Genomic DNA, 57671 nt, shown 5'->3' on the forward strand with positions numbered 1-57671 from the left:
GACTGCGCCTCTTATATCCAATCTATCTCCCTTGCCCTCAAAGGCGAAGGCATCGCCTTGGCCGAACGCGCCCTGCTACAAAAAGAACTCGCCAGCAACCAACTCACCCCCGTCAGCCCCGACACCCAAGAAACCGAAGAATGCTATTTTTTAACGACACCTGCGAATAGGCCTACCTTTAAAGAAATCACTGATTTAATTAGCTTTCTGACTTCAAATGCATAACGTTGACACGTAATTTTAGATGTCATAACAATGAAATCGATCTATAATTGCAAGGATTCTTACCGATATGCTACCAAATTTTACTGATAGTAATATAACCGAATTAAAAGACGATTTATATAACTCGGCTCCGACAGCAGAACTAATTGCAAAATATCTATTAGAAGATAAAAATTGGCCTAACCAAAAAGATAACGATCGCAATACCATTGCAATCAATGGCGCTTGGGGAAGTGGTAAATCAACTATAGTTAACTTCCTGATCCAATACCTAATTTCCTCTCGAAAGCAAATCTTCCCTCCACCAATTACACCTTGGCCATGGGCAGGACGAGGTTACCTAAAGTTAAACAAGCAATTCGATCACGAATATATAGTTTTTTCCCCATGGTGGTATGATAGTGAGGAAGAGATTCTAAATGCTTTTTTCAGTCAACTAAGTTTAATAATTCATGGTTATGAAGCGGAGAACACTCCGGCTAAAGCCCTTGGTGAAAAGTTAATCTTATCTGGGTTAGACATTATAAACACTTCTCTATCAGCAGCATCGGGAAATGTTATCCCACCACACTTTCTCCGTAACCTCATCAAGGCAACGCAAACTTCTTCAAACGAAGAATCTTCTCTCTATGACACATATTTAGAGTTAGCCAATTTACTTAAGTTAGAAAACAGAAAGATACTCATAATTTTTGATGATCTAGATCGAATTCATCCTGTCGAATTTATAAGAATCATTAAACTGATCAAAACCGTTGGTAACCTACCTAACGTAATATACTTGCTATCTCTTGATAAAGATAGAAGCGCTGAGATTATTGAGAATCAGTTAGGTTTATATGATGGACAGGAGTACCTCGAAAAAATAATCAACATTAATATTGATATACCCTCTGTAAACTTAACAAGAAATGAAAACAAACAATATGTCTTGAATTTCATTAAAGACATAGTTGGACAAAAAATCTTCAATACCAACGAGAAAAGTTTAGAGAATTGTTTTCATCGCTTTTTACCTCAAATCCTTACAAAACCAAGAGATATTAAACGTTTAGAGTCCAATCTTCGCCTAAAATGGCCAAGCGTAAAAGAAGATGTTTCTCCTGTCGACTTTTTCACTCTTGAAGCAATGAATATAGCTGCACCAACTGTTGTAAGATATATTGAAAAGCAAAAAGATTACCTAACGGGTCAAAAAGTGTTAGAGAAAAATAGTTATTCCGATTTGGATGAATATATTAACAAGGAGATCCTTCCTTCAATCCATACTAGCGCAAGAAAGTCCTGGTACGTGATGCTCAGTGCGTTATTCCCTGATGCCATGAATGGAACATCAATCCCATCTGATAGTAGAGTTGTTTATCCAAAAGATTTATCAATTTCAAACCCTGAGCATTTTGATTCGTACTTCAAATATTTTCTAGACCCAGAACAAATTTCAGAAAACGAAATCGATACCTTCCTAGAAAATTGTACAGACCATGATTTTGTTAAGTCAAAACTTGTTGCAGACTCAAAAATTCAGCTAAGAGATAAAAATAAAAATAGAGCAGAAATTTTCTTGGAAAGATTACAGTCAAATATCGTCCATAACCCTCAAAGATATTCCGATAGTCAGGCAATTAGCTTAACAAGAAGCTTATTTTCCATTGCTGAATTACTTTGGCTAAATTCACCAACATATTCTTCCAAAACTGTTGAAAATACAACTTATTTCAGGATTAGGGAATTTATCTTTCAATTCCGATACTACAACTTATTGAGCAGCATAGAAATACAGAATTTACACAGAGAAGCAGGTATATTTTGGTTAATATATAGTGCAGAGTCATATAATGCAGTTCAACCACTAGCAATTGAATTGATACAAGATGAACTTCTGATTAATACACCACAAGAACAATACATATTTTTACTAATACAATCCTTAGCTAATTTCTTGAAAGACAAACCTCAAGAACTCAAAGAGTTTTTTACTAGTTGGTTAGGCAATGAAGCTAATCCAAACAATGAGGTCTATGTCACATTTTTGTACTCTTACGAAGAAAACATATTAGAACTTATAAAATTAGTTACTAAATTACCTCATAAATCCTCAAATAAATTGATCGATTATGTTGATACACTTATATTTTATAGTCAGTTTGACAAACTCAGGTTGGAAAAGATTAGAGACAAACTAAGAATAATATAAACTAACGCTTCCGGCCCTTCTTCCTAGGTTTACCTTTAGGCAAGACCTTACTATCCACACCTTTCAAGGTGGCGGCGATATCGGCGTTGATGGGGGCGGCGTCGGCGGGCATGTCGAGATCATAGGCTTCGAGGCGGCCGATTTCATCACGAAGACGTGCAGCGGTTTCGAATTCTAGATCAGCCGCAGCGGCTTTCATCTGGGTTTCAAGGGTCTTGATATAAGTACTGAGATTAACACCCACCAAATGACCAGCGCCTTCGCCTGTTTCGACAGTCATATGATCTTTTTCATAAACACTATCGAGAATATCACCAATTTTCTTGCGCACGGACGCAGGGGTAATGCCATGTTCCGCATTATAGGCCTGTTGCTTTTCACGGCGGCGTTGGGTTTCGGTGATGGCATAATCCAAACTGTCGGTCATTTTATCTGCATAAAGCAACACGCGCCCATCCACGTTACGGGCCGCACGACCAATAGTCTGCACAAGGGAGGTGCGGGATCGCAAGAAACCTTCTTTATCTGCATCCAAAATGGCCACAAGGCTACATTCCGGAATATCCAGACCTTCCCGCAACAAGTTAATGCCGACCAAGATATCAAAAGCCCCAAGGCGGAGGTCGCGAATGATCTCGATCCGCTCCAATGTGTCGATATCGCTGTGAAGGTAACGGACACGTAGGCCTGCTTCGGTCATATATTCGGTGAGGTCTTCCGCCATACGTTTGGTCAATGTGGTCACCAAGACGCGTCCGGCCTTTGCCACCACTTGACGGCACTCATCCAATAAATCATCCACCTGTGTATCGGTGGGGCGAATGATACAGACGGGGTCAATCAAACCAGTTGGGCGAATAATCTGTTCCGCAAAGACACCGCCTGTGCGTTCCATCTCCCAATTGCCCGGTGTGGCGGACACATAGATGGATTGCGGGCGCATGGCATCCCATTCTTCAAATTTTAACGGACGGTTATCCAAACAGGACGGCAGGCGGAAACCATGTTCTGCCAATGTGGATTTACGGGCAAAGTCACCACGATACATGCCGCCAATCTGTGGCACGGTCACATGGCTTTCATCCACGATCAATAGGGCATTGTCCGGTAAATATTCAAACAAAGTTGGGGGTGCTTCACCCGGATTACGTCCGGTGAGCAGGCGGGAATAGTTTTCAATGCCCGCACACACGCCAGTGGCCTCAATCATTTCCAGATCAAAGGTAGTGCGCTGTTCAATCCGTTGGGCCTCAAGCAATTTGCCCGTCTCATTGAAATGGGCCACGGTTTCTTTCAATTCCTGTTTAATCTTTTTACAGGCCTGAATCATGGTGGGTTTTGGCGTCACATAGTGACTATTCGCATAGACACGAATACGTTCCAGCGCCCCGGCCCGTTCCCCTGTTAACGGGTCAAATTCATGAATCATATCCACTTCATCCCCAAAGAAAGAAACACGCCATGCGCGGTCTTCTTGGTGGACGGGATAGATTTCAAGTGTATCGCCACGCACACGGAAAGTACCACGGACGAAGTTGTTGTCATTGCGTTTATATTGCAGTTCCACCAGATCACGCATCAATTGACGTTGGTCCAATTCTTGACCCGCTTCCACATCAATGACCATCTGGGAATAGGTTTCCACCGACCCGATACCATAGATACAGGATACAGAGGCCACGATAATCACATCATCGCGTTCCAATAACGCACGGGTCGCCGCATGGCGCATCCGGTCAATCTGTTCATTGATGGAACTGTCTTTTTCGATATAGGTGTCTGTGCGCGGCACGTAAGCTTCTGGTTGGTAATAATCATAGAAGGAGACGAAATATTCCACCGCGTTATTTGGGAAAAATTCTTTCATCTCCCCATAAAGCTGGGCGGCGAGCGTCTTATTATGCGCCAAGATCAAGGTTGGACGTTGGGTCTTTTGAATCACTTGAGCCATAGTAAAGGTTTTACCGGACCCTGTTACCCCTAACAGAACCTGGTTACGTTCCCCACCTTCAACGCCTTCGACCAATTCGGCGATGGCTTTTGGTTGATCCCCTGCCGGGTCGTATTCCGACTGTAAATCAAAGGCGATCCCCCCTTCGGATAACGGGCGGTTCTGCTTTGTCGGCAGGAAAGTATCAATATTCATGGCAAGTGTATCAGGATCCATAACCACATACTCTATTCATTACGTAAATCATTCAGGCATTCTTTTGGGAAGCTATAATATAGGGATAAATCCCGTAAAGGAAAATGCTTTCGGTGGTGTCTTTTAGCTGTCTACTGACATCATTTGGCAGCTAATGATTGACAGGATTTTAAAAATGTGATCACATTCTTGCGATGTTATAAAATATTTATTTAATAGTTTGCATTTACTAAATGACTATTTAATAATACATCCAATAATAAAGAACGCTGCGGGAAGTGTCAGATAATGAGCGTTCAAACAACAAAGTATATGTAGGAAAACTTTATTTGGGAGCAGCAATCTTCAAAAGAGGTTGCGTATATCAATGACTGATACAACTGAGAATACGGATAACCAGCAGAATTTCCTGAAGACCATTCAGTTCAAGCTGATGGCTGCTATGGCCTTGATCGCCTTGATGACAGTGGCGGCAAGTCTGGCAGGTCTTTTATCCTTTAACCGCATCGAACAAGGCCTGTTAAGTGTGACCCGCGAAGGTGTCCCCACTATGAATGTGGCGCAAAGCCTTGCACAACAAAGTTCTGCATTGGCCTCTAGTGGCCCTGCCTTAAATGCATCTCGTGATCAAAATGAACGCCAAGCAGCTTATAACTATCTGATCACTCAAGAAGAAGCTCTCTTTAGTTTGCTGGATCAGTTAGCTGAACTTAACGCTGATAGCGATCGTGTGGATGAGTTACGCAATCTGGTCGAAGCCATTGCCCAAAATATGGAAACCCAAAATGCGGCTGTTGAAAAACGCCTCACTCTGGAAGCGAAATCAGCAGAACTTCGCGCGACTTTTACCAGCACAATCAATCAACTTACCACGGACTTGCAACCTGCGATTACCGAAGCCAACCAGTTTATCTTTGGCACCAGCCAACTGATCACAGCTCAAGTACCAAGTAATGTGGGGAAACTGGTGGATCAAGATGTGAATGCCATGGCAACCGATGCTGCCTTGATGAAAGATGCCCTCATGGTGTTGATCAATCTGCGCGACAACCGCAATGGCAATTTCAGTGACGCTCTTCAAACACGTATCGATAAATTCGTTGATGATTTTGAAACACAGGAAATCCGTCTGGAAAAACGTGCTCCACGCGCCCAAATCTTATTAGGGCAGGTCTATAATCTAACCGATAAGCCAAACATACTTGATGCATCCGGCTATAATCAAATGATTGAACAGGTCGACAGCACCTATGAAGGCTTGTTGCAAAAAGGGGTTGAAATTGCCAGTGATCGTGGACGTGAAATCCAAGGGTTTCTTTCTGAAAACATGGATTTACTTACCTATGACGGTGCCGGGGAATTAAGTAACCTCTTAAAAACCGAAGCCATGTTAAAGCTTCTGGAACAATCTGTTGCTCAACTTTCCGAAGCACAAGATGCCGCAACTATTGAAAGTCTGGCGGCCTCTATCGCCCAACAGATCGAAGATAGCGGTGATCAGGCGAATGAACTTGAAAGCGACGAAAGTATCGAACTGATCGAAGCAACATTGGAAAAACTACGTGCATTGGCCACAGGCGAAGAAGGTGTTGCAGGCATCCGTGCTGCAGAACTTATCGCCACACAAGAAGCTGCAAGTATTCTGGTTCAAAACAAAGATCTATCTGATGACATTATTCAATCCGTTCGGGACTTTGTGGAGTCTTCTTTGGCGGATACAACTGTCCTGTCCACGGATGCAGAAGAAGTTCTTTCAACCGGTCGTCTGGTACAGATCATTGTTGCTGTTATCGGGATTCTGGTCTGGATCGCAGTTGCCTGGTTCTATGTGGGGCGTCAGATTAGCAAGCGCCTGACTGAAATCGCAGGTATCACCGAAACCATCGCAGGTGGTGATTTGGATGTACGCCTCCCTCGTAAAGGCCAAGATGAAATCACCCGCATCGCGAATGCCGTTCGTATCTTCCGTGATAATGGCAAGGAAATGAAACGCCTTCGCGCTGAACAGGTAGAAGCTGAAAAGCGCACCGAAGAAGAAAAACGTCAGGCAATGCTGAAACTTGCGGATGATTTCGAAAATAGTGTCAAATCTATCGTAGATCAGGTAGGCACAGCAGCCTCAGCCATGCGCAGTTCTGCTCAATCCATGTCAGACCTTGCTAATAATACCAGCTCACAAGCAACAACTGTGGCGGCAGCGGCGGAAGAAACCACCGCGAATGTGGAAACCGTTGCCTATACGACCCGCGAATTGGTTTCAGCCAGCCAAACTATCCATGACCGTATGAGCCATTCTGCAGATGTGGTTAGCAAAGCCGCGGATGAGGCGGATCGCACCAGCCATCTTGTGGAAGATTTATCTGATGCAGCCAATAAAATTGGTGAGGTTGTCAATCTTATCCAAGATATCGCGGAACAAACCAACCTTCTTGCCTTAAACGCAACTATTGAGGCTGCACGCGCTGGAGAAGCTGGTAAAGGATTTGCGGTTGTGGCTAATGAAGTAAAATCGCTAGCTTCCCAAACAGGAAAAGCGACCGAAGAAATTTCCAATCATATTACGGGCATTCAAAGTGTAACAGAAAGTGCGGTTGGCGCCATTGGTGGCATCGCAGAAACCGTTGCAGAAGTCGGTAGTTTAACAACTGAAATCACCGCCTCTGTTGAACAGCAAAATGCCGCCACTCAAGAGATTGGTCACAATGTGCAACAAGCAAGCGAAGGCACCAAGGAAGTAACAACGACAATTACGTCTGTTACCCAAGCAGCCAGTGAAACTGGTGGTTTTGCCGATGACTTGCTTAACACAGCCGAAGAATTAGCCACCCAGGCACAAGCTCTTGGCACGCAAGTGGATCATTTCCTGGAAACGATCAGACGTTAAAAAGTTTCCTACCCACCTCCCCCTGTCAGACATATGTTTGATGGGGGTTTTTCTTTGCATATTTGTTGAGTATCTTACGCAAATGTCTGATCTTTATTATCTATATCTGATTATTGCTGTATTTGCCTCTTGCGTGTCTGCTCTTTTTGGTATGGGGGCCGCACTCATTCTTTTAGCGGTAGGCGCCTATCTTTTTAATCCGGCTGAATCCATCGCCCTTGCAACGATCATTTTTGCCAGCAACACAATTGCCCGAAGTATAACCATGTGGCGGGATATTCCATGGAAACTTGGAATTTACATGGCTTTGCTCAGTATGCCCTTTGCTTTCCTTGGGGCAGAACTTATGCCTTACCTGCCCACAGACATCTTACGCAAAGCACTTGGAATTCTTATCCTTAGTCATATCCTCATCACCTGGAGTCATTTTCAAATCAAGATTGGTAAATCTTACCCTGCCTATGGGGCGCTATCCGCCGTCTATGGCTTTCTTTCCGGTCTTCTTGGAAGTGGAAACCCAGTTAAAGCGATCTTTTTCCATCATATGGGCTTCAGTAAGCAAGCCTTTGTCGGTTTAATGGCGATCAGTTCAGTACCTGCCAATATTGTAAAGCTTATTTCTTATCAGCAATCTGGTTTGATGGAATTTATCCCATTTCAAGTTCCAATTGCCTTAATTGCCATTAGCTTGGTTGTCGCTTTTTTCGGTAAATATGCATTAAAACGAATACCTGATAAAAGCTTTCAATATGGATTACAGCTTGTTCTTGCGATTAGTGCTCTTGGGTTAATTTTTGTCGATCCAATGACTGTGATAAATTAAATCAAGCGCCAAGAATTGTGCCCATACAATTAGATATGAATTGAGCGTTGAAAGCTTGGATAAGTAGGAGTAAGGTTCCCGAGTTTTGTACGGGCATGCTGTACAAAAATATGTCCTGAATTGATGTAATGGACCTTAGTTCAGGGCATTCAGAGCCTATTCAGAGAAGGAAAAATCATGTCGATCTTGGCAGACCGTTTGTCGAAAATCAAACCATCCCCAACTGTTGCTGTAACGGCAAAAGCAAATGAATTAAAAGCAGCCGGCCGTGATGTAATTGGCCTTGGCGCAGGGGAGCCTGACTTTGATACACCAGCGAATATCGTAAAAGCTGGTCAAAAAGCAATGGAAGAAGGCAAAACACGTTATGTGGCACCTGCCGGTATTCCTGAATTGCGTCAGGCAATTTGTGATAAATTGAAACGTGACAACGATCTGACTTATACACCGGACATGATCGCAGTTGGTTGCGGCGGCAAGCAAACCATTTATAACGCAATGACAGCAACTTTGGACGAAGGAGATGAAGTGATCATTCCGGCGCCATATTGGGTAAGTTATCCTGATATCACCGCGTTATTTGGTGGCGTGCCTGTCTTTGTAAATTGCCCGCAGGAAAACAATTTCAAACTAACACCTGATCAATTACGTGCGGCGATCACACCAAAAACAAAATGGTTGATCTTGAACAGCCCATCCAATCCAACAGGTGCTGGTTATACAGAAGCAGATCTAAAAGCTTTGGCTGATGTTTTGATGGAAGACGAAAACAAACATGTTTGGGTGATGACCGACGACATGTATGAATATCTTGTTTATGATGACTTCAAATTCAAAACCATTGCGCAAGTTGAACCAGGCTTGTTTGATCGTACATTGACTTTAAACGGCTTAAGTAAAGCTTATTGCATGACAGGCTGGCGTCTTGGTTATGCAGCAGGTCCGAAAGATTTGATCAAAGCAATGAATATGTTGCAATCCCAATCTGCAACCTCAGCAACAACATTTGTTCAATGGGCGGGCGTTGAAGCGTTAACAGGCCCACAAGACTTCATTGCAGAAAACAACAAAGCTTTCGTTGAACGTCGTGATCTTGTGGTTGGCTTGATCAACGACATCGATGGCCTTGAATGCTTAACACCAGAAGGCGCATTTTATGTTTACCCATCTTGTGCAGGTGTGATTGGAAAAACAACACCAGATGGTAAAAAAATCGAAAGTGACGAAGATTTCGTTACTTACTTGCTGGAAGCTGAAGGCGTTGCGGCTGTTCATGGTGCTGCTTTTGGTTTATCTCCACATTTCCGCATTTCTTATGCAACATCCAATGCGTTGTTGGAAGAAGCATGTGCGCGTATTAAACGTGCGGTGGAAGCATTAAGCTAAGCTTAAAAAAGTTTTGCAAAATACGAAAAGGCGCCAGAAATGTTCGGCGCCTTTTCTTTTACTATTCTATAGTAACTTATTCTTGAATTTCTTGAACCTTCACCAACATATCAGGCCAACTACGTTGGTTATCCATATCAAATTGCGCCCCTTGCTCATCCGCCCATTTAAAGCGTTTCAAGGCTGGCGTTTGACTTGTGGCTTGATAAAGCCAATAGGCTTCGGATTTTAGTGCCTCTTCAATCGGTAAATCAATAGATTCGTAGACGGCTTGCTTCGTCGCATTAATTGATGCGGATGGCCATAAAGCAATTCGCTTGGCTAAAGCTTCTACAAACGGGCCAATCTCATCTGCATCTAGTGCACGATTCACTGTTCCATAAAATTCAGCCTGGTCCGCATCAAAATCATCAGCACCGAGTACAATTTCCAATGCACGTCCAAGGCCGACCTGACGTGCCATGCGTGATGCACCACCGCCGCAAGGTAAGATCCCCATACCAACTTCCATTTGCATAAACTTCGCCTTACCGCGTGCCGCAAAACGCATATCACAGGCAAGAGCAAATTCATGTCCTCCGCCACGTGCAAACCCTTCAATCTTTGCAATAGTCGCTTGGGGTAATTTACTGATGCGTTCCAAGACAACTTGCAAATCAAGAAGTTTCACTTCTTCACGTGTAACAGCCTTACCAGACATATCTTTCAAGAAATTGGTATCTGCATGGGCTACAAATATTTCCGGATGCGCAGATTGGAAGACAACGACCTTAACAGCCTCATCTGCCTCTAGTTTTTGTGCAAGCCGGTTTAAATCTGCCAACATCGGTAGGCCCTGAATATTGACTTCACCATAGTCAAAAGTCACCCAGGCAATTGCTGCTTCTACATTCACTTTAAATGTCGTAAAATTATCGTATTCCATCTCTTTCAATCCTTTTCCTAATATTTTGCGCAACTGAGTTTCTGTGCTTGCGCTCATAGGATTGAATATATTTTATAAATAAAATTAATAAATAATGTATTTATTATTACAGTATTTATATTTAATATATAATAATGTAATTTTTTCTTAGTTTCCTAGCGGATTTGGAATTTTTAAACTTTTCCTGTATCCTCACATTTAATGTCTAATAAATTAAATAATCTTAACAGGGAAATGGGATGGAAGCTCATAAAGTTGTGAACGCATCCAAGGTCAAATTTGACCTTCGCTTCACCATTACAAAGAAAATCTCACTTGGCCTCGCGCTTCTTGGCTTTTTAAGTATTTTAGTCGGTGGTTTTGGCCTTTACTTCATATCTTCAATCGAAAATAAACTAAATGATATCTCAGATATTGCAGCCCCTACGCTTGAAACAGCAGATGATCTGGTTGCTAATATTTGGGATGCAACACGTATCGTCGAGGAAATCTTATCAGAAGATGATATAACCCAACTTGATACAACAATTGCTACTTTCGAAACACGAAAGACAGATTTTATTCAATCATTCTCTAACCTTAACGACCTAGTTACAGATAGCGAACTACTTTCTACCTTAATAGATGTGGGCACTGCCCATGATCAATTTATTGCCAATAGCCAAGATGTTTTTGCACAACATCGTGAAGAGCTTGAATTACGCGCTTCTTCAAACACTATGCTCAATACATTTGATAAAGGTGCAACTGACCTCATCAAGACGTTAGAAGATTTTGCCATTAAAAATGAAGAGAAAATGGCCGAAATCAAATCACGTAGTGAAACCATGGCGCTTTTTGGCACCGCGACAGCTTTTGACATCAACGGATTAGTCGCACAGTTATTTGAACAGGATTATCCAGTTGTTGCTGCGGCCTTTAAAATGCAAACATTGATTACTTCGATGAAAGAGGCAACAGGTGCGTATTTAAATGCAACACAGCTTGATCAGTTAGACACCTTGAAGGCCAATTTTGAAGCTTTAAACGAGAATGCTAAACCGTTTTTCTTAACCATGCTTACTCTTTCTGATTCAAAAGAAGAAAAAGAAGTCGTAAAGAAAATCAACGAAGCCTTTGATCAATGGGTCGGACAAGCAACACAAGCCAATCAGCTTTTTGAAACACATCGAAAAGCGATTGAATCCACGCAATCGACCAGTGCGGCAAAAACAGCACTTGAAGATGATGCCAACGCACTTGCAGAAAAGCTCGCTTTTGTTTCCGAAAAAGCGGATGAAGCGAGCCAGCTAGCAGATGAATCTGCAGCAACTGTGGTAACCCAAGCACAAACACTCATCGTGATCTTGCTGATTGCTGTTATGGTCGTTGGCCTAGGCTTGATTATCATTTTGCTATTCACAGTTATTCGCCCGATCAATCAAATGACAGATTCCATGTCGCAGTTAGCTGATGGTAACCTTGAAACGGATATCCCTGCCCTTGGTAAGAAGGACGAAATTGGGGATATGGCAAATGCTGTGCAAATCTTTAAAGAAAATGCACAAGCTGTGAAGAGACTTGAAGAAGAGCAAGCGCAAGCTGCTCAGGTCGCCGAAGAAGAAAAACGCAAATCCATGAATGATTTAGCTGACGGGTTTGAAGCAACCATTCGAGGCGTTGTCGACAATGTGTCTTCTTCTGCAAGCAGCCTGCAAGATACATCTCAAGCCATGGCAACGCTTGCCAGTGAAACCCAAGGCCAAGCGAGTGAAGTGGCCCAAGCCTCTGATATGGCAACTTCAAATGTACAAACAGTTGCTGCAAGTGCCGAAGAGTTAAGTGCCTCTATTAATGAGATCACACAACAAGTGACCAACTCCACTCAAATTGCTAATCAGGCAGTGAATGAAGCTGAGCAAACAAATAGCATCATTGAAAAACTAGTCTCTTCAACGCAAGAAATTGGCGAAGTTGTTAATCTTATCAACGAAATTGCAGAACAAACCAACTTGCTTGCATTAAATGCAACCATCGAAGCAGCACGTGCTGGTGACATGGGCAAGGGCTTTGCGGTTGTGGCTAATGAAGTTAAAAGCTTGGCTACGCAGACAGCAACAGCGACTGAACAGATCAGTAAGCAAATTGCATCCGTTCAAGGAGACACACAATCCGCAGCAGGTGCGATTTCCTCTATCCAAGATATTATCAATAATATGAATAGCATTTCTACAACCATTGCCGCCGCCATGGAAGAACAGGCAGCGGCAACACAGGAAATTTCAAGATCTGTACAAGATGCCGAGCAAGGCACATCCCTTGTGAACCAAAGTATTTCTTCTGTTCAAAATGCAGCTGAAGATACGGGTAGCTCCGCAACTCAGGTTCTTTCTTCTGCAGATGAGTTAGCTCAACAATCTGATGTCTTACGTCAAGAAGTCGATAAATTCGTTTCTCAAGTCAGAAGTGCTTAAATATTATTTTAAGCGGCCTTATTTAACAAAGCTTCCGGGATTGACTTCCGGAAGCTTTCTCTTTTCTTGAAAGCTTCAAGCATATTTCGGAGATTTTCAAAAGGTTCCAATATCTTTGTACCTGTCGGTAAAACCGACAGATAATCAACGATTATTACAATCACGCAATCTGCTAAACCTGGTTCGTCACTGGTCAGATATCGATTACCATGCGTATAGGCATGCTCAAATGGCTTCAATACATCTTGAACTTTACTGATATTTTCTAGTGCAAACTTTCTTGGATCTACATCTTCCGGCAAAGTTTTTCGAAGTAACGGAACAACATATTCCCGGATAATCAGCTCATAAGCATAATGAGATGCCGCACTCATCCATGCACGATGAAGAGCAAATTCTTTTGCGGTTCCTGACATCAAATTTCGTCCGACAAAATTCTCATCCACATATTCCAAAATCGCACAGGTTTCAAAAATCACATGATCTCCATGCAGCAAAACAGGTACTTTTCCAAATGGGTGTAGTTTTAAATGTTTCGCACTTTTCAGATCACTAAATTCTGTCATGCCATTCATGGAAATCTCATAAGGCACACCTTTTTCTTCCAGGGCAATACGAACCGAACGTAAATAACTACTATAGTCAGGGCCAATCAAGGTTACAGCATTCATTTTTCTCTCCATCAAAATTAACTAGGATCACTTGATAGATAGAAATCTGTCATTAATTAATATATGTTCAAGAACATATTATATTTTTCTTTATAGTCGCAGTCTTGAAATCTATTTAGGAGCCCTCCCATGCCTTTATCCGCCACGCATAAAGCAGAAACCCGAAAGAAAATTGTCACTGCGGCAAGAGAGCTTTTTAACCGATATGGGTTTAACTCAATCAGTATCGACGAAATTATGGCACGTGCAGGCCTGACTAGAGGTGGCTTTTATGCCCATTTCAAAAACAAAGCCTCCCTTTACGCAGAGGCGATTTCATCCATTCGCCAAAAGCATGAAGAAACAGGTTTGATGGAAAGATGTATGATTGACCCTGAAGTTACACGTGAGGCAATTGCAGGATTTTATCTCAGCCCTAATCACAGAGATAATCGTGAAGAAGGCTGCCCGCTTCCTGCTCTTGTTTCTGATGTATCACGTGAAAATGACACTGTAAAAGCTGCTTATACAGATGTCTTTCAAAATTTATCCGCTGCCCTCGCAGGGAAATATAACGGCAGTAAAGTAGAATTTGATAAATTAGATGATAAAGCCATCGCCGATGCAGTACTTTGTGTCGGCGGACAAATCATTTCCCGTGCGATCAATGATAAAGAAACATCGGATCGAATTCTAAAAGCTTGTTACACTGAACTATTAGCGCGCAAGGCAAAATAAAAGGCGATCCGAAGATCGCCTTTTAAAATTCTTATTTTGCAGCTTCCATAAGATCTACAAAGCGTTTGAATAAGTAGTGACTATCCTGAGGACCCGGAGATGCTTCCGGATGATATTGCACAGAAAAGACTGGTTTATCTTTCAAACGGATACCCGCCAATGTGCCATCGAATAAGGAATAATGAGTTCCCTCAACGCCATCAGGCAAACTATCTTTATCCACCACAAAGCCATGGTTTTGACTGGTGATTTCCACTTTATCAGTGGTTAAATCTTTGATCGGATGGTTTGCACCACGATGACCTAAGTGCATTTTTTGTGTCTTTGCACCAACAGCTAAAGATAGCATTTGATGGCCGAGACAAATACCAAATACAGGCTTCCCCGAAGCAATCACATCCTTGATCATTGGTACAGCATATTCACCTGTTGCTGCTGGATCGCCGGGACCATTGGATAGGAAAACACCGTCCGGATCATGACTGAGAATTTCTTCTGCTGTCGCCGTTGCCGGAAGAACCTTCACTTCACAACCTTGCGCCACCAAGTTACGTAGAATGTTACGCTTGATGCCAAAATCGATTGCTACAACTTTAAACTTTGGATTTTCTAACTGACCATAACCGGATCCAATTTTCCAAAGGCTTTCTTCCCAATCATACGCTTGCGTGCAGGAAACCTCTTTCGCTAAATCCATGCCTTCAAGGCCCGGCCATTCTTGTGCGGTTGTCAATAATGCTGGTAAATCAAACTGACCATCTGCTTTATGGCAAATCACACCATTTGGGGCACCATTGTCACGGATATAACGTGTCAGGCGTCGTGTATCCACGCCTGCGATACCCGGTAAGTCATGCTTCTTTAACCAGTCATTAAAATGTTGACTATTTCGGAAATTGGAAGGCTCTGTGATGTCCATTCGAAGAATACAGCCAAGGGATGCTGGTGTTACGGTTTCGATATCTTCATCATTGGTGCCGACATTTCCGATATGTGGGAAAGTAAATGTAATGATCTGTCCTGCGTAAGAAGGATCAGTCATAATTTCCTGATAACCTGTCAAAGAAGTGTTAAAGCACACTTCACCTACTTTAGTAGTTTCAGCACCTAAGCCTTTACCCCAGAAAACGGAGCCGTCAGAAAGCACTACCACCGCGGTTGCGCCTGCGGGTGGTGTCATATTTTCCAAATTTTCGGTCATGGAAGTCATCCCTTGCTATAAGCCATGAGCAATAAGCGCCCTGTCATCAACAGGCAGAAATGGGAAGGTGTTTCTTCTTTTTTCCGGTACGCACATTTTGCATCATCCAAATTGGCGCAGTTTTAAGGTAAACAGGGCCTGCGGTCAAGCAAGCAAACACAAATTCCTTCATAAAAAGATCGAATCTTCGCCACGAAAAAAACAAAAATCCAAAACATATATTTATCAACAACTTAACAGCTGTGATCACAGTTGCCACCAAGTTTATTTTGGGTTAATGTCCCCGTTCGCCATTTTCAGGGGATGAGGGCGATTAAAAATTTTTGAAGAAAATTGGGAGTATTCCAATCATGCGTGAACAACTCAATCAAGCGCTTAAAGATAAAATGCGCGAGAAAGACAGCAACGCGGTTTCTACTTTGCGCCTTATTCTGGCTGCATTAAAAGACCGCGATATCGCAGCACGCTCCAAAGGGGAAATGGATGGCATCGGTGATTCCGATATCCTTCAAATGTTACAAACCATGGTGAAACAGCGCCGTGATAGCATTCAAATGTATGAACAAGGCGGTCGCGCAGAATTGGCTGCAAAAGAGCAGGCTGAAATTGATGTGATCGAAACTTTTCTTCCAAAACAAATGAATGAGGAAGAAATGAAAGAAGCTATTTCCACATTGATCGAAGAACTTGGTGCCTCAAGCCTAAAAGATATGGGTAATGTTATGGGCGCTATGCGTGAACGTTTCGCAGGACAAATGGATTTTGGCAAGGCATCTGGTTTGGTAAAAGCATTACTTGCTTAAACTAGAATAGGTGTCTTCTTTCTTGAGGATTTCCTCTATAAAAGTTACAAAAGCTATTCAATCTGTTGAATAGCTTTTTTCTTCATTTGGATCATTATGGCTTTACCACCAAATTTTTTAGACAACATACGGGATCGCATCTCCGTTTCTGACGTAGTAGGACGGAAGGTAAAACTTACCCGTAAAGGTCATGAATTTGTTGGACTTAGCCCATTTAAAAATGAAAAGACGCCGTCTTTTACCGTCAATGACCAAAAAGGATTCTATCACTGTTTCGCCACGGGTGAGCATGGCGATATCTTCACCTTTTTAATGAAGACCGAAGGCCTGCAATTTATGGAGGCCGTTGAACAACTTGCCAGCCAGGCTGGTATAGAAGTCCCCAAAGCCACCCCGGAACAACAAGCAAAAGAAAAGCGTAAAGCAAGCCTTTATGATGCTACGGAAACTGCCTGTCGTTATTATCAACGTATGTTACGTAGCAGCGAAGGACGCGCGGCCCTCGCCTATCTGAAAGAACGTGGCTTATCAGATCAAACCATTGCCCGTTTCCGTTTAGGTTATGCCCCTTCAAATGGGGAAGGCTTACGTAGTGCTGCCATTGGTGATGAAGTTGAAATGGAACAGTTGCTAGGAGCTGGCCTATTCAGGAAATCCACACGTGGTGGTGATCCTTATGCCTTTTTCCGGGATCGTATCATCTTTCCAATCGCAGATCGCCGCAACCGTGTCATTGCCTTTGGTGGTCGTTTTATGGGGGATGCAAAAGCCGCAGGCGTCGGAAAATATATTAACTCTCCCGACACCCCTCTCTTTGATAAGGGGCGTACTCTTTATAATCATGCAGAAGCGCGCCAAGCTTGTCACGATGGACAAACCTTAATTGTGGCTGAAGGCTATATGGATGTGATTGCCCTAGCCCAAGCCGGATTTGAAGCAGGCGTGGCACCATTGGGAACCGCAGTCACCCCAGAACAAATTCAGGAATTATGGAAGATGCATAATCTTCCCCACATGTCGTTGGATGGAGATGAAGCAGGACAAAAAGCCGCTGGACGTGCAGCTGATCGTGCAATGCCAATCCTGCAACCTGGTAAAAGCCTATCATTTGTCTTCATGCCGGAAGGTGAAGATCCGGATAGTCTAATTCTTTCTGGTGGCCCCAAAGCCTTTCAGGAAACCATCGACAACGCCATGCCATTAGATGCATTTTTATGGAATCGGGAATATGCACATGCCCCGACCCAAACACCGGAACAAAAAGCAGATTTAGAACGTCGCGTTTTTGAACTTGCAGATCAGATTCCTGATGAAACGGTTAAAAAGCATTATCGTTCAGCTTTCTCTCAACGAATGTGGGAAGCATTTCGTGGACAAAAACAAAAAAAATCTGCATCAGGCCGTTTCAGAGAAAATCGAGGGGCTAACCATGGCAATGCGCCACATGCACGTAATCCACTAGGACGTCGTTTACGGCAGGAAGCCAATGAACTTAGCCGCCGACAACAACAAATTGTCTTGGCAACCATGACCAACCACCCGACCCTTTTTGATCTTTATGAAGAGACATTAGATCGTTTTCAATTTGACCAAGACCTTGACAAACTTCGCGCGGGGCTCCAAAAGATCAATTCTTTTGTTGAGGTTCTTGACGCTGAAACAGTTAGAGCCCACCTAATAGAAGACGGCATGCAAGCGCTGCTGGATCTTGTCCTGACCGATCAGGTATACAGTTTGGCCCGACAGGCCCGAACTGACGCAGAGGAACAAGACGCGCGCCTCCTGTTAGATCATATGTTAAAGATCAGACAACAGGATGAAATTGTCGGCGAATTAGGACGGCGAAATCGAGCGGGACTTAATGAACCCTCGACAGAAGAAGAAACACGAATTTTTGCTATGAGAAACGATCTGGATCACGGAGAGTATTTGATTGGCGAAGATGGTGAAGATTAAATAGATTTGGGTTTGATGGTAAGAGACTGCAGCTTTTGCCATCTTTTTGTGCTTGCTGTTTTTGGTACGGTCTGCACAAGCCCTTTTTGAAAGCTAGACGTTAAAGGAAGGACCAGAATGTCCACCAAAAAACAAGCTACGGATCAGAAGAAAACCGAGGAAAAAGGCGATTCTCCAGTATTGGAAGACGCTAACAAAGCAGTAAAAAAACTGCTAGCAAAAGGTAAAGAAGAAGGTTTCATCACGATTGATGAGTTAAATGCCGCTTTACCACAAGATAAGGTCAGTACCGACCAAATCGAAGATGTTATGACCCTTTTGTCTGAAATGGGTATTAACGTTGTCGATAGTGAAGAAGCTGAAGCTGAAGCCAAAGAAGAAACAGAGTCTGACGGCGAAGAAAGCGAAGGCAAAGCAGGCAATCTAAGCGACGATGATGTGGGCCGTACAGATGATCCTGTACGTATGTATCTTCGTGAAATGGGTACGGTAGAATTACTATCCCGTGAAGGTGAAATTGCGATTGCAAAACGCATCGAAGCTGGTCGTGAAAAAATGATCGGTGCTTTATGTGAAAGCCCGCTAACCATGCGTGCGATTACACATTGGCATGATGAATTGGTAGAAGGTCATATCCTTCTTCGTGATGTAATTGATCTGGACGCCACAATGGCTGGCGATCCAAACGAAGAAATGGATGAAGACGGCGAAATCGAAGAAGGCGTTGCTGAAGGCGATGATCCAACAACACCAGCTGTGAAAGAAGACAAAGAGTCTGACGACGCAGAAGGCGGTGAAGGAGAAGATGGCGAAGGTAATGCCATGGGTGAAGACCCTGATTCCGTTGATAACGAGAATAATATGTCTCTGGCCGCGATGGAAGAAGTGTTGAAACCGGAAGTGGTTGAAACCTTTGAGAAGATTTCTGCAACTTATTCCAAACTACAACGCGTTCAGGAAAAACGTCTTGCCTCTGAACAAGCTGGTGAAGAAGTATCACGTTCTTCTGATCGTACCTATGACAAACATCGTAAAGAACTAATCGAATTGATGAAATCCGTTCGTTTGAACAACGTACGTATTGAAGAATTGGTTGAACAACTTTACGGCATTGCCAAAGACTTGACCCAGTTTGAAGGTAAACTTTTACGTCTTGCGACACGTTGTAAGATTAAACGTGAAGATTTCCTGAAAACATATTTCGGTCGTGAACTTGACCCAAGCTGGATGGAAGATATTGCTGACAAATCCAATGCTTGGGCAAAATTCGCAGCTAACCACGGTAAAGATGTTGAAAAATATCGTGAGAAAATTGGTGAACTGGTTGCAGAAACCGGTATCCCATTGCCAGAATTCCGCCGCATCAACCAATTGGTTCAGCAAGGTGAGCGCGAAGCAAGCCGCGCGAAAAAAGAAATGGTGGAAGCAAACCTTCGTTTGGTAATTTCCATCGCTAAGAAATATACAAACCGTGGCCTACAATTCCTTGATTTGATTCAGGAAGGTAATATCGGCTTGATGAAGGCGGTTGATAAGTTTGAATATCGCCGTGGTTATAAATTCTCCACCTATGCGACTTGGTGGATTCGTCAGGCGATCACTCGCTCTATTGCAGATCAGGCTCGTACAATTCGTATTCCGGTTCATATGATTGAAACCATCAACAAACTGGTACGCACAAGCCGCCAAATGTTGCATGAAATCGGCCGTGAGCCAACACCGGAAGAATTGGCAGAGAAGCTTCATATGCCACTTGAAAAAGTGCGTAAAGTTCTAAAAATCGCGAAAGAGCCTATCTCTCTTGAAACACCAATCGGTGATGAAGAAGATAGCCATCTTGGTGATTTCATCGAAGATAAGAATGCAATGCTGCCATCTGACAGTGCAATCCATTCCAACCTTCGTGAAACAACCACATTGGTATTGGCGTCTCTTACAGCACGTGAAGAACGTGTTCTTCGTATGCGTTTTGGTATCGGCATGAATACAGACCACACTTTGGAAGAAGTAGGTCAACAATTCTCTGTTACACGTGAACGTATTCGTCAGATTGAAGCGAAAGCATTACGTAAGCTGAAACATCCTAGTCGTTCTCGCAAATTGCGGAGCTTCCTGGACTATTAAGCGGTCAAAAAAATCACGAAAAAAGGCAGCCAGTTGGCTGCCTTTTTTATTATTTAAAATCCCCTCCAGCAAAGATAATTAGAGTAGCCTAATATTATTTACTAGAAAAAATAAATATATATCATTAAGATAGAATTAATGTAGAAATAACACCCCGTATCTTGCTGCATATAAGGGGGACATATTGCTTAATACTCTGATAAGATACAAACTTTTTGAGAAAAAATGGCTACCACCTTTAGTAGCGATTTTGCTAATCACATCTGTTGTGGTCCTATGGTCTATCTTAAACAATCAGAGAATTACGACTTATCAAGAACAACTTAAAAACCATGTCGCCATTGATAAATCCTTAATGAATAGCGATATTTTGACACGTATATCTGTCATAGAACGCATGGTTGATCGATGGGAAAAACGTGGCGGTGTTCCCAAAGAAGAATTCCTTGCAGATGCAGAAAACTTTTTACATGACTATCCCGGTTTTCAGGCATTGGAATGGGCTGATCCGAACTACATCATACGCTGGGTATCCCCGCTAGAGGGGAATGAAGCTGTTGTTAATCTCAATCTTGCCTTCGAAGAACGTCGTCGCCTTACACTTGAAAATGCACGCTTGAAGAAAACCCCAACCATCTCACCTCCAATCAAATTAGTGCAAGGTGGTATGGGCTTTCTAATTTATTTCCCAATGTTTGTGGATGATAAATTTGACGGCTTTATTCTTGCGGTTCTACAATTTGAGGCATGGGTAAATCATGTGTCTCATCTAAACGAACATATGCACTTGGATGAAGATTTGCATCTTGATCATTCTTTTGACATGGTTCACTTGGATATCTTCTTTGATGGAGAGCTTGTTTTTGCATCTACTCAAGAAAAAATGGAAAATTCAGAACCTTGGGAACAAGAAGAAGTCATTAATCTGGATGATCGACGCATCGTTTTAAGAATTGCTCCTACTGAACATTTTTTCCATGTAGCGAGCAATCCACTCCCTGAGATTGCAGCATTTGGCGCCTCTTTACTCTCTATATTCTTATTTTCTTTCGTTATCTTGCTCAATAAAACACAAAAAATTGCAAGAGAAGCAGAAGCTGCAAATATTGCAAAATCATCTTTCCTCTCCACGATGAGCCACGAAATCCGCACGCCTCTTAACGGGATATTAGGGATCACGCAGCTTTTGCGAAAAACCTCGTTAGATGAGGAACAATCCGAACAGGTTGAAATTATTTTACAATCTGGTGAGACATTATTGTCTATTCTAAATGACGTTTTAGATATGAGCCGCATTGAATCAGGGCAATTTGAATTGGAAGATCAAAGTTTTGAACTGGCAAGCTTTATCCAAAATATCGCAGAGCCCTTCAAAAGCCTTGCTGAAGAAAAGAATATCGCTCTGGATATCAGATGTGATTTTGGTAAACCAATCTATATCGTTGGCGATCCAGTGCGTTTACGTCAAATCCTCTGGAACCTTATTAGCAACGCCATCAAATTCACCGATTCCGGATATGTCCGGTTGAGTGTTGATATGGAAGGATTGAACACGACGTCTTCCCCTCCCATGCGACGTATCAAATTCTGTGTTTCGGATTCTGGTAAAGGGATTGCACAGGAACGTCTTAATAGTATTTTCACCCCCTTCACACAGGAAGATAGTTCCATCACCCGTAAATATGGTGGCACTGGACTAGGCCTATCCATCGTAAATAAGTTAGTCAATCTAATGGGTGGAACGATCGATGTGAATAGTAAGGAAGGACTTGGCAGTAGCTTTGATATCTATATTAATTTCAAATTGGCAACCGAAGTATCTATTCCATCAGAAGTATCTTTAACTGCCGCCAATGATGGAGACATCGACTTAAAAGAGGGTACAATCCTGATCGCCGAAGACAACACAATCAATGCCATGATCGTCAAAAGTTTCATCCGCGGCGCCGGCTATAAATCAGAACATTGTGAAAATGGTTTATTGGCCGTCAAATCCGTTCAGCGAAACCCATACGCCTTGGTCTTAATGGATATCCATATGCCAGAAATGAATGGTATTGAGGCAACAAAAGAAATTCGTAAACAATATAGTAAGGATGAGTTACCTATCATTGCCCTCACTGCAGAAGCTTTTCAAGAACGCCATTTGGAATTTCTGAACGCAGGCATGAATGATGTTCTCACCAAACCGGTATCCGAAGCAAAATTAGTGGAATGCATCCACCAGTTTTTGGATAAGACCAATAGCACCTCTCAACCAAGTCCAACTGAAAAAACACCAACCGAACTAAATGATCATAATGATCAAAACTTGCGATTATTGGCAGAACAAATCGGTGAAAAACAGGTTCTTGTTTTATTGCGAGAAGCAGAATCAACGATTGAAGAAAAATCTAACTTACTTGCAACAGCTGTTGAAAATTTTGATGCACATGAGGTTGCTGAAATTGCACATAGCATCAAAGGTATTGCGCTTTCTTTACATGCCGAAACACTGGTTCAAACCTTGGTGAAAATCGAACATTCCTGTGAAGACCAATCTATTTTGCCTAACCTTTTACAAGAATATAACGATCATAAGATTACTACTCTTGAATGGTGGAAAAGTAAGCAAAACGGGTTTTAGACTTCATCCGAAATCTAGTAAATAAATTAGGGCAGCGCATTCGCTGCCTTAACTTTAAGGTAATTTATATGCACCTGCGGCATAATGTAATTCATAGCTATGGCTATAAATCTCTAGGATATTCCCGAATGGATCTTCCATGTAAATCATTCTATATGGCTTTTCGTCTGGGTAATAATAACGAGGCGCCTTCATACGTTTTTTACCACCTGCCGCGACAATTTTTTCCGCTAATTCTTCGACATTCGGATCCTGCACACAAAAATGGAAGATCCCTGTTTTCCAATATTCAAAATTATCTTCCGGATTTTGTTGGTTCTTAAACTCGAATAATTCAACACCGATGCGATCCCCTGTTGAAAGATGAGCAATTCGAAAACACTCCCATCCGGCACCAAAGACATCCGTACACATCTCACCAATGGCTGAATTATCTTCAATGATTTCAGTTGGCTCCATAATCAAATACCAACCTAGAACTTCAGTATAAAATTTAACCGCAGCTTCCAAATCAGGAACTGAAATCCCGATATGTGAAAAACTACGGGGATAAGTTTGTGTTTTTGAGTTTAGCATTTGTCTAATCCTTCTAGAATTTTTCTGAAGTAAACTTGTCAAATTCAGAAGGAAATGTGAAATTATCATTATTAATAATTTTAATAAATTTTTGTTATGATAAATCCTATTTACATTCGTACCTTTATATCTCTTTGCCAAACGCAGCATTTTACAAAAACAGCTGAACTTCTGGGCATGACGCAACCCGGTGTTTCCCAACATTTGATGAAATTGGAAACCGAACTGGACTGCATCTTATTTCAGCGACGTGGTAAAAAGATTGAACTAACAATTGAAGGTCAAAAATTTCTGAAATACGCCCAAAACCAGCTTGTCGCAGAAAACGAGCTTCGTTCAAACTTAATGGAAGATTTCCCCTTTAAAGGTGCATGTAAAATTAGCTGTTCTGGCAGTTTGGTGACATATCTGTATCCAACTCTTTTAAAATTACAAAAACAACATTCTGATCTCCGCTTCATTATGGAAGCAGCCCCTAATCATGTGACAATCGCACAAGTAAAAGGAAATGAATATGACATTGGTTTGGTCACTCATCATCCAGATGACCCAGAGTTAAACACCATATCTGTAGGTAGCGAAGATTTATGTTTAGTTGTCCCAAAGGGCTTTCAATTCAGTTGGGATAATTTAATGGATCTGGGATATATCAATCATCCAAATGGGGCTCATTATGCGAATCAGGTTCTAGAAGAAAACTTTCCGTCAACATTTACAGGTTTTAGCGATATCCCGATTTCGGGATATATAAACCAACTCAATCAAATTCTGATACCTGTAAGTATGGGACTAGGCTTTACAATTCTACCAAGAACAACAATTGAAAAACATGATGCTTCAACCAAAATAGAATTAGCCCCCTTAAAACATGCATTTCAGGAAACCATATATCTGATTAGTAAGAAATATAAAGAACTTCCCGCCCGTTACACGCAGATAAAATCAATAATAGAAGATCAATTAAATAACAAAAAAGCCCTCTGATTTCTCAGAGGGCTATAAAGGTTAAAAGCCGAGGCTTTCAATTTTTACTTTTTGGATCCGTATTTATATTCATGACGCAAGCCCATGAATAAACATACACACATCACAAGCAGGATTACTGTGAATGGCAAACCAACGGTAATTGCCGCAGCTTGCAACGCAGTAAGCGCATCTGCACCACCGCCAAATAGCAATACAGCCGCAACAACACTCACCATCATCACCCAGAATACACGTTGGATAGCTGGGGAATCGACTTTACCACCTGCTGTAATCGCATCGATTACCAAGGAACCAGAGTCAGATGATGTGATAAAGAAGACCAAGACTAAAATCACAGCCAAAGCAGATGTAATATTTGCCATTGGTAGATTTTCCAGCATTTGGAACATCGCCAATTCAACTTTGTCCAAACCGCCTGCAAGTTGGCCCACACCATTTTGAACTTGGTCCAATACAGAGCCACCAAAGATAGACATCCAAACCAATGTTACCAATGTCGGGATCAACAATACTGCGATCACAAATTCACGTACCGTACGGCCTTTGGAAATTCGGGCAATAAACATACCTACGAATGGTGACCAGGAAATCCACCATGCCCAATAGAATACTGTCCAGCCTTGCATCCATGCTTCATCTTCACGGCCCATCCAGTTACTCATAGGCACCACATTCATAATGTAAGCCAATAGAGTGTCACCCAATGTCATAAAGATAATTGCTGTCGGACCTGCGAATAGAACGAAGACGGCCAATAAGCCAGCAAGTCCCATATTCACGTTACTCAAGATCTTCACACCTTTATCAAGGCCACGAAGAACAGAGAATAACGCAATTGCCGTCACGACAACGATAATGGCAATTTGTGAAGTGATATTGTTTTCAATGCCAAATAGGAATTCCAATCCACCTGCGGCTTGGCTTGCACCAAAACCAAGGGATGTTGCCAAACCAAACAAAGTCGCCAATACAGCGATTACATCAACCACATGTCCGAAAATACCCCAGGAATGGTTCCCGATAAGTGGATAGAATGCGGAACGAATTGTTAGTGGCAAGCCTTTGTTAAAGGTAAAGAAGGCCAAAGTCAGACCAACAACTGCATAAATTGCCCATGGGTGTAATCCCCAGTGGAACATGGTTGCAGACATGGCCATGGTTGCTGCTTCCGCCGTATTTGCCTCGACACCCAATGGGGTCTTATACCACCCTGTATAGTAAGCCACAGGTTCTGCCACAGACCAGAACATCAAGCCGATCCCCATACCAGCAGCAAACAACATAGCAAACCAACTAATCTTGCTGAATTCAGGTTTAGCAGACGCACCGCCAAGACGGATTTTGCCAAAAGGCATCACGATTAAAACAAGGCTGAATACCACAAAGATATTGCCCCCAATCATAAACAACCAATCAAACTGACCGATAGACCACCATTTGGCCCCATCAAAAATCCCTTTTGACGCTTCTGGCGCCAAAAGAACACCTACGATAAAGATCAGCGCAAAAACACTGGCAATCCAGAAAACCGGGTGATGAAAGTCCATACCCCACTTTTCGAGATTGTCTTGACCAACTTCATAGTCGGTCTCATACAAATTTTTACTCATTATTTAAACTCCCAAAGAGGCCCGTGCGCGATTTGTGACACACACAGGCACACCGCTTTTAACCATGCAAACTGATATTATTTTTATAATGTGTTTCTTAGCTGAAACATGGAGGGACCCTGCTCCTCCGACAGCTGCATAATCTTTGCTGTGTATAGAGGAACGTCTGAACAAAATTGTTCACGAGCGTCAATTTCTTCCTTAGGAGAGTAGAAAACCCCTCTCAAATTTGGGAGGGGTTTATTTATTTTCTGCCTAAATAGATAAGGCATAAATCTATTTTAAGCACTAACTTGCAAGTTGCTTAGATGCGTCATTTTTTCGGTCAGGCTCTAACACATCCAACAAAGTTTCGCGGATTTGATCCAACTTGCCTTTATGTTCAATCTTCATACCGAAGACATCTTTCACATAAAATACGTCAACGACCTCTTCTCCAAAGGTGGAAATTTTTGATTTTCGGATTTGCAATCCAAGGCGTGTGATTGCCGACGTTAGATCAAACAAAATACCGGCGCGGTCTCGTCCATTTACTTCTATGATCGTGAAGGTTTCAGATCCTTTATTATCAATCAATACCCGTGGTGGCACCGTAAAGATATCCCGGCGATCTTTTAGCGCATTCTTGGCCCGACGACCTAATTCTTCCAACGGACGTAACTCACCAGACAAGACCCTACGAATGGTTTCTTCCAAACGTACAATTTTCCGTGGCTCAGAAAATGCCTGACCATCCAGATCCTGTACCCAGAAGTTATCCAACGCCATACCATGCGTGAAAGTATGAATACGCGCATTAAGAATAGTAGCCCCAGACACAGCCATTGCCCCGGCAAGGCGAGAGAACAAACCCGGGTGATCACCAGCAAAGACAGTTACGATAGTCACTGCATTTTCTTCATCAACACTCACCCGGAAAGTAAGTGGGCTTTCATGATCTTCCGCTTCTTTAACGATCTCTGCCTGCCTTGCCAGCTCATCGGTGGGATAAGATAGATAATAACTATCCACACCATAATTCAGATATTCGTTGCGATATTCTTCTGGCCAATGGTTCAGTTTTTCAGCCAATGCTGCCTTCGCACCTTCAATACGCTTATCACGCCCTTCCGTTTCTAAACCACCAGACAAAATATCTTCGGTGCGATTATAGAGATCACGTAAAAGGGTCGCTTTCCAATTGTTCCAGACATTTGGTCCAACTGCGCGGATATCTACCACTGTTAGACATAGCAGCAAACGTAATCGTTCAAGGGATTGAACTTTTGAGGCAAAATCTTCAATGGTTTTGGGATCGTCCAAATCACGTTTAAATGCAGTATTAGACATTAAGAGATGTTCGCGCACCAACCAGATAACAGTTTGGGTTTGTTCTTCATTCAACCCTAAACGTGGACAAACCTCTTCTGCAACCTCCGCACCCAGAACAGAATGATCTCCCCCGCGTCCCTTCGCAATATCATGCAGCAATACAGCCACATATAATGCATCCTTACTAATCACCTTATCAAAGATCTTTGAGGCGACAGGATGATCATCAATCAGCTCTCCCTGCTCAATCATATTCATAATGCCAATTGCGCGTATGGTATGCTCATCCGTCGTGTAAACATGATACATATCATATTGCATCTGTGCGACCACACGTCCGAAATCAGGTAAGAAACGCCCTAAAACCCCACATTCATTCATCATACGTAAAGTAACTTCGGGGTTTTCTTTCGCCGTCAGAATTTCAAGGAAGATACGATTGGCTTCTGGATCATTTTGTAAATCTTTATTAATAACATTTAAGCGTCTTGTAATACTGCGAATTGTACGGGGATGAATATCGTAATCCGTTTGCTGAAACACCCGAAAGATACGTAACATATCGATGGGACTCTCTTCCAACACTTTGCCAGATGCCACTGCCAGTCGGCCCGTATCGATTTTAAAACCCTCTACTTCCTTCTTAAACATATTCAGTGGCACGCCTAAAACCCGACGTTTTTGGGCACTAGCTTCAAAAGCCGACAGGAAGATACGCGTTAGATCCCCTACCTCTTTCGCCACCAGAAAGTAATGTTTCATAAAGCGCTCTACACCACTCGCCCCTGCGTGGTTTTTATACCCCATACGAAGCGCCAGTTCCGGCTGCACATCAAAGGTAAGTCGGTCTTCAGATCGCTTGGTTAGATAATGAAGATGACAGCGCAACGTCCAAAGATATTGTTGCGCCTTTTTAAATCGGTCGACTTCTTTCTGTGTCAGTTTCTTCTGTAAAACCAATTCAGAGATATCTTTAACTTTATAAAGGCTTTTTGTAATCCAATAGAGCGCATGCAGATCGCGTAAGCCACCTTTACCTTCTTTAATATTCGGCTCTAACACATAACGGGTGTCACCCATCTTTTTATGACGTTCGTCTCTTTCTTCTAATTTTGCCGCCATGAATTTCTTTTCGTTGCCATTCATGACTTGCTTGTTAAAGGCACGCGCCATTTTGGTGTAAAGTTTCTTTTCACCCCAAATATAACGACTTTCCAACATGGAAGTACAAATGGTCCAGTCCGCTTTGGCTTGTTTTACACACTCATCAATAGAACGGGTTGATTGCCCAACTTTAAGCCCCATATCCCAGAGCATATAAAGCATCTCTTCAACGATCTGCTCAACACGCGGGGAGATTTTGTAATCATGCAAAAAAAGCAAATCCACATCAGATTGCGGGGACATTTCGCCCCGACCATACCCACCAACAGCCACGACACAAACTGTCTCTGACATTGTTGGACTGGAGGCAGGATATAAATATTTAGTGGTCACATCATATAGAACCCGAATGACCTGATCCATAACGAAGGCATTGCCCATCACAGCCTTGGCACCATCTTGATCCTCAATAAAGCGGCGTTCAACCTCTGCATGGCCCTTTTTCAAAGCCTCTTTATAAAGACCAAGCCATTGTTGACGTCTTTTTTGTGTGGATAAATCTTTATCATCCCAAAGTGCTTCCAGCGCTAGCTGCAGTTCCTGACGATTGATAATCTTGCGACGATTTTTCAGGCTTTCCATAGGTCCAAACTTTCAGGCGAAAAGATAATTTGCCTGAATTTTAGACGATCCAAAAGAATGCACAAGTATTAAGCAATACTATTCCGATAAAAGTGACTTTAACGCATAAAGCTGTTCAAGGGCCGCCCGCGGGGTCAGATCATCCGGGTCAATATCTGCCAAGGCTTGCTCAACTTCCGACGGACCTGCTGCGGCGATTGCTGCGGCTTCTGCAGCCTCTTCTTCCTCAACCTGCGTTAACATTGCCTGGAATAGCGGTAAATCATCCACCAAACGGGTTACCGCACCGGATTGCTCACCTTTTTCCAAGGTATGCAACACATCTTCCGCACGCTTAACCACGGCTTTTGGTAAACCTGCAAGACGGGCTACATGGATACCGTAAGATCGATCTGCCGCCCCTGCTGCCACTTCATGTAAGAAGATAACATCTCCTTTCCATTCCTTCACACGCATGGAATACGGCTTCAAACTATCTAACTTTTCCGTTAGCGCGGTTAATTCATGGTAATGGGTGGCAAAAAGCGCACGGCTTTTACAAATTTCATGCAGATGTTCAACACAGGCCCAGGCAATGGATAAACCATCAAAAGTCGCCGTACCCCGGCCAATCTCATCCAAAATCACTAAGGAACGATCTGTTGATTGATTTAGAATCGTTGCTGTCTCTACCATTTCCACCATAAATGTGGAACGGCCACGGGCCAGATCATCGGCCGCCCCAACACGACTGAACAAGCGATCAACCACCCCGATATGGGCCGCACGCGCAGGCACATAACTACCGATTTGCGCCATAATCGCAATCAAAGCATTTTGTCGTAGGAATGTAGATTTACCAGCCATGTTTGGACCCGTGATCAACCATAAACGCCGTTCACCGCCAAGATCACACCCATTAGGGACAAAATGGCTATCGCCGGTTTTACCAAGGGCTGCTTCCACCACAGGATGACGCCCAGCTTCGATATCAAAAGCCAGCGAATTATCAACAACCGGGCGACAATAATCCTGTTCATCTGCCAACATTGCCAAGGCCGCGGATAAATCAAGTTCCGCCATAGCACGCGCTGCACGTGCCACATCTTCCGCACGGTTCATCACATCATTGGCCAGATCTTGGAAAAGCTCTTGCTCCAACGCCAAGGCTTTCCCTTTGGATTCGACGATATCACGTGCCAGTTCGGATAGCTCAGTTGTGGTATAGCGTACCGCATTGGTCATGGATTGACGATGAATAAATTCTTCCGTCATTTTGTCGGAATTACGTGCTGTGACTTCAATAAAATATCCAAGCACATTATTATGCTTAACTTTTAAAGTATCTACGCCAGTCTGTTCTTTATATTTACTTTCAAGATTACTAATCAAACGGCGGCTTTCGCTGCCCATCACCCTTAATTCATCAAGGCGTGGATTATATCCTTCGGCAATAAAACCACCATCGCGTGCCAATACAGGTAAATCTGTATCCAATGCTTGATGAAGGCGCTCCACAATTACGTCATGAAGGCCAAGACCTTTTTCGGCCTCGCCAATACCGCGTGGCAACTCCATCCCTGCACTTGCAAGAATAGCTTTCACACGATTGGTCGCCCCTAACCCATCACGGATTGCCGCCAGATCACGTGGTCCGCCACGTCCAAGGCCAATACGCCCTAGCGCCCGTTCCAAATCTGGTGTTTCTTTTAATAAGTCACGTAAGTCACCACGTGCCATATCCGCATTCATGAAGAACGCCACCATATCCAGACGATCATTCACATCCATAGGATTGGTGAGAGGTGCTGCCAAACGGGCAGAAAGCGCACGTGCGCCCGCCCCGGTCACGGTTCGATCAATTGTTGCAAGCAAACTACCCTTACGTTCCCCAGACAAGGTAATTGCAAGTTCCAGATTACGGCGTGTGGCTTGGTCAATCTCCATCAGACCGCCATCAGAAACTTGGGATAGTTTCTCTAGTCGCGGCATTTTATCAACTTGGGTAAGCTCTAGATAATCAAGTAATGCCCCCGCCGCAGATGTTTCACCACGACTAAAATCACCAAATGCATCAAGAGAGGCAACACCATAAAAATCCTTTAAGCGATTTTCATTATTAATGCTGTCGAAACGACTATCAGGTTGTGGGGTAATGATATGTTGCCATTCAGCAAAGATGTCGAAAAGCTCTGGTTTCTCCATCAATTTTTGCGACACTAATAATTCACCCGGGGATACACGTGCGAGCACCGCGCCCAATTTTCCATCTTCAATCCGTTGCACATGGAAAATACCCGTAGACATATCTGCCCAACTTAACGCCATATCTTTGCCTGCAGATGCCAGTGCGGCCAGATAGTTATGGCTGCGCGCATCCAACAATGTATCTTCGGTTAAGGTACCTTGCGTGACGACCCGTTTAACTTCACGACGCACAACAGATTTGGAACCACGCTTTTTTGCTTCGGCGGGGTCTTCGGTTTGTTCACAAACGGCGACACGAAACCCTTGGCGGATGAGGCGCGCCATATAATTTTCCGCAGCATGATAGGGCACACCACACATTGGGATTTCCGTATCTTCATGCTTGCCACGTTTGGTCAGCGTGATATCCAGCGCCTCTGCAGCTTTTACAGCGTCATCAAAGAACAACTCATAAAAATCCCCCATACGATAGAACAGTAAATGATCTTGATGCTGTTCCTTGATGGATAGATATTGCGCCATCATCGGAGTGACTTTGGGTGCAGTTTTTGTGGTTTCTGTTTTTGCAGCAGTATCAGGCATGAGTTTTCTTAGTAAAATGGGTCACATAATCATTCTTTAAAGGGAGTCAGAGTATAAGCAGAGTCCCTTTCCTCACAAGGCATAAGCCATGACTTTTCCAACTTTTCATCTAGTCCATTGAATCAACGCTGTTTTTATCTAATAGAAACAGTTTCTAATATGTCATGATAGTGTCACAAAAATACTATATTTCAGTGACTTAAGAAAACTCCGAAATGTTAGACAGTTTTTTCCTGTTCCAGAATGCTTTGTCAAACCGGATTGGCTAGGGTATCTACAGGATAGATGACGCTTTTTCGCAGATTAACGTCTCTATTTTGATGAAGTAACCGCCGAACTAAATTGGATCAAAAATGGCTGATAAAAAAAGCATGACAGACGAAGATGCGTTGGTATTCCACGCACAAGGTCGCCCTGGTAAACTGGAAATTTCCGCAACCAAACCGCTGACAACGCAGCGTGATTTGTCTCTCGCCTATTCTCCGGGTGTTGCAATTCCTTGCCTTCGTATCGAAGAAGACCCCTCAACTGCTTATGATTATACAGCCAAAGGTAACGTCGTTGCCGTTATTTCCAACGGTACCGCAGTTCTTGGCCTTGGTTCAATCGGTGCACTTGCATCCAAACCAGTGATGGAAGGTAAAGCCGTCCTATTTAAACGTTTCGCCGACGTAGATGGTATCGATCTTGAAGTTGATACGACAGATGTTGATGAGTTCGTAAATGCCGTTCGTTATCTCGGACCCAGCTTTGGTGGTATTAACCTGGAAGATATCAAAGCACCGGAATGTTTCATTATTGAGCAGCGCTTACGCGAATTGATGGATATCCCGGTCTTCCACGACGACCAACATGGTACAGCGATCATCGCGGCTGCAGGTTTATTAAACGCATTAGACCTTACCAATCGCGACATCAAAACAACAAAGCTTGTTTGTAACGGGGCGGGTGCTGCGGCCATTGCCTGCGTGGAATTGGTCAAAGCTTTAGGCATGCCATCAGAAAACGTTATCATGTGTGATTCCAAAGGCGTAATTTATCAAGGTCGCGAAGAAGGCATGAACCAATGGAAATCCGCTCATGCTGTCGCCACCAAAGATCGCACTTTGCAAGAAGCTTTAAAAGGCGCTGATGTTTTCTTTGGCCTTTCTGTAAAAGGTGCCGTTACCGGCAAAATGGTCAAGGATATGGCGGATCAGCCAATCATCTTTGCAATGGCAAATCCTGATCCAGAAATCACTCCAGATGAAGTGAAAGCAGTACGTAAAGATGCAATCATTGCAACAGGTCGTTCTGACTTTGCCAACCAAGTAAATAACGTACTTGGCTTCCCGTATATTTTCCGTGGCGCCTTGGATGTGCGCGCAAGCACCATTAACGATGAGATGAAAACAGCTGCGGCTCGTGCCATTGCGGAACTAGCGCGCGAAGATGTACCTGACGAAGTTGCGGCCGCTTACGGTGGCACAAAATTGGTTTACGGCCCGGATTATATTATCCCGGCACCATTTGATCCACGCCTGATCGTGGCGGTTCCAGGCGCAGTGGCGCAAGCCGCGATGGATTCCGGTGTTGCAGCAAAACCGATCATCGATATGGAACGCTATCGTCAGGAATTGAAACAACGTCTTGATCCAACTGCAGGTATGTTGAACTTAATCTTCTCCAAAGTTCGATCAAACCCACGTCGTGTTACTTTTGCTGAAGGTGAAGAAGAACGCGTGATCCGCGCAGCTGTTGCATTCCGCAATGCGGGTTATGGTTATCCGGTTCTTATTGGTCGTGAAGATCGTATTGTTAAGAAAATGGAAGAACTTGGCCTAGATGGCGGGGATATTGAAATTCAAAATGCTAAACTTTCTCATCGTAATGAGAAATATGCGGAATTCCTGTATAAACGCCTACAACGTAAAGGTTTCATGTATCGCGATTGCTTGCATCAAGTAAACCAAGATCGCAATGTCTTTGCATCTTGTATGTTGGCGTTGAATGAAACAGACGCTGTCGTAACTGGTGTAACACGTCACTTCCATGATTCGTTTGATGCTGTTCAACGTGTCATTGATACGAAAAAAGGCGAAGTCCCTATGGGCTTGATGATTATCGTTTCCCGTGGTCGCACCTATTTCGTTGCAGATACATCTATTCATGACACACCAGATGCGAAAACATTGGCAGATATTTCCGAACAAACAGCAACATTTGCACAAAGCCTTGGTCTTGAACCACGCGTGGCCTTTATGTCTGCATCCAGTTTCGGTAATCCATCCATCGTGAAATCCAATCGCATCAGTGAAGCGGTTCAGATTCTCAATGATCGTCGTGTATCTTTTGAATTTGATGGGGAAATGTCGCCATCTGTTGCCCTAAATTCGGAACAGCGCGAACGCCTCTATCCATTCTGTAAACTTTCAGGTGATGCGAATATCCTAGTAATGCCGGGCTTGCATTCTGCACATATTGCAACGCGTCTGTTACAAGAAATTGGTAAATGTACTGTTATTGGCCCCTTGGTAATGGGAATGAGTAAACCGGTACAAATTGTACAAACTGGTGCGTCTGTGAATGACATCGTGAATGCGGCTGCTCTTGCCGTGCATGATGCGCTTCGTTAAACAGACCTTTTAAGATTTAGTAAAGCTGATAGGACATGAACAAAAGTTATCTCACAGCCCCGACATTGCCGGAAAAGATCCAAGCAGCGGTTATTGCGATAGCACCTATTTTGGTCATGATTATCAGCTTTTACTATTTCGACTATATCTCAATGGTCGCAGCCCTTTTAGTGGGCACATTATCAAGCGTCACCATCTATATTCTTTCAAGCCTCAGCCTTGAGAGGGAATTTTATGTAAAACAACAGCTTTCTATCACGCAATCTGACCTTCAAAGCAGCCATCATGCCTTAGATCAGCGTGCAGAGATGATTGAAAAGATGATTGATGGATTGCCTGATCCGTTAATCTTCATCAATAAGAAACATCGTTGTTTACGCCGTAATGCAACTGCCCGGGAATATTTTCCAAATCTTTCCCCCGGTCGACCACTCACATCCGTCTTACGTCATCCAGAGTTAATTGATGGTATTGATTATGTGCTGGATACGGGCGAAGCACAAACAGTGGCGATTGAATTACCCTCCAATGTCGCCACAAAAATGGAAGTTCGCATTCTGCCTATCGCGACAATTGGTGAGGATGGCAAAAACGAACATTCTGCTATCCTGTTAGCCATGCAGGATGTGACCAAAGTGGAACGCAGTGAAGCCATGCGCGCCGATTTCGTTGCCAATGTAAGTCATGAATTACGTACCCCATTGACCAGTTTGGTGGGATTTGCAGAAACCTTACTTGGCCCTGCTAAAGATGACGAAGAAGCACGTCTTCAGTTTTTGGGCATTATGCAAGAACAAGCTGAACGTATGCTTCAAATCATTGAAGACTTATTATCCCTATCCCGTATTGAAGTGGACGAACATTCCCGCCCCACAGGGGATGTAGATATACGTGATGCACTTCGCAAAACATGCGACACACTTAAGATGAAAGCGGACAAGAACCAAACCACACTTGATCTTAAGATCGCAGAAGATATTCCCTTGATTCAGGGGGATGAAGGACAGCTCATTCAAGTTTTCCAAAACTTAATAGATAACGCGATCAAATATGGTTCCGAAAACGGCGCCAAGAAAAATTCAATCGTTACCGTGACGGTTCAAAATGTAGACGAAGATCATATTTCCGTGGCTATTGCTGATCAGGGTAAAGGTATACCTGAAGACAGCCTTCCAAGATTGACGGAACGTTTTTATCGCGTCGACACTGCACGCTCTCGTGAAATGGGGGGAACAGGCCTTGGCTTGGCAATTGTAAAACATATTGTCAATCGACATCGTGGTAAGATGTATATCACCAGCGAAGTTGATAAGGGCAGTTGTTTCAGTATCTCCCTCCCAATCCGATCTTCTATAATTTCTTAATTTCTATAACGTACTAACGTCATCCGACTTTCCATATTATCCGTCGTGAGCTCGTAAACTTTGCCGAGGATGATTATACATATCTCTTCTTGATAATTGTTATGTTATAACATAACAATTATCATATCTTTCAACTGCCATAGTACCAGTTGATCAGGACGTAATTAGAGGATCGAGTAAAATGAATGAAATGAGCCCATCCACCAACCGCCTTCCCGTAACTGTCCTATCCGGTTTCCTGGGCGCGGGTAAAACCACTCTCTTAAATCGTGTTCTAAACAATCGAGACAATAAACGCGTCGCAGTGATTGTTAATGATATGTCAGAGGTGAATATTGATGCAGATTTGGTGCGCGCCGATACAGAGCTTAGTCGTACAGATGAAACATTAGTTGAGATGTCTAATGGTTGTATCTGCTGTACTTTACGCGATGATTTATTGCTTGAGGTTCGCCGATTGGCAGAAGAAGGTAAATTTGATTATCTCTTAATCGAGTCTACAGGTATTTCAGAGCCTCTTCCTGTTGCAGCAACATTTGATTTTCGTGATGAAGATGGTGTTAGCTTATCTGATGTTTCCAGATTGGATACAATGGTAACCGTTGTCGATGCTGTAAACCTATTGAAAGACTATTCCTCACATGATTTTTTAAGTGACAGAGGAGAAACTTTAGGTGAAGAAGATGATCGTACTTTGGTTCATCTATTAACCGATCAAATCGAATTTGCAGATGTGGTTATCCTCAACAAAGTCAGTGATGCAGGTACTGAAAATGTAGATGCGGCACGTAAAATCATTCGAAGTCTAAATGCAGATGCAAAGATTATTGAAACAGACCATTCAAATGTGGCCTCCGATAAAATACTGGATACAGGTTTATTCGATTATCAAAAAGCCCATGAACACCCAATGTGGGCAAAAGAATTATATGGCTTCGCAGATCATACGCCAGAAACAGAAGAATATGGCATCACCTCTCATGTGTATCGGGCAAGACGCCCTTTCATTCCTGAACATATTCAATCTTTGTTAAATGGTGATTTACCGGGCGTCATTCGGGCAAAAGGGCATTTCTGGATTTCTACCCGCCCTGATTGGGTGCTGGAATTTTCTTTAGCGGGTGCACTTTCTAATATGTCCCCCCTCGGCAACTGGTGGGCGACAGTTCCTGAAGATAAGTATCCCGATAATGACGGTGCACGTAATTACAAAGAAAAGCATTGGCAGGACCCATGGGGGGATCGCCGTCAGGAAATCGTATTCATTGGTTCTGGTATTAATTGGCCTGCATTAGAAGCAAGGTTAGATCAATGTCTTGTGCCTGAAGAAGAAGCAATCGGCCCTCATGATTTACCAGCATATGAAGATACATTCCCCATTTGGCGTCGTGTTGATGAGAGCGAACCAAACGAATAACATTTCGATGGATTGGCAAAAAAGCCCTGAAATTTCTTTCAGGGCTTTTCCTATTAACTCATCTAAAACTTAAAGCTTTTCAATCACCAAGGCTATACCTTGACCGCCACCAATACACATGGTGATAAGGCCGTATTTACCACCAATACGTTCAAGTTCATAAACACATTTCAAGGTAATGATTGCCCCTGTGGCGCCAACCGGATGCCCTAAAGCCACGGCACCGCCATTTGGGTTTACTTTCTCAGAATCAAATCCTAAAGATTTGCTCACGGCCATAGCTTGAACGGCAAAAGCTTCATTGGATTCAATAACATCCATATCTTCGACCTTTAAGCCCGCCTTTTCTAGCGCTTCTGGAACAGCTTCATTCGGGCCAAGCCCCATCACCTCTGGTGCAACACCACCGAAACCATAAGACAGAATACGTGCTTTTGGCTTTAACCCACGTTTTTCTGCTTCATCCATAGTGGTAAGAACCAATGCTGCGGCTGCATCATTAATACCGGATGCATTACCAGGTGTAACTTTACCATCTTTTTTAAAAGCTGCTTTTAGCTTACCCATATTTTCCATGGATGCATCCGCGCGTACATGTTCATCCGTATCAAAAGTCACCATCTGGCGTCCTTTTTTTACTTCCACAGGCACGATTTGAGATTTGAAATATCCCTGATCAATGGCATTTTGAGCTCGCTTATGACTTTCTACGGAATATTCATCCATTTCTTCGCGGGAAATCTGATATTGATCAGAAATACGTTCTGCTGTCATGCCCATATGGCCACTGTCAAATGGGTCCGTTAAAACACCAACGGTCATGTCCATCATGGACATATCACCCATTTTTTGCCCAAAACGTGCCTTCTGTGTGTAATAAACACCTTGGCTCATAGATTCTGCACCACCTGCCAATGCGATTTTACTATCCCCTAAAGCTACCATTTGAACAGCAGAAATAATGGATTGAACGGAAGACCCGCACAGGCGATTCACGTTTAATGCCTTAGATGCATTTTTTAATCCTGCTCGCAGTGCAATATCACGGCTTAAATAAGCATCTGCAGCTCCTGTTGGGATAATATGACCAATTACGCAATGATCAATATCTTCCGCTGCGACATTAGAACGTGCAATCGCTTCTTTTGCAGCTGCCTCCCCTAGTTCGGCTGGTGTTAAACCACTTAAACTACCACCAAAACCACCGATGGCCGTACGCGCGCCATCCAAAATTACAACGTCATTTACCGCTGACATTTTTGTCTCCCGTCATGTAATTATTTTGCATTGCACAAAAGACTACACAGCAATTTTCATTATGACAAGTGAATGGAATTTATCCTGAGCCTAATTAAAAACGAGAACATAGAGACAGATAGAAAATTAAGTCCATTTTCCTTCTACTATTACATATGCTCACCGCATCTTGACTCTTATTAAATAATCATTTAATAATTATTTTAACAAAGTAAACGAAGGTATAGTGAGATGGCAAAACGATTGGGACGTAAAGGCAAACGCGCAGCAGTTGCCGCAGAAGCAGAAAATCCGACTTTAAAATTCAAGGATAAAGGCCTAACGGACCAAATGCTGCAGCCATATAATCCTTTAACCCCGAAAGCCGTAACAGCAGTCATTGATGCGGCGATTGAAATTCTGGTCAATACAGGCATTGGCTTTGAAGCAGATGATGAAATTGCCCTCACCTATTTCCGTGATGCAGGATGTATTGTGAACGAAGAAGGATTAGTTAAATTTCCAGAAAAACTGATCCGTGACTCATTAGCAAGTTGTGCACGCACCATTAAGTTATGGAACCGTCCCGGAACTGAATATATCGATCTTGATCATCATCATACCTGGTTCTTTTCAGGCATGACGTGTATTCAGGTTTATGATGAAAAAGAAGAAAAAGGCGTTCGATCCAGCACTAAACAAGATCTTATAGAGATCACACGCTTGGTTGATGCCCTACCTAATATCGATGGCGCATGTGTCTCCTGCAAGATTGTCGAAGAATCCAACATTCATGGTGAGATAGATGAGTTTGCCGTGCTGGCTTCAAATACAACGAAACCGCTTGAATTTCTGTGTGAGTTTCCCGAAACCTTTGATGTCGTGGTCGAGATGGCATCAGCTATTCGTGGTGGCAAAGATAAACTGGCTGAGAAACCTTACTTTGCGCAAGTTATCACACCGCTTCCGCTTTTTTATGCAAAATCCCATACTCATCAAATCATCGAAGGCGTCAAAGCAGGCGTTCCGGTGGTGATAGGAACCGTGACCATGGGAGGCGCATCAGCCCCGATCACCTTAGCCGGCTGCCTCACACATGCCTTGGCTACTGATTTAGGTGCATTGGTATTAAGTCAACTGGTACAAGAAGGCTCTTATTGTATGCTTGGCTCTGATGTGTCTTTCATGGAAGCGGCCACGGGCGGATTGGGTGGCTTCAGCCAAATGTATCTAGGTGATCAAGCCATTTGTCAGGTTATGCGCAGCATGGATATGCCGTCAGCCACCGGCTTAGGCGGCTGGGCCGCCGCACGTCGATTTAATCAGGATGCAGTTTGGGAAATTTCTACGAATATGATGAGTGCTTTTTATGTACGTCCCGCAACCGTAGATTATTGCGGCTCCTTAGATGAAGGCATCACATACTCCAAACATGCCCTTGCCTTTTGTGACGAAATGATCGGTTTAATGCGAAAAATGTGGGAAGGCATTCAAGTCGATGATGAAATGTTGGCCCGTGAGCTTTCTGCCGAAGCGGGACCGCTAGGGAATTATCTATCTCATCCCCATACAGCGAAACATTGTCGCGAAGAATATTGGAATGCAAAATATTTTGGCGCAAATTACCCTATGAATTCGGGAAGCTTGCCAGATGAAGACCTGATTGAACGCATTGAAAATGATATTCAACAAATTGAAAAAACACATCAAGCAGAACCGTTAGATCCTTTGATTTCCGCGGAAATTCAGGCAATCCAAGACAAGTTCAAAGAAACATATTCAGTTAAGGCAGCCTAACCAAACCAAAACATCGTTTTATAGACGTCATTTTAACCTTGTCAGTTCCAGCAAAAACCATTTAACGATAGAATGTTGTTTAGTAGATGGGGGAATTATGGCTAAAAAATATGATTTTATTGTTATAGGTGGCGGCATCGCTGGGTTAGGTATTGCCACTTATCTATCTGAACATGGTACAATTTGTGTTTTAGAACAAGAGGACAGTCTTGGATACCATTCTTCTGGCAGGTCCGCTGCGATCTTCATTCGCAATTATGGGAATAAGGCCTTAAAACAACTTACCGCATCTTCAGAAACATTCTTTAACTCCCCAACAGGAATTGCAGATCATAGCCTTCTCTCACCACGCGGTGAGATGCTGATTGCCACTGAAAGCGAGTTAGAAGACTTAGAAGCATATTTAAGTGATGCAACAGCTATGGAGCGCCTGACAACCAAAGAAGCATGTGATCTTGTTCCTATTCTTAGGCCAGAAAAAATTGCGGCTGCAGCCATAGAAACCGAAGCGCAAGACATCGATTCAGACCTTCTTCTTCAAGGATATATACGCCTCATTAAGTCGCGTGGTGGTCATATTAAAACCAAACAACCCGTAGAAAAAATAAATCATAAAAATGGGGTTTGGACACTGACCACCCCTGATGAAAATTACGAGACTCCAATTTTAATAAATGCGGCTGGGGCTTGGGCTGATCATATCGCAGATTTAGCTAATATCCCCCAGATTGGGTTAATGCCTAAACGACGGTCCATGGCTGTTATTCCCGCACCTAATGGGTATGATTCATCCGATTGGCCGCTTTTTGCATCCGCCAGCGAAGATTGGTACGCAAAACCCCAGGGAGATAAATTATATATCTCACCTGCCGATGAGGATATCGTTGAGGCGCATGACGCATGGGCAGATGATATGGTACTAGCCGAAGGATTATATCGATATGAAGAAATGGTTACGACACCAGTTACACATGTCGAACACAGCTGGGCTGGTTTACGCAATTTTGTTAAAGATAAAACACCAGTAGTTGGATTTGATAATCATGCAGATGGCTTCTTCTGGCTGGCTGGTCAAGGCGGTTACGGTATTCAAACAGCTCCGGCTCTTTCAGAGATTGCTAGTGATTTAATAACAAGTAAAACTGTCTCAATACCTAACGATTTACTGGGGGATCTCACTCCAAATCGACTTCGCTAATCGCCTCTATTATCTAACAAATTACGATAATGATCCGCCTTGGTTTTCTTTTTCACAAATAAGGTCATCCCAAGAAGTTTATCTGCTCTTATTCCATCACTGCTCATGGGAAGCAAAAGACGATGATATGTCAGGTAACTCGTATTAATCCAATTCGCATCGCCTTCCGAATAGGAAGGCTCCAGAGACAAAACAACTTCGTCATAATCACGTTTCAAATCATTGGTACCACCATAAATCTCATCAAACGTCATACCCGTTACATCACGCCCCAACGCTTCAACCAAGGCTGATCCAAATAAACGCATGCGATAATCAGGATAATCCTTCAAGACATCATACAAGAAAATATGTGGTAGCAATTTTGGAATATCCATAGGATGAAAATCGGATCGAGATGGCGCTAATCGCTCGCCCTTTATTTCACACCAATATTCATAGAGCGCGATTAATTCCGGCTCTTTTATCTTATTTATTATACTCATAAACCTCTCCACAGAGGTATTCTACTAACTCAGAATTAATAAAGTATAAAGATAAAATTTTTAGGGTTTCATTTAGTTTTTACTAATAAATTCAATACATTAAACTTATAATTTTATTCAAAAAATGCCTGCTTCCAATCCTGCAGCCATTAATGTGCCAAGCTCTTCAGCCCTTGTGAGGAAACTTTCCTCCCATTCACCTTTACACCAGACAGGGTCACAAATTGGCTTCCAACGCAAACCTTGAGTTGCAATAGAATCAATGGCTCTGATCGTGCCTGTTCCATCTAATCCAGCGCGTACCAATAAGCCATAGGGCATCGCTTGCTTTTCTTCCAACACACCATAATAGCAACGATCAAAGAAATCTTTCATCGCACCAGACATATAACCAAGATTTTCAGTCGTACTTAAAATCACCCCATCTGCGGCTAAGACATCTTTGGAACTGGTCTCAAATGGCGTTAAAACGGTCACATCCACCCCATCAATATCTGGGTTGGAGGCTCCGCGTTCAATCGCATCACATAAAGCTTGTGTATTCGGGGATGGTATATGGGCAATGATTAAAAGTTTTTTTGTCATAACCTTAAGCTATCGTGAGAAATTCATCCTCGCAAGCAGAAGAAAAAGGCCCTGTAGACAGGGCCTTTTATTTGGTTATGCTTCTTCAACTTCTAAAACGCCTCGACGGATCTGATCACGCTCCATGGAATCGAATAAGGCTTTAAAGTTACCTTCCCCAAATCCTTCATCCTTTTTACGTTCGATAAACTCAAAGAAAACCGGCCCCATCAAGCATTCAGAGAAAATCTGTAGCAACAAACGCGGATCATTATTATCCGTTGATCCATCCATCAAAATACCACGAGACTTCAGTTCATCAACAGGTTCACCATGCCCGGGCAAACGCTCTTCCAACATCTCATAATAAGCTTCGGGAGGTGGGGTCATAAACGGCATCCCCTTAGCTTTTAATTTGTCCCAAGCTTCAGGCAAATTATCACAAGACAGCGCAATATGCTGAATGCCCTCACCATTAAATGCCATCAGGAATTCTTCAATCTGGCCGGTGCCACTAGATGCCTCTTCATTGAGTGGAATACGGATTTTACCATCCGGAGCTGTCATCGCACGAGACGTCAGACCTGTATATTCCCCTTTAATGTCAAAGTAACGTAACTCACGGAAACCAAAGATATTCTCATAAAACCCACCCCAATATGCCATACGTCCTTTATATACATTATGGGTTAAATGATCCAACGTGTGGAAACCGCAGCCCACTGGATTACGATCAACGCCTTCCAGATATTTAAAATCGATATCATAGATAGAGGCCCCATCTTCATAACGATCGATCAAATAGATTGGTGCCCCCCCAATACCCTTAACTGCTGGTAAACGTAACTCCATCGGACCAGTTGGGATTTCAATCGGTTGAGCGCCCTGTTCCAGCGCATAATCATAGGCTTTATGGGAATCTTTCACGCGAAAGCCAAGACCACAACATGACGGGCCATGTTCTTCTGCAAAATAAGCGGCAAGGCTGTTGGGTTCTTTGTTCAAGATGAAGTTGATATTACCCTGACGGTACAAATCCACATTCTTTGAACGATGCACAGCAACTTTGGTAAAGCCCATCATTTCAAAGATAGGTTCAAGCGTATTTGGTTCAGGGGCTGCAAATTCAGCAAATTCAAAACCATCAAGCCCCATCGGGTTTTCAAATAAATCAGTCATTATAAATCTCCATAAATTTTGTTCAGGTCAAAAGGAAAACGAGACCTAACAAGGCGGAGAACAAGACACTCCACGTACACTATTGGACAGAAAATAACCGATGGCTAAAAACACAAATTTGCTCTTTTCCTAAATCCTGGTGAGACGAAATTTTAATACACATATTTAGTTTCATTTTTAACTGTTACAATTGTAACTAATTTAAATTGATTTGAACAGCCTCAATTTCGATATAACGGTTGGTTATAACAAAATACCATTTATCAACTTTTCTTTTATAGTTTTGTTTCTTATAGTGCTGCACAGAGAAATATAAGTAAGCAAACAGGGTAAGCCACTCAGTAACGGTAGGATCAATTAACAATTTATATCGTATCGGTTTGGCGCACTAAGGGAGACTGACTAATGAAAACAATTTTCAAGAAAACCTTTGCTGGCTTAGCTGTCGCAACAGCCGTAGCTGGTATGTTGGCAAGCACAACTGCCTCTGCCAAAGAATTCCGTTTGGGCTTAATCACACCGCCACCACATGTCTGGACAAAAGCAGCAACCGCCTTTGGTGATGAGTTAAAAGAAGCGACAGATGGCAAACATAGTGTGGCTGTTTTCCCTTCTCGCCAATTAGGTAATGAAGCGCAAATGATCCAGATGCTTCAGGCAGGCTCCCTGGACATGGCTTTTCTAACAATTGCTGAAGTTTCCAACCGTGTGCCTGACTTTGGTGCATTTTATGCGCCTTATCTTGTAAAAGATATTAATGGTGCGGCAAAGGTTCTACGTAGTGATACAGCCAAAGGGCTTTTAAAATCTCTTCCTAAAAAAGCAGGGGTTGTAGGCATTGGATATGGCATGGCGGGTCTTCGTCAAATTGTCTCCCGCGATGCTGTTGCAAATGCAAATGACCTGGTTGGTAAAAAATTACGCATTACCCCTTTTGAGCCAATTAAAGATTTCTATAATGCGGTCGGTGTTGCCCCAACGCCTATGCCACTACCAGCCGTTTATGATGCCTTGGCGAATGGCCAAGTAGACGCCATTGACATGGATGTAGAACTCATCATCAAGTTAAAATATTACGAACATGCCAAAACAATTGTGGAATCCAATCATATGATGTTCCCAATGGTTGGTCTCGTATCTGCAAAAGTATGGAAAAACCTTTCCAAAGACGAACGTGCGCAAATTTCCGAAATCATGGGCAAGCATCTTGATGGTGTGATTGATAGTTATGTTTCCATGGAAGGTCCATGGTTGGACAAGATGAATAATGTTGGTGTGAATGTCATTAAAGTCGGTCCTGAATTCTTCTCTGGCGCAATTGCGGATTGGGAAAAAACATGGGGTCCAAAGGCACCTGCGTTAGAAGCGCTTCGTAAAGAAGCAATGTAAACTGGACAATATTGTTCAATACAGTTTGAATAAAGATGGGGAGGGATATTATCCCTCCCTGTTTTCTTTAGATCTTTATGTTTCTTGAGTTTTCATAATGTTATTAAGTCGATTTTCAAATCTGCTGGTCAGCTTTGAAACCATGATCCTCAAATGCCTGATGGCAGGTGTTTTAGGGCTAATACTTTTAAATGTTGTTACTAGATCCATGTCTTATGCGATTTACTGGGTCGATGAGGCGGCGATCTATTGCATGATCTGGTTGGTTTTCGTGGGGTCGTCTGTTGGTATACGGAAAAGACAGCGCATCGCTGTTACTTTACTTTTTGATGCCGTTCCTGAGAAAATACGTCAAATTTTGGATATCATCATTGATGGAATCATCGTGATTTTTGCTGCTTTCTTTATCTGGGTAACCTGGATTTGGTATGATCCGCTGGTTCTTGCCGAAGTTGGTTTTAATACAGAAAGCTTTGCGGAAGAGACTTTTAACTTCATCTATGACGAACCTACAAATACAGTTGGTATTCGAAAGTTTTGGATTTGGCTGATCCTGCCTGTCTTCGGAGTAACAATCTTTATCCATGGCCTAACGAATTTTTATGAGACTTTATTCCATAAACAGGAAAAATCTGATCATCCTTTAACTGAGGGGCTAGATTAACATGATACTTGGCTTTTTCTTTGCTCTTTTATTGATTGGACTTCCGATCGCCCTGGTACTTATGGTTACCGCAATCATCTATATTTATAATACAGGCAATACGGATTTATTTTCCTCCTTACCGCAGCAATTATTTGGTGGCGTTGAATCCTATGGGTTGCTGGCGATTCCTCTTTTCATGCTGGCAGGGGAATTTATGAATGAAGGTGGCCTCACCAAACGCTTAGTACGTATGGCCTCTGTCTTTGTAAACGGCCTACGTGGTGGGTTGGCTTATGTGAATCTGATTGCAAATATGATGATGGCATCCATTATGGGTTCGGCAGTGGCACAAATAGCGGTCATGTCCAAAGTCATGGTCCCTGAAATGGAAAAGCAGGGCTATGACCGTGCCTATGCAGGCGCCTTAACAGCCGCTGGTGGTCTTATGTCCCCCATCATTCCGCCGTCCATGTTATTTGTAATCTATGGTGTACTCGCTCAAATCCCTATTGGTGATATGTTTATTGCAGGTGTGATACCCGGCCTGCTTATGGGTACAGGATTTATTATCGCTGTTGCCTTGATCGGTATTAAATACAATTATCCGAAATCCGCAAAAATCACTTTGCATCAAGCACGTAAAGATTTCTTATTGGGTTTACCGGCAATGAGTATCCCGGCCGTTATTATCGGCGGTATTTTATTAGGTTTTGCCACACCGACTGAATCTGCCTCTATCGCAATTGTGGCAGCGCTTCTTATTGGGAAATTTGTTTATAAAGAGTTACGTTTCCGGAATCTGGGCAAAGTTCTTTACAGTACAGCAATTAGTTCTTCTGCGGTGATTTTCATGATTGCCGGGGCAAAGATGTTAGGTTGGGCCTTAATCTTTGAACAAATCCCGCAAACGGTTGCGGTCTGGCTAACCAGTTTGAGCGAAAATCCGTTTGTCTTTTTGCTATTGGTTAACCTCGCCTTATTGGTCGTTGGCATGGTTATCGACGGTATTGCTGCCCTTATTATGACCGTACCAATTCTGCTACCTATCGCCACAGATGTCTATGGGATCGACCCGTATCATTTTGGTGTGGTGATTTGTTTAAATCTGGTTTTAGGCTTGCTAACCCCGCCCGTTGGCAGTGGCCTTTATGTTGCAGCGGCTATGTCCAACGTGGGGCCGACTGCCATATTCAGGGCTTTAGTGCCGTTCCTGACAGTCAGCGTTATGATATTACTTCTGTTAATCTGGCAGCCATTGTTGGTTACCTATCTACCATCCATCAAGTAAACATAAAAAAACGGCGCATTAGTGATACCCAATGCACCGTTTCAAATTAAAACTCAAGATATCGATCTAGGTAGTCACCCAACCTTCGGGTGGCTTGCCTTTCCCGGGGTGAACAGCACCGCAATTCTTACATGTTCTTGCATCCATATCTGCATGAAATGCCTCATATATCTGTGGCAATTGATCCACAATACCAGAAGCGGATGTTAATGGCACATCCACACGATGCACTTGAGATTCACATTCAAAACAATACCAGATGAAGCCTTCCTTCATGCCAAACATACGTGGGCTTTCCACCACAATACCGATTGACCCTTCTTCAGGGCGTTGTGGTGCATGAATAGTATGAGATGGCAGGAAGAACACCTCACCTTCACGGATGGGGACATCATATATCTTGCCATCTTCTGCAATTTTTAAAACCATATTGCCCTTCACTTGGTAAAACCATTCCTCTACCGGATCATCATGAAAATCAACACGTGTGTTTGGACCGCCAACCACCATTACAATCATACCTGTTTCCGTATGTAGCATCTTGTTACCAACTGGTGGCTTCAAAAGATGTTGGTTTTCTTCTACCCATTTCTGGAAGTTAAAAGCTTTGAGTTTTGGGTGTTCCATGGGTCTGCTCCCCCGATAGATTGTAAGGTCGTTATTCTTATTTCTGATATCAAATTAATAGAGGACAATACTTTCAATCAAGTGAATTAACTTGAACTTGTTATAAGCTATAGTTATATCAAAATGATGAGATCCAGAAACAGACATTTTAAGATTGTGGAACGCGTCGCCACCCGATTGAAGTTAAAACAGCTTCGATTATTAGTGGCTGTCGCAGAAAATGCGAGCATCCTTCATGCCGCAGAAAGCCTGAATATTTCACAACCTGCAGCCACAAAATTATTAAAAGATCTGGAAGACGATTTTGGCGTCCAGCTGTTTGAACGATCAAATCGTGGTGCTATCCCAACTAAATTTGGGGATGCATTGGTACGTCATGGAAAATTAATTCTGTCTCAAATTTCACAGGCGGCACAGGAATTAGATGATCTTGCAGAAGGTACAGGCGGACGTGTAGTTGTTGGTACTTTGCTGGCCGCATCTGCACATCTTTTACCTGCCGCGATTGAACGGTTACGTGCTGAACGCCCTAACGTAACAGTCGCCATCCGCGAAGGCACAAATGATGTATTAATGCCGGCCTTAATGACGGGTGATCTAGATTTAGTGGTCGGGCGTCTTCCAGAATATCGCTATAAAAAAGATGTGATACAGGAACCGCTTTTTGAAGAAAAAGTATGCTTAATCGGACGTAAAGATCATCCATTAGCACAAAACAAAAAGATCAAATTGCAGGACTTGCTGGATTGGTCCTGGATATTGCCACCACCAGAAACAACCATGCGCCGTCAGGTGGAAGCTGAGTTCTTAAAGGCAGAGCTACCACCACCTGCTGATGCGGTAGAGTCCGTCTCTCTCCTCACCAACAAAAAGCTGTTACAAAACACCGACATGATTTCTATTCATCCCTATCATGTGATTGCGGATGAATTGGAACGTGGTGATTTAATCACTATTCCATTTGAATTTAAAAATGTGAAAGGGCCTGTTGGCTTTTCCCATCGCCGCGAAGGCAGCCTATCCCCCGCGGCAACTGTATTCGTCGAAAAACTTCGTGAAGTTGCAAGTGAACTTTAAGAAATAATCGAGGCGGCTTCATTCAACACAACGCGTACAACATTCATCGCGGTTAATGCAGATGATTTCGGATTGGTTGGCAACGGCTTTCCATCTATCCGAAATGTAAATCTACCAAAAGCACCTTCTGCTTCAATCTCATGTGTATTTGAAGTGGCATTTGGATCGGCGATTAAAACAACTTCTGTCTTGTCCATGCCAACGCCTGCCAGCGCAATTGTTGCAGCCACATTGGCATTTTTTGGATAACGCAAGGCTGCATCACGGGCTGTACCACGGAAATGTTCAGAAGGTTCCCTCATAGTATCTAAGTCAAGAACCTCTTCTGCGGCTGTTCCTTTCCAGCCAAGTGAAGGTTTACATCCTTTATAGGTTACTCGATCCAAACCGCCTGCAGCTGCAGCAGATAAAGCATCCATTGCCCCAACCGCACCGGAAAGAAGGCGTAAAGATGTTTTTCCTTCTTTGGCAGCTTGTTCCATCTCCAAAGCGGTTTCAGGATCAGCCATCGCCCCATTGGAAACCGTATAAAATTTAAATCCCCGTCGTAAGATGGCAGCCCCATGTTCCTTCAAAGCTTCATGTCCGGCGCAATCCACAACTAAATCAAGGCCCTGACCTAATTCGGCAGCTCCATGAATCACTTCGACATCTTGGCCAATGGCTTGTTTGGCTTCTTCTTCGCGACCGGGTTGGCAGATCACTTGAACAATCTTTACATCTGATGATGCGGCTAGCTTTTCAGCTACATAGGTTGCAATTGTGCCATTTCCAATCAGTGCGATCTTCAACATGGATCATCCTTTTCATTAACAGAATCATTGGCGCATAATATGCCTATATTCATCCAAAACTCACTATCAATATTTCGTATAGCAAATTCCATTTAATTCATTTGTTTTGATATCAAGCTTATGTAAAAGTGAGCCATCTTAAACAAGAACTTCACACAAGAAACACACGACATTATCAGGGCAGAATTCAATGCAATTGATTGGCAAAGCATTACGACGAGAAGAAGATGATCGTTTGCTTAAAGGCATGGGTCAATATGCAGATGACATCACACCCGACAATTGTCTTTATCTGAAATTCTTGCGCAGTCCCTACCCATCTGGACGCATCACCGATTTGGAAATTGAGGGCGCGAAAGAAATAGAGGGTGTAGTTGCTGTTTATACTTCCAAGGACATTGAAGACCTAGCAGGTATTGGCGTTAACCCAATTATTAAAGGGGCTGAACAAACCCATTACCCTATCCTTGCTAAAGATCGTGTGATGGCGGTTGGGCAACCAGTTGCAGCCGTTATTGCAACCTCCCTTCAAACAGCAAATGATGCGCTTGAGGCTATCTTCCTAGACGTAGATTCAGAAGAAACAGAAGATATATTGTTTGAAAAATTTCCGGAGAATATTGTCTTTTCCCAAAGCTGGAAATCAGGCGAAATGTTGTCTGATCAAAACTCCGTTTCTATCGAAATTCAACATCCCCGCGTTGCCCCTTCCCCGATGGAGCCTCGCAGTTTAACTGCGTTTTGGGATCAGACGAATGAAAGCCTAAAAATCTGGCTTGGGACCCAAACACCCCATCGGGCAAAAGCGGATTTAGTGTGCTTACTCAATCTAGAAGATGATAAAATCCATGTCATTGCCAAGGATGTTGGCGGTGCCTTTGGTATGAAAGCCTCTCTCTATCCAGAAGATATTTTAACCGCATGGGCAGCTAAGACCTTGAAACATTCTATCAAGTGGACGTCCACACGAGGTGAAGACCTACAAGCTGCTAGTCACGGACGCGGTATCAAATCAGAAGGCCAATTAAACTTCACTGAAAATGGCATTTTCACAACCCTTAAAGCAAGCTCAACCGCCCCTGTTGGGCATTGGTTAACCTTTAGCTCAACAGTTCCCGCATGGAATAGCGTTCGCATCTTACCTGGGCCTTACGATATTCAAAATATTGATCTTCAAACAAAGGGCCAAGTCAGTCATACAGCGCCAGTTGGCATCTATCGAGGCGCAGGACGCCCCGAAGCTGCGATGTTGATGGAAAGGTTAGTGGAAAAAGCTGCTCATGCTTTAAATATGGATCCACTTGAAATTCGTCTCAAGAATTTCATTTCACCCGAAAACCTTCCTCATACCAGTGCCAGTGGCCGTAAGTTAGACAGCGGCAATTATGCTGAAGCACTGACCAAGCTCGCAGAGATTTCTGATTATAATGGTCTAAGAGAAAGACAGACCCAATTAAGAGCAAAAGGTAAGTTTTTTGGAATTGGCATTGCCTGTTATGTGGAACCATGCGGGGTTGGATGGGAAACAGCTGAAATTAAAATTATGGCGGACGGCATGGTCCATGCGGCAACAGGTGGCAGTAGCCAAGGACATGGTCGCGAAACAGCATTCAAGCAAATTATTGCAGATATCATGCAAGTCCCCATGGATCATATAAGCCTTGATCATAGTGACACAAGCAATACCCCAACAGGGATTGGCGCACTTGCCAGTCGTTCCACGGCCATTGGCGGGTCAGCCTTAAAACTGGCTGCAAAAGAATTAAAAGAAAAATGGAACCAATCACCTAATCCAGAACATAATGTTTCTATTAAATATGAAGCTGATGGTGAAGCTTGGGGATATGGTGCTTACCTTGCGACGGTTCGTATCGATCCGGAAACAGGCGTGATGGAGATCGAAGATATATTCTGTGTGGATGATGCAGGAAATCTGATCAATCCCATGATGGTTGAAGGACAGATTATGGGCGGGCTCGCCCAAGGTATTGGCGAAGCCATGTTAGAGCAAATCGTCTATGACGAGGATGGACAACTGGTCACAGGCTCCCTGATGGATTATGCCCTGCCACGCGCAGATGATATGCCTAAAAACATCACAATTGAAAAATTGACAACCCCATCACCCAATAATCCATTAGGTGCAAAAGGCGTTGGCGAAGCAGGTACAATTGGCACGCCTGCCGCCATTATGAATGCGGCCCTAGATGCATTAAAGCCGCTGGGCGTCACTGACTTATCCATGCCATTAACCAGTGAAAAAATCTGGCACGCAATAACAACCGCAAATTCGGAGATTGTTTAAATGAAATACAATAAAAAGGATGCAAAAGCCTATTCACGTAAAACCATGAAAGGAATTTGGGCCGCTGCCCTAACTCCATTTAAAGAAGATGGTGCCATTGATGAAGATGGTTTTCGCCGCAATATTGACCATTGGGTGAATGATTTAGGCATTGAAGGCTTATTCATTTCAGGGAAACAGGGTGAGTTTTTCTCCATGTCTGTGGAGGAGCGCAAACGCACTTTTGACATTGCGGTAGAAGCGACTGGTGACACAGGTCAAACCATTATGTCCTGCTCAGATCAAAATCTGGATGTTGTTTTAGACCTTGCCAAACATGCACAAAAGAATGGATCTGACTATATTGTCGTTCACGCACCTATGCTGCATTTCTGTTCTGATCAGGATGAACTGGTTTATGAATATTACAAACATATCTCTGAACAGGTAGATATCGGTATCGCCATGTGGAGCCATCCGGATAGCGGTTATTTGATGAGCCCAGAACTGTGTAATCGCATAGCTGATTTGGATAATATCGTGGCGATCAAATATAGCGTCCCACGTGATATGTATACCAAATTAAATGAACTGGCGGGCGATAAGATTCTAGTCAGTACCGCATCAGAAGAAGAATGGTTGGATAACATTATCGATTTGAACTGGCAGCTCTATCTATGTTCTTCCCCACCTTACATCATTCAAACAAAGAATGATCGCCGGATGCATGATTATACGCAACTGGCATTTGCCGGAAAACATGATGAAGCCCGTGCCGTATGGGAAAGCCTACAACCACTTCGCCAATTGTTAAAATCCGTGCGTCCGGGTAGTAAACCGCAAGCCTATCAAAAATATTGGCAGGATTTGTTGGGTCAAACAGGTGGACATGTGCGTCGCCCTATGATTGGATTAACGCAAGAAGAAAAACGTAAGATTGAAGAAGCTTTCGACGCTTGCGATCTGAAACTTTAAAGTTTTGACGAATAGGGATCAAAGATATGGAAATGAACGGGGAATATCTGCTGAAAGCATCACGCGAAGATGTTTGGGCAGCCCTGAATGATGCTGAGGTCTTAAAAGCCTGCATTCCGGGATGTGAAGAACTTAACAAAGAATCCGATACAAAATTCAATGCGATCGCAGTTCAAAAAATAGGACCTGTGAAAGCGAAATTTAAAGGTGAGGTTGAGTTAGAAGACCTTAACCCACCTGAAAGCTATCGCATTGTGGGTGCAGGTAATGGCGGCATTGCCGGCTTTGCCAAGGGAAGTGCATCTGTGGTTCTGGAAGACGCTGAAGAAGGTACTTTACTGAAATATGAAGTTGATGCTTCTATCGGCGGTAAACTAGCACAATTAGGACAACGTTTGGTAAAATCTACTTCTGCTAAATTAGCAGATAAATTCTTTGATGCTTTTGCTGCACAATTCTCAGATGATGAAGAAGGTGAAGAAGTCGCTTAAACCTTCATCCGCGGTTTTAGAAAATAAAGGGCCCATATTTTTTGGGCCCTTTTTCAATTACGTATTTAGGGCTGCAACCTTCATCTGATCCGGAATGGACAATCCCATTAACTTCAAAACCGTTGGGGCAATTGCACATTGATCCACGACATCCTGATCATTTTGAATTGGTGATGAACTAACATGATAAAGCGGCACATGTTGTACAACTTCCAAGGTACCGCCATGCCAACCTTTCTCATCCATACCATGATCTGCTGTTACTAAAACCTCATACCCCTTTTCTAGCCAAGCTGGCATATAAGTAGATAGGATTTGATCTGCGCGAGATGCCTGTTTGTGGTACTGATCAGATGAACCACCATAAACATGACCTTTATAGTCGCAACCCATTGGATGGATCAGCATAAAGTCCGGATGATAGCGACGGATTAAAAGTTCCGCGTCCGCGAAAAGTTCGAAATCCGGATAATCATCCTTTTGATAAAAACGACCATGTTGAATATTACGGCTTTCATCATCCTGTTCACGATCTTCAACCGGATCATAAGGTACATGATTATATAATTCAGACATCCAGCTATAGGCAGCAGCAGCAGTCGTACGGTCATTTGCGCGACAAATAGAAAATAAATGTTCACAATGGCTCAAACGCACAATGTCATTTGTTAACACCCCATGTTCAATCGGGGTTAAGCCTGTATGAATTGTTTCATAAAGAGGGCGGGAATTACTTGGTAAAGATGTCTTTACCTTCCATTTTGACGCTTTACCCGCCTGTACCATACCTTCCATATAGCCTAGTTCCTGTGTGGCAGCGCCATACCCTAAACCATCTAATACGACCAAGATCACTTTCGAATTTGCCATTTCGATTTCCATTCATCAAAGAAGATTTCTTTTCCTATCCTCATACATGTTTTTGCCTAAGAATGAATTCAAAAAATGACATCAATTGCCTAAAAATTTAACGTTATTATTTCAACTGATAGATCCTATAAGTCCAACCTTTATTCGCTATCTCTAATCATCGCGAAACAAATCATTTTCATGCTATCTCTTGATACTTATTTGACACACTAACCCCTCCTTAATAAGCTGAAAATAGCCTGAAAGGATTGTTAAATGCCCTCAATTGAAATTTTCATTGCCTTCTTAATCGCGACCAGTGTGTTTGCCTATATGCCTGGCCCATCCATGCTCTATACAGCCGCTCAAACCATTGCCCGGGGACGAAAAGCGGGATGGCTTGCAGTAACAGGTATCCATATAGGTGGATATGTTCATGTGGCTGCAGCAGCACTTGGGCTTGCGATCCTTTTTGAAGCCGTTCCGTTTCTTTATATGGCGCTTAAATTTGCAGGGGCACTCTATCTAATATGGCTTGGGATCAAACTATTCAGATCACAACAATCATTCGGTATTGATACCGTAACTGCGGATAGCAAAGGCCCAAAACGAGCATTCTGGGAAAGTGTTATTGTGGAAATACTTAATCCTAAAACGGCAATTTTCTATGTGGCTTTTCTGCCTCAATTCACAAATCCGATGGCAAGCCTTCCTATGTGGGCACAGCTATTCATCCTAGGTACAGTCGTCAATGTTATGTTTACAAGTGCTGACGTTTTCTGCGTTTTATTAGCAGACAAGGTGACTACCTTTCTTAAAAGATCGCAAAAAGCCGGTCGATGGGTCCAAAGAATCGGTGGCGGCACACTCATCACCCTTGGCCTCAACGTGGCCTTCAATCGCCAATAAAAAAGCCGAGGATATGCCTCGGCTTTTTCCAAATCAAAACGATATGACTTTACGCCATAGCTTCTTCGTTTTCCTCATCCAGACGTCGTTGAAGGCGTGCAATATCCCCTTCCAAGTCAGCAAGAATGACGCTTAGACGATGAGAGACACCTTTTGCCGCATCCAGTTTTTGTTGCAAAGTTGCGGTACCAAGCAATTGCTCCTCAGTGGGAGTATCATCCCCCTTACCTGTCATCAGCCAGTAAATCGTCACGCCTAAAACACCTGCAAGCATACTTAACTTATTGGCACGAGGTTCAGATAGATCATTCTCCCAATTTCCAAGAGTTGCGGATTTAATGGAAAGACGCCGGGCAAGCTGTACGCGACTATATCCTTTCGCCGTACGTGCTATTTCAATTCTATGGCCCAATGTATCAGAAGACATATCTAACTACCTTTTTTCTAACGTATACAAATTCTAACTACTTATAATTGCTTAGTATTACATACATGAGACAGTAGGTCAAAAAACGGGTAATTTTATTTCTCAAAACACTTTTAGCATCAAAAAACTTAGAAAGAAGCTATTGAAAGATAATAAAAAAGCCGGAGGAAACCTCCGGCTTTTCAGCTATTTCTCAATTGAAATTTACGCCCATTTAAAGACGACAAATCCCCACACAATCGAGATGGCTAATGCTCCCCACAATGGTGTTCCCATCAGCCCTAGCCAGCCTAAGAAGATAAAGGCACTGCCTAATAATGTAATGAACAGACGATCTCCACGTGTTGTATCGATCAAGAAAATCCCACGACGTGGATCACCACCAGGTCTTTTGATCTCCCAAATTGTCAGCGTCAAAATACAGCAGACAATAAAGATGAAGAAGGCTGCTGTCGGCCAGGTCCAGGCCATCCATGATAAACCCATAACAAATCCTCCCTCTTACACGCGGCCCAAGGCAAAGCCTTTGGCGATATAGTTACGTACGAAGTAAATAACAAATGCACCCGGGATAATGGTCAATGTGCCGGCCGCAGCCAGTAGACCTAATTCGTATCCGGATGAAGATGCTGTCTTTGTCATTGTTGCGGCAATTGGTTTCGCAGCAACAGCTGTCAAAGTTTTACCTAACAACAATTCAACCCAAGAGAACATGAAGCAGAAGAAAGCTGCCACACCGATACCTGCGCCAATTGTCGGTACAAAAATCTTCACAAAGAAATGCGGGAAGCTATAGCCATCTACATAAGCGGTCTCGTCTAACTGCTTTGGCACACCTGACATAAAGCCTTCTAAAATCCACACAGCCAAAGGCACGTTAAATAAGGTATGTGCCAAGGCAACCGCAAAATGGGTATCAAACAAACTTACCGCAGAGTACAACTGGAAGAATGGCAACGCGAATACAGCCGCAGGTGCCATACGGTTTGTCAAAAGCCAGAAGAATAAATGCTTATCCCCCAAGAAACGATAGCGGGAAAAAGCATAAGCCGCAGGTAGCGCCACCGCAACAGACATGGCTGTGTTGATGGATACATAGATCATGGAGTTTACATACCCCATATACCAGCTGGCATCACTGAAGATCGTTTTATAGTTTTCCAAGGTGAACTCATTCGGCCATAGGGTGAATGAGCCCAAAATCTCGGTTGTTGGTTTAAAGGACATGCTGACGAGCCAGTAGATCGGCAGCATCAAAAACAATATATAAATTGCCGGAATTGCACGTTTCATTTCTACTGTTCCTCGTTACGCATCATTAATGTGTAGAATACCCAGCTTAACAACAAGATCACCAAGAAGTAGATCAAGGACATCGCTGCCGCTGGTCCCAAGTCAAACTGACCTAGCGCGATTTTCACCAAATCGATGGAGAGTAATGTTGTGGAGTTACCCGGACCACCACCTGTCAGAACAAACGGTTCCGTATAGATGTTAAAGCTATCCATAAAGCGTAAAAGAACAGCAATGGTTAAAACACGCTTCATTTTTGGTAACTGAATATAACGGAAGATAGACCAGTTATTCGCCCCATCAATCTTTGCAGCTTGATAATAAGCATCAGGAATGGAAACCAAACCAGCATAAGCCAATAAAACAACCAGACTTGTCCAATGCCACACATCCATGATGATCAAGGTAAACCAAGCATCACCTACTTGACGGGTAAAGTTATAGTCAAACCCTAACTCGTTCAGCATGCGGCCTAACATACCGATATCCGGTAATGCAAAAATATTCCACATCGCCCCAACAACGTTCCAGGGAATAAGCAATGGTAGAGACATTAGGATCAAACATACAGGCACCCAAGGACCTTTACGCGGCATCGCCAAGGCAATAATCACACCTAACGGAATCTCAATTG

General features: G+C 43.1%; 44 protein-coding genes (2 of these 44 cut by a window edge). 25 read left to right on the forward strand and 19 right to left on the reverse strand.

From position 1 onward, the window contains the following. Positions 1–225: the 3' portion of a LysR family transcriptional regulator gene (locus ACOQOA_RS06940; protein WP_420547917.1), read on the forward strand. Its footprint begins 648 nt before the window's first position; only the last 225 of its 873 coding nucleotides appear in the window; its start codon lies beyond the left edge, outside the window; it ends in the stop codon at positions 223–225. Positions 226–292: 67 nt separating this feature from the next. Then, complete coding sequence (locus ACOQOA_RS06945; protein WP_420547918.1) at positions 293–2419, forward strand: KAP family P-loop NTPase fold protein; 2127 nt, start codon at positions 293–295, stop codon at positions 2417–2419. Between the two features lies 1 nt (position 2420). Here the strand turns inward: ACOQOA_RS06945 and uvrB are convergent, their stop codons facing one another. Continuing rightward, a complete protein-coding gene (gene uvrB / locus ACOQOA_RS06950; RefSeq protein WP_420547919.1) occupies positions 2421–4586 on the reverse strand; it encodes an excinuclease ABC subunit UvrB in 2166 nt (721 codons plus the stop codon). Positions 4587–4932: 346 nt separating this feature from the next. Between uvrB and ACOQOA_RS06955 the strand changes: the two genes are divergently transcribed. The 3 genes from ACOQOA_RS06955 (at position 4933) to ACOQOA_RS06965 (ending at position 9658) form a co-directional block, all read left to right on the forward strand. Continuing rightward, complete coding sequence (locus ACOQOA_RS06955; RefSeq protein ID WP_420547920.1) at positions 4933–7449, forward strand: methyl-accepting chemotaxis protein; 2517 nt, start codon at positions 4933–4935, stop codon at positions 7447–7449. Positions 7450–7531: 82 nt separating this feature from the next. Continuing rightward, positions 7532–8272: a sulfite exporter TauE/SafE family protein gene (locus tag ACOQOA_RS06960; protein ID WP_420547921.1), complete on the forward strand. Its 741-nt coding sequence runs from the start codon at positions 7532–7534 to the stop codon at positions 8270–8272. Between the two features lie 177 nt (positions 8273–8449). Continuing rightward, positions 8450–9658, forward strand: a complete 1209-nt coding sequence (locus ACOQOA_RS06965; protein ID WP_420547922.1) for a pyridoxal phosphate-dependent aminotransferase — start codon at positions 8450–8452, stop codon at positions 9656–9658. Between the two features lie 76 nt (positions 9659–9734). On the opposite strand, the gene ACOQOA_RS06970 is transcribed toward ACOQOA_RS06965, so the two are convergent. After that, positions 9735–10583, reverse strand: a complete 849-nt coding sequence (locus tag ACOQOA_RS06970; protein WP_420547923.1) for an enoyl-CoA hydratase/isomerase family protein — start codon at positions 10581–10583, stop codon at positions 9735–9737. A 239-nt stretch (positions 10584–10822) separates the two neighbouring features. Here ACOQOA_RS06970 and ACOQOA_RS06975 point away from each other — a divergent pair, with 239 nt between their 5' ends. Further along, positions 10823–13036 carry a methyl-accepting chemotaxis protein gene (locus tag ACOQOA_RS06975; protein ID WP_420547924.1) on the forward strand — a complete coding sequence of 738 codons (2214 nt, stop codon included), beginning with the start codon at positions 10823–10825 and terminating at the stop codon, positions 13034–13036. 8 nt (positions 13037–13044) lie between these two features. Here ACOQOA_RS06975 and ACOQOA_RS06980 read toward each other — a convergent pair whose 3' ends face one another. Beyond that, positions 13045–13707 (reverse strand): glutathione S-transferase family protein, encoded by a 663-nt coding sequence (locus ACOQOA_RS06980; RefSeq protein WP_420547925.1) that lies wholly within the window; start codon positions 13705–13707, stop codon positions 13045–13047. A 129-nt stretch (positions 13708–13836) separates the two neighbouring features. On the opposite strand from ACOQOA_RS06980, the gene ACOQOA_RS06985 reads away from it, so the two are divergent. After that, positions 13837–14424: a TetR/AcrR family transcriptional regulator gene (locus tag ACOQOA_RS06985; RefSeq protein WP_420547926.1), complete on the forward strand. Its 588-nt coding sequence runs from the start codon at positions 13837–13839 to the stop codon at positions 14422–14424. Between the two features lie 31 nt (positions 14425–14455). Here the strand turns inward: ACOQOA_RS06985 and carA are convergent, their stop codons facing one another. After that, the gene (carA, locus tag ACOQOA_RS06990; protein WP_420547927.1) at positions 14456–15625 is read right to left on the reverse strand and encodes a glutamine-hydrolyzing carbamoyl-phosphate synthase small subunit; all 1170 of its coding nucleotides are present in this window, start codon (positions 15623–15625) and stop codon (positions 14456–14458) included. A gap of 347 nt (positions 15626–15972) precedes the next feature. Between carA and ACOQOA_RS06995 the strand changes: the two genes are divergently transcribed. The 4 genes from ACOQOA_RS06995 (at position 15973) to ACOQOA_RS07010 (ending at position 23134) form a co-directional block, all read left to right on the forward strand. Further along, positions 15973–16428: a GatB/YqeY domain-containing protein gene (locus tag ACOQOA_RS06995; RefSeq protein ID WP_420550095.1), complete on the forward strand. Its 456-nt coding sequence runs from the start codon at positions 15973–15975 to the stop codon at positions 16426–16428. 96 nt (positions 16429–16524) lie between these two features. Further along, positions 16525–18384 (forward strand): DNA primase, encoded by a 1860-nt coding sequence (dnaG, locus tag ACOQOA_RS07000; RefSeq protein ID WP_420547928.1) that lies wholly within the window; start codon positions 16525–16527, stop codon positions 18382–18384. Between the two features lie 117 nt (positions 18385–18501). After that, a complete protein-coding gene (rpoD, locus tag ACOQOA_RS07005) occupies positions 18502–20508 on the forward strand; it encodes an RNA polymerase sigma factor RpoD (RefSeq protein WP_420547929.1) in 2007 nt (668 codons plus the stop codon). Between the two features lie 184 nt (positions 20509–20692). Next, positions 20693–23134 carry an ATP-binding protein gene (locus ACOQOA_RS07010; protein ID WP_420547930.1) on the forward strand — a complete coding sequence of 814 codons (2442 nt, stop codon included), beginning with the start codon at positions 20693–20695 and terminating at the stop codon, positions 23132–23134. A 54-nt stretch (positions 23135–23188) separates the two neighbouring features. Here ACOQOA_RS07010 and ACOQOA_RS07015 read toward each other — a convergent pair whose 3' ends face one another. Further along, the gene (locus ACOQOA_RS07015) at positions 23189–23710 is read right to left on the reverse strand and encodes a lactoylglutathione lyase family protein (protein WP_420547931.1); all 522 of its coding nucleotides are present in this window, start codon (positions 23708–23710) and stop codon (positions 23189–23191) included. Positions 23711–23806: 96 nt separating this feature from the next. On the opposite strand from ACOQOA_RS07015, the gene ACOQOA_RS07020 reads away from it, so the two are divergent. Further along, a complete protein-coding gene (locus ACOQOA_RS07020) occupies positions 23807–24694 on the forward strand; it encodes a LysR family transcriptional regulator (RefSeq protein ID WP_420547932.1) in 888 nt (295 codons plus the stop codon). 44 nt (positions 24695–24738) lie between these two features. Here ACOQOA_RS07020 and ACOQOA_RS07025 read toward each other — a convergent pair whose 3' ends face one another. The 3 genes from ACOQOA_RS07025 to mutS form a co-directional block, all read right to left on the reverse strand. Further along, positions 24739–26307 carry a BCCT family transporter gene (locus ACOQOA_RS07025; protein ID WP_420547933.1) on the reverse strand — a complete coding sequence of 523 codons (1569 nt, stop codon included), beginning with the start codon at positions 26305–26307 and terminating at the stop codon, positions 24739–24741. 288 nt (positions 26308–26595) lie between these two features. Continuing rightward, positions 26596–29364, reverse strand: a complete 2769-nt coding sequence (locus ACOQOA_RS07030; protein WP_420547934.1) for a [protein-PII] uridylyltransferase — start codon at positions 29362–29364, stop codon at positions 26596–26598. A 78-nt stretch (positions 29365–29442) separates the two neighbouring features. After that, complete coding sequence (gene mutS / locus ACOQOA_RS07035; RefSeq protein ID WP_420547935.1) at positions 29443–32133, reverse strand: DNA mismatch repair protein MutS; 2691 nt, start codon at positions 32131–32133, stop codon at positions 29443–29445. A 353-nt stretch (positions 32134–32486) separates the two neighbouring features. Between mutS and ACOQOA_RS07040 the strand changes: the two genes are divergently transcribed. From ACOQOA_RS07040 to ACOQOA_RS07050, 3 genes are all read left to right on the forward strand, one after another. Next, the gene (locus tag ACOQOA_RS07040; protein WP_420547936.1) at positions 32487–34748 is read left to right on the forward strand and encodes an NADP-dependent malic enzyme; all 2262 of its coding nucleotides are present in this window, start codon (positions 32487–32489) and stop codon (positions 34746–34748) included. A gap of 35 nt (positions 34749–34783) precedes the next feature. Continuing rightward, complete coding sequence (locus tag ACOQOA_RS07045) at positions 34784–36112, forward strand: ATP-binding protein (protein ID WP_420547937.1); 1329 nt, start codon at positions 34784–34786, stop codon at positions 36110–36112. A gap of 181 nt (positions 36113–36293) precedes the next feature. Beyond that, complete coding sequence (locus ACOQOA_RS07050) at positions 36294–37529, forward strand: GTP-binding protein (protein ID WP_420547938.1); 1236 nt, start codon at positions 36294–36296, stop codon at positions 37527–37529. A gap of 69 nt (positions 37530–37598) precedes the next feature. Here the strand turns inward: ACOQOA_RS07050 and bktB are convergent, their stop codons facing one another. Next, a complete protein-coding gene (bktB, locus tag ACOQOA_RS07055; protein ID WP_420547939.1) occupies positions 37599–38786 on the reverse strand; it encodes a beta-ketothiolase BktB in 1188 nt (395 codons plus the stop codon). A 231-nt stretch (positions 38787–39017) separates the two neighbouring features. Here bktB and ACOQOA_RS07060 point away from each other — a divergent pair, with 231 nt between their 5' ends. Together ACOQOA_RS07060 and ACOQOA_RS07065 are read left to right on the forward strand one after the other, a co-directional pair. After that, complete coding sequence (locus ACOQOA_RS07060; RefSeq protein ID WP_420547940.1) at positions 39018–40562, forward strand: trimethylamine methyltransferase family protein; 1545 nt, start codon at positions 39018–39020, stop codon at positions 40560–40562. 97 nt (positions 40563–40659) lie between these two features. Then, positions 40660–41760 (forward strand): NAD(P)/FAD-dependent oxidoreductase, encoded by a 1101-nt coding sequence (locus tag ACOQOA_RS07065; protein ID WP_420547941.1) that lies wholly within the window; start codon positions 40660–40662, stop codon positions 41758–41760. On the opposite strand, the gene ACOQOA_RS07070 is transcribed toward ACOQOA_RS07065, so the two are convergent. The 3 genes from ACOQOA_RS07070 to hppD all read right to left on the reverse strand — a co-directional run bounded on the left by ACOQOA_RS07070 (position 41757) and on the right by hppD (position 43988). Beyond that, entirely contained in the window at positions 41757–42245 is a 489-nt protein-coding gene (locus ACOQOA_RS07070) for a PAS domain-containing protein (protein WP_420547942.1), read from the reverse strand. The two genes, ACOQOA_RS07065 and ACOQOA_RS07070, sit on opposite strands and share 4 nt — an antisense overlap. Positions 42246–42362: 117 nt before the next feature. Then, a complete protein-coding gene (locus ACOQOA_RS07075; RefSeq protein WP_420547943.1) occupies positions 42363–42830 on the reverse strand; it encodes a flavodoxin family protein in 468 nt (155 codons plus the stop codon). 75 nt (positions 42831–42905) lie between these two features. Continuing rightward, positions 42906–43988 carry a 4-hydroxyphenylpyruvate dioxygenase gene (gene hppD / locus ACOQOA_RS07080; protein WP_420547944.1) on the reverse strand — a complete coding sequence of 361 codons (1083 nt, stop codon included), beginning with the start codon at positions 43986–43988 and terminating at the stop codon, positions 42906–42908. 405 nt (positions 43989–44393) lie between these two features. On the opposite strand from hppD, the gene ACOQOA_RS07085 reads away from it, so the two are divergent. The 3 genes from ACOQOA_RS07085 to ACOQOA_RS07095 all read left to right on the forward strand — a co-directional run bounded on the left by ACOQOA_RS07085 (position 44394) and on the right by ACOQOA_RS07095 (position 47311). Beyond that, on the forward strand, positions 44394–45377 hold the full coding sequence (locus tag ACOQOA_RS07085) for a TRAP transporter substrate-binding protein (protein WP_420547945.1): 984 nt from the start codon (positions 44394–44396) through the stop codon (positions 45375–45377). A 97-nt stretch (positions 45378–45474) separates the two neighbouring features. Next, the gene (locus ACOQOA_RS07090; protein WP_420547946.1) at positions 45475–46041 is read left to right on the forward strand and encodes a TRAP transporter small permease; all 567 of its coding nucleotides are present in this window, start codon (positions 45475–45477) and stop codon (positions 46039–46041) included. Position 46042: 1 nt separating this feature from the next. Next, positions 46043–47311, forward strand: coding sequence for a TRAP transporter large permease (locus ACOQOA_RS07095; protein ID WP_420547947.1), 1269 nt, complete (start codon positions 46043–46045; stop codon positions 47309–47311). Positions 47312–47377: 66 nt separating this feature from the next. Here ACOQOA_RS07095 and ACOQOA_RS07100 read toward each other — a convergent pair whose 3' ends face one another. Continuing rightward, positions 47378–47938 carry a 3-hydroxyanthranilate 3,4-dioxygenase gene (locus ACOQOA_RS07100; RefSeq protein ID WP_420547948.1) on the reverse strand — a complete coding sequence of 187 codons (561 nt, stop codon included), beginning with the start codon at positions 47936–47938 and terminating at the stop codon, positions 47378–47380. Between the two features lie 123 nt (positions 47939–48061). Here ACOQOA_RS07100 and ACOQOA_RS07105 point away from each other — a divergent pair, with 123 nt between their 5' ends. Next, positions 48062–49015, forward strand: coding sequence for a LysR substrate-binding domain-containing protein (locus tag ACOQOA_RS07105; protein WP_420547949.1), 954 nt, complete (start codon positions 48062–48064; stop codon positions 49013–49015). Here ACOQOA_RS07105 and ACOQOA_RS07110 read toward each other — a convergent pair. Then, on the reverse strand, positions 49012–49809 hold the full coding sequence (locus ACOQOA_RS07110) for an aspartate dehydrogenase (protein ID WP_420547950.1): 798 nt from the start codon (positions 49807–49809) through the stop codon (positions 49012–49014). The genes ACOQOA_RS07105 and ACOQOA_RS07110 overlap by 4 nt on opposite strands. A 190-nt stretch (positions 49810–49999) precedes the next feature. Between ACOQOA_RS07110 and ACOQOA_RS07115 the strand changes: the two genes are divergently transcribed. Genes ACOQOA_RS07115 through ACOQOA_RS07125 form a run of 3 tightly spaced genes read left to right on the forward strand, consistent with a single transcriptional unit; the run spans position 50000 to position 53559 of the window. Then, a complete protein-coding gene (locus tag ACOQOA_RS07115) occupies positions 50000–52114 on the forward strand; it encodes a xanthine dehydrogenase family protein molybdopterin-binding subunit (protein WP_420547951.1) in 2115 nt (704 codons plus the stop codon). After that, positions 52115–53068, forward strand: coding sequence for a dihydrodipicolinate synthase family protein (locus ACOQOA_RS07120; RefSeq protein ID WP_420547952.1), 954 nt, complete (start codon positions 52115–52117; stop codon positions 53066–53068). 26 nt (positions 53069–53094) lie between these two features. Beyond that, entirely contained in the window at positions 53095–53559 is a 465-nt protein-coding gene (locus tag ACOQOA_RS07125) for a CoxG family protein (protein ID WP_420547953.1), read from the forward strand. Positions 53560–53616: 57 nt separating this feature from the next. On the opposite strand, the gene ACOQOA_RS07130 is transcribed toward ACOQOA_RS07125, so the two are convergent. Continuing rightward, positions 53617–54429 (reverse strand): alkaline phosphatase family protein, encoded by an 813-nt coding sequence (locus ACOQOA_RS07130; RefSeq protein WP_420547954.1) that lies wholly within the window; start codon positions 54427–54429, stop codon positions 53617–53619. A gap of 255 nt (positions 54430–54684) precedes the next feature. Between ACOQOA_RS07130 and ACOQOA_RS07135 the strand changes: the two genes are divergently transcribed. Then, on the forward strand, positions 54685–55317 hold the full coding sequence (locus tag ACOQOA_RS07135) for a LysE family translocator (RefSeq protein WP_420547955.1): 633 nt from the start codon (positions 54685–54687) through the stop codon (positions 55315–55317). 49 nt (positions 55318–55366) lie between these two features. On the opposite strand, the gene ACOQOA_RS07140 is transcribed toward ACOQOA_RS07135, so the two are convergent. The 4 genes from ACOQOA_RS07140 to ACOQOA_RS07155 form a co-directional block, all read right to left on the reverse strand. Then, positions 55367–55744 carry a helix-turn-helix domain-containing protein gene (locus ACOQOA_RS07140; protein ID WP_420547956.1) on the reverse strand — a complete coding sequence of 126 codons (378 nt, stop codon included), beginning with the start codon at positions 55742–55744 and terminating at the stop codon, positions 55367–55369. A gap of 204 nt (positions 55745–55948) precedes the next feature. After that, positions 55949–56215 carry a DUF2160 domain-containing protein gene (locus tag ACOQOA_RS07145; protein ID WP_420547957.1) on the reverse strand — a complete coding sequence of 89 codons (267 nt, stop codon included), beginning with the start codon at positions 56213–56215 and terminating at the stop codon, positions 55949–55951. A 30-nt stretch (positions 56216–56245) separates the two neighbouring features. Next, the gene (locus tag ACOQOA_RS07150; protein ID WP_155154979.1) at positions 56246–57037 is read right to left on the reverse strand and encodes a carbohydrate ABC transporter permease; all 792 of its coding nucleotides are present in this window, start codon (positions 57035–57037) and stop codon (positions 56246–56248) included. 2 nt (positions 57038–57039) lie between these two features. Beyond that, a protein-coding gene (locus ACOQOA_RS07155) for a carbohydrate ABC transporter permease (protein WP_420547958.1) crosses the window boundary here: on the reverse strand, positions 57040–57671 show its 3' portion. It continues 232 nt past the right edge of the window; 632 of the gene's 864 nt are visible here — the last part of the coding sequence; the start codon falls outside the window, past its right edge; it ends in the stop codon at positions 57040–57042.

Origin of the sequence: Curvivirga sp., assembly GCF_965219885.1 — a bacterium.
Lineage (GTDB): Bacteria > Pseudomonadota > Alphaproteobacteria > UBA8366 > Aestuariispiraceae > Curvivirga.

Excerpts from the sequence above, each read along its gene's own strand:
- ACOQOA_RS06945 (WP_420547918.1), top strand. The coding sequence starts at position 293 with ATGCTACCAAATTTTACTGATAGTAATATAACCGAATTAAAAGACGAT.
- uvrB (WP_420547919.1), bottom strand. The coding sequence starts at position 4,586 with ATGGATCCTGATACACTTGCCATGAATATTGATACTTTCCTGCCGACA.
- ACOQOA_RS06955 (WP_420547920.1), top strand. The coding sequence starts at position 4,933 with ATGACTGATACAACTGAGAATACGGATAACCAGCAGAATTTCCTGAAG.
- ACOQOA_RS06960 (WP_420547921.1), top strand. The coding sequence starts at position 7,532 with ATGTCTGATCTTTATTATCTATATCTGATTATTGCTGTATTTGCCTCT.
- ACOQOA_RS06965 (WP_420547922.1), top strand. The coding sequence starts at position 8,450 with ATGTCGATCTTGGCAGACCGTTTGTCGAAAATCAAACCATCCCCAACT.
- ACOQOA_RS06970 (WP_420547923.1), bottom strand. The coding sequence starts at position 10,583 with ATGGAATACGATAATTTTACGACATTTAAAGTGAATGTAGAAGCAGCA.
- ACOQOA_RS06975 (WP_420547924.1), top strand. The coding sequence starts at position 10,823 with ATGGAAGCTCATAAAGTTGTGAACGCATCCAAGGTCAAATTTGACCTT.
- ACOQOA_RS06980 (WP_420547925.1), bottom strand. The coding sequence starts at position 13,707 with ATGAATGCTGTAACCTTGATTGGCCCTGACTATAGTAGTTATTTACGT.
- ACOQOA_RS06985 (WP_420547926.1), top strand. The coding sequence starts at position 13,837 with ATGCCTTTATCCGCCACGCATAAAGCAGAAACCCGAAAGAAAATTGTC.
- carA (WP_420547927.1), bottom strand. The coding sequence starts at position 15,625 with ATGACCGAAAATTTGGAAAATATGACACCACCCGCAGGCGCAACCGCG.
- dnaG (WP_420547928.1), top strand. The coding sequence starts at position 16,525 with ATGGCTTTACCACCAAATTTTTTAGACAACATACGGGATCGCATCTCC.
- rpoD (WP_420547929.1), top strand. The coding sequence starts at position 18,502 with ATGTCCACCAAAAAACAAGCTACGGATCAGAAGAAAACCGAGGAAAAA.
- ACOQOA_RS07015 (WP_420547931.1), bottom strand. The coding sequence starts at position 23,710 with ATGCTAAACTCAAAAACACAAACTTATCCCCGTAGTTTTTCACATATC.
- ACOQOA_RS07020 (WP_420547932.1), top strand. The coding sequence starts at position 23,807 with ATGATAAATCCTATTTACATTCGTACCTTTATATCTCTTTGCCAAACG.
- ACOQOA_RS07025 (WP_420547933.1), bottom strand. The coding sequence starts at position 26,307 with ATGAGTAAAAATTTGTATGAGACCGACTATGAAGTTGGTCAAGACAAT.
- ACOQOA_RS07030 (WP_420547934.1), bottom strand. The coding sequence starts at position 29,364 with ATGGAAAGCCTGAAAAATCGTCGCAAGATTATCAATCGTCAGGAACTG.
- mutS (WP_420547935.1), bottom strand. The coding sequence starts at position 32,133 with ATGCCTGATACTGCTGCAAAAACAGAAACCACAAAAACTGCACCCAAA.
- ACOQOA_RS07040 (WP_420547936.1), top strand. The coding sequence starts at position 32,487 with ATGGCTGATAAAAAAAGCATGACAGACGAAGATGCGTTGGTATTCCAC.
- ACOQOA_RS07045 (WP_420547937.1), top strand. The coding sequence starts at position 34,784 with ATGAACAAAAGTTATCTCACAGCCCCGACATTGCCGGAAAAGATCCAA.
- ACOQOA_RS07050 (WP_420547938.1), top strand. The coding sequence starts at position 36,294 with ATGAATGAAATGAGCCCATCCACCAACCGCCTTCCCGTAACTGTCCTA.
- bktB (WP_420547939.1), bottom strand. The coding sequence starts at position 38,786 with ATGTCAGCGGTAAATGACGTTGTAATTTTGGATGGCGCGCGTACGGCC.
- ACOQOA_RS07060 (WP_420547940.1), top strand. The coding sequence starts at position 39,018 with ATGGCAAAACGATTGGGACGTAAAGGCAAACGCGCAGCAGTTGCCGCA.
- ACOQOA_RS07065 (WP_420547941.1), top strand. The coding sequence starts at position 40,660 with ATGGCTAAAAAATATGATTTTATTGTTATAGGTGGCGGCATCGCTGGG.
- ACOQOA_RS07070 (WP_420547942.1), bottom strand. The coding sequence starts at position 42,245 with ATGAGTATAATAAATAAGATAAAAGAGCCGGAATTAATCGCGCTCTAT.
- ACOQOA_RS07075 (WP_420547943.1), bottom strand. The coding sequence starts at position 42,830 with ATGACAAAAAAACTTTTAATCATTGCCCATATACCATCCCCGAATACA.
- hppD (WP_420547944.1), bottom strand. The coding sequence starts at position 43,988 with ATGACTGATTTATTTGAAAACCCGATGGGGCTTGATGGTTTTGAATTT.
- ACOQOA_RS07085 (WP_420547945.1), top strand. The coding sequence starts at position 44,394 with ATGAAAACAATTTTCAAGAAAACCTTTGCTGGCTTAGCTGTCGCAACA.
- ACOQOA_RS07090 (WP_420547946.1), top strand. The coding sequence starts at position 45,475 with ATGTTATTAAGTCGATTTTCAAATCTGCTGGTCAGCTTTGAAACCATG.
- ACOQOA_RS07095 (WP_420547947.1), top strand. The coding sequence starts at position 46,043 with ATGATACTTGGCTTTTTCTTTGCTCTTTTATTGATTGGACTTCCGATC.
- ACOQOA_RS07100 (WP_420547948.1), bottom strand. The coding sequence starts at position 47,938 with ATGGAACACCCAAAACTCAAAGCTTTTAACTTCCAGAAATGGGTAGAA.
- ACOQOA_RS07105 (WP_420547949.1), top strand. The coding sequence starts at position 48,062 with ATGATGAGATCCAGAAACAGACATTTTAAGATTGTGGAACGCGTCGCC.
- ACOQOA_RS07110 (WP_420547950.1), bottom strand. The coding sequence starts at position 49,809 with ATGTTGAAGATCGCACTGATTGGAAATGGCACAATTGCAACCTATGTA.
- ACOQOA_RS07115 (WP_420547951.1), top strand. The coding sequence starts at position 50,000 with ATGCAATTGATTGGCAAAGCATTACGACGAGAAGAAGATGATCGTTTG.
- ACOQOA_RS07120 (WP_420547952.1), top strand. The coding sequence starts at position 52,115 with ATGAAATACAATAAAAAGGATGCAAAAGCCTATTCACGTAAAACCATG.
- ACOQOA_RS07125 (WP_420547953.1), top strand. The coding sequence starts at position 53,095 with ATGGAAATGAACGGGGAATATCTGCTGAAAGCATCACGCGAAGATGTT.
- ACOQOA_RS07130 (WP_420547954.1), bottom strand. The coding sequence starts at position 54,429 with ATGGCAAATTCGAAAGTGATCTTGGTCGTATTAGATGGTTTAGGGTAT.
- ACOQOA_RS07135 (WP_420547955.1), top strand. The coding sequence starts at position 54,685 with ATGCCCTCAATTGAAATTTTCATTGCCTTCTTAATCGCGACCAGTGTG.
- ACOQOA_RS07140 (WP_420547956.1), bottom strand. The coding sequence starts at position 55,744 with ATGTCTTCTGATACATTGGGCCATAGAATTGAAATAGCACGTACGGCG.
- ACOQOA_RS07145 (WP_420547957.1), bottom strand. The coding sequence starts at position 56,215 with ATGGCCTGGACCTGGCCGACAGCAGCCTTCTTCATCTTTATTGTCTGC.
- ACOQOA_RS07150 (WP_155154979.1), bottom strand. The coding sequence starts at position 57,037 with ATGAAACGTGCAATTCCGGCAATTTATATATTGTTTTTGATGCTGCCG.